General features: G+C 35.4%; 50 protein-coding genes (2 of these 50 cut by a window edge). 35 read left to right on the forward strand and 15 right to left on the reverse strand.

All coding sequences use genetic code 11. The features are described 5' to 3' along the window. A protein-coding gene (gene metK, locus G508_RS0105965; RefSeq protein ID WP_026704459.1) for a methionine adenosyltransferase crosses the window boundary here: on the forward strand, positions 1-634 show its 3' portion. Its footprint begins 617 nt before the window's first position; only the last 634 of its 1251 coding nucleotides appear in the window; its start codon lies beyond the left edge, outside the window; the stop codon is at positions 632-634. Positions 635-787: 153 nt separating this feature from the next. Here the strand turns inward: metK and G508_RS0105970 are convergent, their stop codons facing one another. Together G508_RS0105970 and G508_RS0105975 are read right to left on the reverse strand one after the other, a co-directional pair. After that, the gene (locus tag G508_RS0105970) at positions 788-3439 is read right to left on the reverse strand and encodes a TonB-dependent receptor (RefSeq protein ID WP_407918631.1); all 2652 of its coding nucleotides are present in this window, start codon (positions 3437-3439) and stop codon (positions 788-790) included. A gap of 144 nt (positions 3440-3583) precedes the next feature. After that, on the reverse strand, positions 3584-4426 hold the full coding sequence (locus G508_RS0105975; protein ID WP_026704461.1) for a GLPGLI family protein: 843 nt from the start codon (positions 4424-4426) through the stop codon (positions 3584-3586). Positions 4427-4799: 373 nt separating this feature from the next. Between G508_RS0105975 and G508_RS0105980 the strand changes: the two genes are divergently transcribed. Both G508_RS0105980 and G508_RS0105985 read left to right on the forward strand, forming a co-directional pair. After that, the gene (locus G508_RS0105980) at positions 4800-6413 is read left to right on the forward strand and encodes a sensor histidine kinase (protein WP_026704462.1); all 1614 of its coding nucleotides are present in this window, start codon (positions 4800-4802) and stop codon (positions 6411-6413) included. After that, the gene (locus tag G508_RS0105985) at positions 6403-7083 is read left to right on the forward strand and encodes a response regulator transcription factor (RefSeq protein ID WP_026704463.1); all 681 of its coding nucleotides are present in this window, start codon (positions 6403-6405) and stop codon (positions 7081-7083) included. Before G508_RS0105980 ends, G508_RS0105985 begins: the two co-directional genes overlap by 11 nt. Positions 7084-7239: 156 nt before the next feature. Here the strand turns inward: G508_RS0105985 and G508_RS0105990 are convergent, their stop codons facing one another. After that, positions 7240-8118, reverse strand: a complete 879-nt coding sequence (locus tag G508_RS0105990; RefSeq protein ID WP_026704464.1) for a GLPGLI family protein — start codon at positions 8116-8118, stop codon at positions 7240-7242. A 156-nt stretch (positions 8119-8274) separates the two neighbouring features. Here G508_RS0105990 and G508_RS0105995 point away from each other — a divergent pair, with 156 nt between their 5' ends. The 9 genes from G508_RS0105995 (at position 8275) to G508_RS0106035 (ending at position 13398) form a co-directional block, all read left to right on the forward strand. Then, positions 8275-9066, forward strand: coding sequence for a hypothetical protein (locus G508_RS0105995; protein WP_026704465.1), 792 nt, complete (start codon positions 8275-8277; stop codon positions 9064-9066). Beyond that, complete coding sequence (locus tag G508_RS0106000) at positions 9066-9680, forward strand: deoxynucleoside kinase (protein WP_026704466.1); 615 nt, start codon at positions 9066-9068, stop codon at positions 9678-9680. The genes G508_RS0105995 and G508_RS0106000 overlap by 1 nt, the downstream gene beginning before the upstream one ends. Before the next feature lie 236 nt (positions 9681-9916). After that, a complete protein-coding gene (locus G508_RS0106005) occupies positions 9917-10234 on the forward strand; it encodes a hypothetical protein (RefSeq protein ID WP_026704467.1) in 318 nt (105 codons plus the stop codon). Positions 10235-10349: 115 nt separating this feature from the next. Then, positions 10350-10826 (forward strand): hypothetical protein, encoded by a 477-nt coding sequence (locus tag G508_RS0106010; protein WP_026704468.1) that lies wholly within the window; start codon positions 10350-10352, stop codon positions 10824-10826. Between the two features lie 205 nt (positions 10827-11031). Next, the gene (locus tag G508_RS0106015) at positions 11032-11583 is read left to right on the forward strand and encodes a DUF5655 domain-containing protein (RefSeq protein ID WP_026704469.1); all 552 of its coding nucleotides are present in this window, start codon (positions 11032-11034) and stop codon (positions 11581-11583) included. A gap of 38 nt (positions 11584-11621) precedes the next feature. Further along, positions 11622-12077: a DUF1569 domain-containing protein gene (locus tag G508_RS0106020; RefSeq protein WP_026704470.1), complete on the forward strand. Its 456-nt coding sequence runs from the start codon at positions 11622-11624 to the stop codon at positions 12075-12077. Between the two features lie 20 nt (positions 12078-12097). After that, positions 12098-12469, forward strand: a complete 372-nt coding sequence (locus G508_RS0106025; protein WP_026704471.1) for a VOC family protein — start codon at positions 12098-12100, stop codon at positions 12467-12469. A gap of 11 nt (positions 12470-12480) precedes the next feature. Further along, positions 12481-12936, forward strand: coding sequence for a DUF1801 domain-containing protein (locus tag G508_RS0106030; RefSeq protein ID WP_026704472.1), 456 nt, complete (start codon positions 12481-12483; stop codon positions 12934-12936). Positions 12937-12963: 27 nt separating this feature from the next. Then, entirely contained in the window at positions 12964-13398 is a 435-nt protein-coding gene (locus tag G508_RS0106035; protein ID WP_026704473.1) for a VOC family protein, read from the forward strand. Positions 13399-14107: 709 nt separating this feature from the next. On the opposite strand, the gene G508_RS0106040 is transcribed toward G508_RS0106035, so the two are convergent. From G508_RS0106040 to G508_RS0106060, 5 genes are all read right to left on the reverse strand, one after another. Further along, positions 14108-16597 (reverse strand): sodium-translocating pyrophosphatase, encoded by a 2490-nt coding sequence (locus tag G508_RS0106040; protein WP_026704474.1) that lies wholly within the window; start codon positions 16595-16597, stop codon positions 14108-14110. A gap of 241 nt (positions 16598-16838) precedes the next feature. After that, positions 16839-17375 (reverse strand): inorganic diphosphatase, encoded by a 537-nt coding sequence (locus tag G508_RS0106045; protein WP_026704475.1) that lies wholly within the window; start codon positions 17373-17375, stop codon positions 16839-16841. Positions 17376-17607: 232 nt separating this feature from the next. Beyond that, the gene (locus G508_RS0106050; protein WP_026704476.1) at positions 17608-18210 is read right to left on the reverse strand and encodes a DNA-3-methyladenine glycosylase family protein; all 603 of its coding nucleotides are present in this window, start codon (positions 18208-18210) and stop codon (positions 17608-17610) included. Between the two features lie 33 nt (positions 18211-18243). Further along, positions 18244-20718, reverse strand: coding sequence for a DUF5686 and carboxypeptidase-like regulatory domain-containing protein (locus G508_RS0106055; protein WP_026704477.1), 2475 nt, complete (start codon positions 20716-20718; stop codon positions 18244-18246). Positions 20719-20923: 205 nt separating this feature from the next. Next, a complete protein-coding gene (locus tag G508_RS0106060) occupies positions 20924-21904 on the reverse strand; it encodes a pyruvate dehydrogenase complex E1 component subunit beta (protein ID WP_026704478.1) in 981 nt (326 codons plus the stop codon). A gap of 279 nt (positions 21905-22183) precedes the next feature. On the opposite strand from G508_RS0106060, the gene G508_RS0106065 reads away from it, so the two are divergent. The 10 genes from G508_RS0106065 (at position 22184) to G508_RS0106115 (ending at position 34174) form a co-directional block, all read left to right on the forward strand. Continuing rightward, positions 22184-22930 (forward strand): electron transfer flavoprotein subunit beta/FixA family protein, encoded by a 747-nt coding sequence (locus G508_RS0106065; RefSeq protein WP_026704479.1) that lies wholly within the window; start codon positions 22184-22186, stop codon positions 22928-22930. A 111-nt stretch (positions 22931-23041) separates the two neighbouring features. After that, positions 23042-24010 carry an electron transfer flavoprotein subunit alpha/FixB family protein gene (locus tag G508_RS0106070; protein WP_026704480.1) on the forward strand — a complete coding sequence of 323 codons (969 nt, stop codon included), beginning with the start codon at positions 23042-23044 and terminating at the stop codon, positions 24008-24010. A gap of 292 nt (positions 24011-24302) precedes the next feature. After that, positions 24303-24932 carry a bifunctional nuclease family protein gene (locus tag G508_RS0106080; protein ID WP_026704481.1) on the forward strand — a complete coding sequence of 210 codons (630 nt, stop codon included), beginning with the start codon at positions 24303-24305 and terminating at the stop codon, positions 24930-24932. Positions 24933-25020: 88 nt separating this feature from the next. After that, on the forward strand, positions 25021-25380 hold the full coding sequence (locus G508_RS0106085; RefSeq protein WP_035694336.1) for a four helix bundle protein: 360 nt from the start codon (positions 25021-25023) through the stop codon (positions 25378-25380). Between the two features lie 52 nt (positions 25381-25432). Beyond that, a complete protein-coding gene (locus G508_RS0106090) occupies positions 25433-26257 on the forward strand; it encodes a thymidylate synthase (RefSeq protein ID WP_026704483.1) in 825 nt (274 codons plus the stop codon). Positions 26258-26380: 123 nt separating this feature from the next. Beyond that, positions 26381-28552: a S9 family peptidase gene (locus G508_RS0106095; RefSeq protein WP_026704484.1), complete on the forward strand. Its 2172-nt coding sequence runs from the start codon at positions 26381-26383 to the stop codon at positions 28550-28552. Between the two features lies 1 nt (position 28553). Continuing rightward, positions 28554-30071, forward strand: coding sequence for a peptide MFS transporter (locus G508_RS0106100; protein ID WP_026704485.1), 1518 nt, complete (start codon positions 28554-28556; stop codon positions 30069-30071). Between the two features lie 80 nt (positions 30072-30151). Continuing rightward, positions 30152-31795, forward strand: coding sequence for an MFS transporter (locus tag G508_RS0106105; RefSeq protein WP_026704486.1), 1644 nt, complete (start codon positions 30152-30154; stop codon positions 31793-31795). A gap of 56 nt (positions 31796-31851) precedes the next feature. Then, complete coding sequence (locus tag G508_RS0106110; protein WP_026704487.1) at positions 31852-33666, forward strand: peptide MFS transporter; 1815 nt, start codon at positions 31852-31854, stop codon at positions 33664-33666. A gap of 43 nt (positions 33667-33709) precedes the next feature. Continuing rightward, positions 33710-34174: a thioredoxin family protein gene (locus G508_RS0106115; protein WP_026704488.1), complete on the forward strand. Its 465-nt coding sequence runs from the start codon at positions 33710-33712 to the stop codon at positions 34172-34174. A gap of 3 nt (positions 34175-34177) precedes the next feature. On the opposite strand, the gene G508_RS0106120 is transcribed toward G508_RS0106115, so the two are convergent. From G508_RS0106120 to surE, 5 genes are all read right to left on the reverse strand, one after another. After that, complete coding sequence (locus G508_RS0106120) at positions 34178-36214, reverse strand: ComEC/Rec2 family competence protein (RefSeq protein ID WP_026704489.1); 2037 nt, start codon at positions 36212-36214, stop codon at positions 34178-34180. Between the two features lie 42 nt (positions 36215-36256). Then, positions 36257-36937: a C40 family peptidase gene (locus tag G508_RS19470; RefSeq protein WP_051197478.1), complete on the reverse strand. Its 681-nt coding sequence runs from the start codon at positions 36935-36937 to the stop codon at positions 36257-36259. Between the two features lie 254 nt (positions 36938-37191). Then, a complete protein-coding gene (gene lpxB, locus G508_RS0106130) occupies positions 37192-38307 on the reverse strand; it encodes a lipid-A-disaccharide synthase (RefSeq protein WP_026704490.1) in 1116 nt (371 codons plus the stop codon). Between the two features lie 165 nt (positions 38308-38472). Further along, positions 38473-38745 (reverse strand): hypothetical protein, encoded by a 273-nt coding sequence (locus tag G508_RS0106140; protein WP_026704491.1) that lies wholly within the window; start codon positions 38743-38745, stop codon positions 38473-38475. Then, positions 38732-39514 carry a 5'/3'-nucleotidase SurE gene (gene surE, locus G508_RS0106145; protein ID WP_026704492.1) on the reverse strand — a complete coding sequence of 261 codons (783 nt, stop codon included), beginning with the start codon at positions 39512-39514 and terminating at the stop codon, positions 38732-38734. Before surE ends, G508_RS0106140 begins: the two co-directional genes overlap by 14 nt. A 176-nt stretch (positions 39515-39690) precedes the next feature. Here surE and G508_RS0106150 point away from each other — a divergent pair, with 176 nt between their 5' ends. The 4 genes from G508_RS0106150 to G508_RS0106170 all read left to right on the forward strand — a co-directional run bounded on the left by G508_RS0106150 (position 39691) and on the right by G508_RS0106170 (position 48084). Then, entirely contained in the window at positions 39691-41928 is a 2238-nt protein-coding gene (locus G508_RS0106150) for a carboxy terminal-processing peptidase (protein ID WP_026704493.1), read from the forward strand. Positions 41929-42420: 492 nt separating this feature from the next. Next, positions 42421-45057, forward strand: a complete 2637-nt coding sequence (locus G508_RS0106160) for a gliding motility-associated C-terminal domain-containing protein (RefSeq protein WP_026704494.1) — start codon at positions 42421-42423, stop codon at positions 45055-45057. Between the two features lie 26 nt (positions 45058-45083). Next, entirely contained in the window at positions 45084-46019 is a 936-nt protein-coding gene (locus G508_RS0106165; RefSeq protein ID WP_026704495.1) for a PorP/SprF family type IX secretion system membrane protein, read from the forward strand. Positions 46020-46029: 10 nt separating this feature from the next. Further along, positions 46030-48084 carry an OmpA family protein gene (locus G508_RS0106170; RefSeq protein ID WP_026704496.1) on the forward strand — a complete coding sequence of 685 codons (2055 nt, stop codon included), beginning with the start codon at positions 46030-46032 and terminating at the stop codon, positions 48082-48084. Between the two features lie 48 nt (positions 48085-48132). Here the strand turns inward: G508_RS0106170 and G508_RS0106175 are convergent, their stop codons facing one another. Then, complete coding sequence (locus tag G508_RS0106175; RefSeq protein WP_026704497.1) at positions 48133-48429, reverse strand: isoamylase early set domain-containing protein; 297 nt, start codon at positions 48427-48429, stop codon at positions 48133-48135. Between the two features lie 241 nt (positions 48430-48670). Between G508_RS0106175 and G508_RS0106180 the strand changes: the two genes are divergently transcribed. The 4 genes from G508_RS0106180 (at position 48671) to porT (ending at position 50985) form a co-directional block, all read left to right on the forward strand. Continuing rightward, positions 48671-49006 (forward strand): 2TM domain-containing protein, encoded by a 336-nt coding sequence (locus G508_RS0106180; protein WP_026704498.1) that lies wholly within the window; start codon positions 48671-48673, stop codon positions 49004-49006. 7 nt (positions 49007-49013) lie between these two features. Continuing rightward, positions 49014-49496: a dihydrofolate reductase gene (locus G508_RS0106185; protein ID WP_026704499.1), complete on the forward strand. Its 483-nt coding sequence runs from the start codon at positions 49014-49016 to the stop codon at positions 49494-49496. A 63-nt stretch (positions 49497-49559) separates the two neighbouring features. Further along, complete coding sequence (ubiE, locus tag G508_RS0106190; protein WP_026704500.1) at positions 49560-50291, forward strand: bifunctional demethylmenaquinone methyltransferase/2-methoxy-6-polyprenyl-1,4-benzoquinol methylase UbiE; 732 nt, start codon at positions 49560-49562, stop codon at positions 50289-50291. Between the two features lies 1 nt (position 50292). Next, positions 50293-50985 (forward strand): type IX secretion/gliding motility protein PorT/SprT, encoded by a 693-nt coding sequence (porT, locus tag G508_RS0106195; RefSeq protein ID WP_026704501.1) that lies wholly within the window; start codon positions 50293-50295, stop codon positions 50983-50985. 1 nt (position 50986) lies between these two features. Here porT and G508_RS0106200 read toward each other — a convergent pair whose 3' ends face one another. After that, a complete protein-coding gene (locus G508_RS0106200; protein WP_026704502.1) occupies positions 50987-51715 on the reverse strand; it encodes a TrmH family RNA methyltransferase in 729 nt (242 codons plus the stop codon). A gap of 37 nt (positions 51716-51752) precedes the next feature. Between G508_RS0106200 and tamL the strand changes: the two genes are divergently transcribed. The 5 genes from tamL to G508_RS0106225 all read left to right on the forward strand — a co-directional run. Continuing rightward, entirely contained in the window at positions 51753-54317 is a 2565-nt protein-coding gene (tamL, locus tag G508_RS0106205; RefSeq protein ID WP_026704503.1) for a translocation and assembly module lipoprotein TamL, read from the forward strand. Between the two features lie 70 nt (positions 54318-54387). Then, the gene (gene fbaA / locus G508_RS0106210) at positions 54388-55455 is read left to right on the forward strand and encodes a class II fructose-bisphosphate aldolase (protein ID WP_026704504.1); all 1068 of its coding nucleotides are present in this window, start codon (positions 54388-54390) and stop codon (positions 55453-55455) included. Between the two features lie 84 nt (positions 55456-55539). After that, positions 55540-56394 carry an acetyl-CoA carboxylase, carboxyltransferase subunit beta gene (accD, locus tag G508_RS0106215; RefSeq protein WP_026704505.1) on the forward strand — a complete coding sequence of 285 codons (855 nt, stop codon included), beginning with the start codon at positions 55540-55542 and terminating at the stop codon, positions 56392-56394. 129 nt (positions 56395-56523) lie between these two features. Then, on the forward strand, positions 56524-56952 hold the full coding sequence (locus G508_RS0106220) for a DoxX family protein (RefSeq protein ID WP_026704506.1): 429 nt from the start codon (positions 56524-56526) through the stop codon (positions 56950-56952). A gap of 129 nt (positions 56953-57081) precedes the next feature. After that, positions 57082-57671, forward strand: the 5' portion of a protein-coding gene (locus G508_RS0106225; RefSeq protein ID WP_026704507.1) for a hypothetical protein. Its footprint extends 34 nt past the window's final position; only the first 590 of its 624 coding nucleotides appear in the window; its start codon is at positions 57082-57084; its stop codon lies beyond the right edge, outside the window.

Below are 57671 nucleotides of genomic sequence, written 5' to 3' on the forward strand. Positions count from 1 at the left end.
GGATTTGGTTTCGATTTTGATTCCTAGAATTAAGGCAAAATATCCTCAATATGCTCATTTATTCAATGACCAAATTACCTATCACATTAACCCTACTGGTAAATTTGTAATCGGTGGACCACACGGAGATACAGGTTTAACAGGAAGAAAAATCATCGTAGATACTTACGGTGGAAAAGGAGCTCACGGTGGTGGTGCTTTCTCTGGAAAAGATCCAAGTAAAGTGGACCGTTCTGCTGCTTATGCAACACGTCATATTGCTAAAAATCTAGTTGCAGCAGGATTGTGTGACGAAGTATTAGTTCAGGTTTCGTATGCTATTGGTGTTGCAAAACCAACTTCTATCAACGTTGTGACTTATGGAACTTCAAAAGTAAATTTAACCGATGGAGAAATCAGCAAGAAAGTAGAAGCTATTTTTGACATGAGACCTTATTTTATCGAACAACGTTTGAAATTAAGAAATCCTATTTATAGCGAAACAGCTGCTTATGGCCATATGGGAAGAACACCTGAAACGGTTACTAAAACTTTTTCGGCTCCAGGAGGACTTACAAAAACAGTTGAAGTGGAGTTATTTACTTGGGAGAAATTAGATTTTGTAGATCAAGTGAAAAGTGCTTTCGGGATTTAACCGCAAAGACACAAAGCTATACGCGAAGTTCGCAAAGAAAAACCTGACTTAACCAGTCAGGTTTTTTTTACCATATAGGCAAGTAAGCTCATAAAAGTTTGGTTTTGTATGATTCTTAAATGATCTTAATATGCCTTATATGTTAAAAATGCTTTACAAATTATATTTCAAACTGAAAATCAAATACCTCGGCTGTACTCGATATTGAGAAGTTCTAGTAATTAACTGCGAAAAACTATCATCATTCAAAGAGGTAGTGTTCAACAAATTGGTTCCTGAAATCTTATATTCCCATTTGCTGTTTTTCTTTTGATAAATCAAACTTGCCGATAGAAAATCATATTGGTTTTCGACCGTTTTCGATTTGTTTGTATAATTAAAAAATTCATATTCCGTAACAAACGAAAAGCTATCAAGAAAATAATAATCCAGCTTTGCAAAAGGACTATTGGTATAGAAGATATCTTGTGAATAATCGTTGATCACGAAGTTATAGCCAACTTCCAAATTGGGTAATTTCTTGTAATTAGTTGAAACCGTAAAGGTATAATTCTGGGTGAAATTTTCGACAGTTGTTGGGCTACCATTTTGAATATTGTTGAACTTGGACCAACCCAATCTCGTGCTGAAAGAAGCTTTGTAGTTTCGCAAAAACGAACGCCCATACATCCCGAATGCTGAAAAACTCTCGTCAGCAAAATTAGAATTAAAAGCCTCTGAAGTTTGATTTACACCATTAAAAACCACCCTAGTTTTCACAGGATCTACACTTCTAGTATAATTTACAGCAGCACTGATATTTTCAAAATTGAACATGTTGTATTTGAAATAACGCAAGGAATGTTGTTGTGAAGTAGCGTTTTCTAACTCTCTATCTCCGTTGAACAAGCTACTATAACTTTGCAAGATATAACCTTCAACCAATTGATTTATATCCGTAAAACTATTGTTGATCGAAAAGTTATAAGTCAGCGATTCTGATTTTTTAATCTGATACAAGGCAAAGAAATCGGGCAAAACCCTAAAGAAATCCATCTTGAACGAACTTCCTAATTGCTGGTTGTTCATAGTATAAGAATGCACACTAAATCCTGGTGTAAACGTAAATTTACCCGTCAATATCTTGTAATGCAAACCCACGAAAGCATCATTGAAATCATATTTCACGTTGTTCGTATTTTCAATTGCATCCAAATTATTCTGATCGCCATTATCCAAAATCTGGAAAATACTGGAATTGAAACCTTGATGTGAATTGGTATTTCCTAATGTGATATTGATGTTGCTTTTTGGCGTAAGCATATAATAATAATCCAACTTTGCATCAATTTTATTGGTTTTTACAAAACGGTTTTGGTTGTAATTATTTCGGTTTTGATCCGAAATATAACCTTGCAAAGTAAACGGTTCGCTTTCTAGATTTGCGTTATAAAACGGATCTTCGTCCTGATACAAATGTTGCATTTCCAAGGCAAAAACATGCTTTTCTGTTGGCGTGTAAAAAAAGCTCAAGTTTTGATTAAACGAAGTTGGACTTTGATTTTTATTCGTAAAAATACTTTCGGTATCCGAAACGGAATTCACGATTGATTCCCTCAAAAGATCATTGTTTTCGTCTTGTTTTGATAATTTACCAAAAACATCATAATCAAACTGAAACGAACTATTTGGCTTGTAGGTCGAACTCAATTTAAACAATCCTAAGTTACTTTTCTGATGTGAAATTTCGGCACTTCGCTGTTCGCTTTCAGTATCTAAAATCGTGGTTTTCGATTGGGTTTCCATATCAGTTATAGAAGAAGATAAAATCCCGAAACCGCTAACAGTCCAAGCCTTTGTCACGTTATAAGAAAAATTGGTTGCTCCAAAACTAGTTTCAATTTCCTTGGCACGATTGTTTCGCATCATCGCGATTCCCAAATCATTTGTAGAAACATTAAACGACGAACCACCCTTTGCCATCATGTTTCTAAAACCACCTGTGAACTTGAAATAATCCTGGATCGTGAGTGGCAATTCGCCAATATTATTGAAATTCGTAATTAAATTTAAACTGTATTTCGGGTTGTAATAAAACAATTTCGGGTTCACAATATACCGTTCGTCTCGATGACCAACCCCAATTCCAGCCGTCATATCTCCAAACCAAAAATTCTTTTTCCCGTCTTTTAGCTTGATATTCATGGCAAGATTTTCCTCATTGTTCTCTACACCCTTCAAGATAGAATTTTCGTTATAATTTCGCAACACTTGAACCTTATCAATTGCATCCGCTGGAATATTTTTCACACCTAGTTTGGTATCACCGTCAAAAAAATCTTTGCCTTCCACCATCAGTTTTTGGACTTTTTTGCCTTCCACTTCAATTTCGCCATCGGCATTTACTTCAATTCCTGGCATCTTTTTCAAAACATCTTCGAGTTTTCTTTCGGTTCCAGTCGTGAACGAATCAGCATTATACACAATCGTATCACCTTTTATCGAAACGGGCATTTCGTTTACAATCTCCACACCTTCGAGTTCTAAACCTTCCTGAAGCGTGAAAATCTTGTTGATATTCTCGGTAGTAGTCACAACAGTTTCCTCCAATGCCGAATATCCGATATAACTCACTTTAATCGTATAAGTTGCATTCGGTTTTAACGACAATTGAAATCTACCTTTTTCGTTGGTGATTGAATAGGCATCCATACCTTTTGTAGCTTGATTGACTGCCATGACATTTGCCATTTCGAGTCCGAGACCTTGAGGATCGGTAACAAAACCATCAAATTTTATAGTTTGAGCCTGGGAGATGATTGCCATTAAAAAGAATACCGCAATGAGAATTTGTTTTTGCATTGTGTTTGTTGTAAAGTACTAGCTATAAAGACTTAATAATCTATAAAAGATTACGAATTACGTTCAAAATCAAATAAAGTACAATTAAAATATACCATCCAATTGTTATTATCTATGAATTTCAATTCGAATGGCACCATCCTTATCGGTCATTTGCTCCATTTGTTTTGCTATAAGACTCTCATGTTCCTTTTTTGTTACTTTTTTTCCTTTTTTTGGCTTTTTAATTTCAGTTTTGTCCTTTGGATTCAGCACTACTTTGGAGCATAAAATCGTAGTATTGTCATAATTAGCTTCCAATATCAAACCTGGCAAACCCCAAAATTCTCCCGGACCTTGGCTCACCGGAATTTCAGGCGTGTACCAAACCGTAGTAACTCTTTCCTTAGGTTCATCCATTACAAAAAAAGCAGTTTTTGCAGCTTCTTGTTGCTTCTTGAAATCCTCATATTGCTTGATATCTTCCTCTGTTACAGGATCAACATGAATTGCTTTGTAGCAAGTATAATTCCCAATTTTCTTGGTTTCGCTCTGCAACTGCCAGTTCCACACCTTCAATGAATCTGTAATTAAAAATTCCTTTCCAAAGAAATCTTCCTCCTCAATCTGCATCTTTTCCTTTACATTTTTATAGGTTTTCGATCCATCTCCAGATCCCGAAAAACTCATGCTAAAACCAGTCGATCCAGCCGTTGGAGCATCTAGTTTTTGCTCTTCATAATAAACCGATTCATATTTGTTGAAATCCAAGAAAAACTTCTTTTCAAACTGTTTCTTCATGCTTTCCATGATTTGCTTGTTCATTTCGTCATTAATCCCCTCACTCTCAATTTTCATGTCCTTGAGATCGGTTTTTGACTCATAAACCGCCATTCCGTGAAACTCCTGAGCTACCATTTTGCTTGACAAAACCAATACAAACAAGGCTACTGTAATAATCAATCTGTTCATAATTTTAATTTTTATTTACTACTTCTAAATTCTTTTATAAGAAGCTAATCCCGCCAACGTTACAAGTTTTTTCAATATCGGCTTTTTTTCTAAGCAAAAAATGTCCCGAAGCTACGGGACCGTTGGTCGCTCTTTTTATGCAAGAAAAAAATAGCCGCTCTTGAAAAAAGCTTTCCACTCATGTCGGGGCTAGCTTCGCCGTTGGAAACAGCAGGCCAAGAATATTCTTTTAGCCCAATTTAAACAACTAATTCAAAAAACTGCTCCAAAACAACACTACAAATAAATGTAATCCGAAGCTTACTTTCAGTTAACCAAAGTTAACGATTGTTAACACTGTACTTTTTTTAGGATTAGTTCTTACTTTTGAAAAATGAAATCCTCAAAATACAAATACATACTCCTTTTCATTACCATAACCATTCTGGCAACCATTGGTTTGCAAATATTTTGGAACATAAAAAACTTTAAAGAAAACAGAATCCAGCTCATCAAAGAAGTACAAACTGCCTTCGACAACAGCATCGAATATTATTATGTAGAAGATTCTAAAAATGATTTTATGGCTTTTGTGGATGAAAACGGAACGATTCCAAAAGATGATTTCATAGAAGTTGTGGCACTCGATTCTGCTTTTACAAACAATATTTCAAAAATGAAACAGAGTCGTTCTACTAAAAATAAAAAGCAAAAAAAAGACAATAATAAACCTGACAGCACAGGATTTGCACTTTCACTTTCCTTTACAGCAAAGACTGAAGAAATAAACGAATTTGATATTTCCCAAAAGTTAAAAGATACCATTCATTGGGAAAATAATTGGAAAAACCTTGAAGACAGCCTGAAGAAACCCGAATCTAATATTGAAATTTTCGGAGATGCATCGAAAATTTCTAGCATCAAAGTCATTAAAGGAAAAAGAGAAACCGACAGTATTTCGAAACTTCAAACGCTTGTCAACAAAATTATAATTTCGACCTATCAAGACACTCTCGATTATCGAAAACTAAGCAAATCTGTCGATCGAGAATTGGCTCGAAAAAACATTATGGTCGATTACAGTTTGCAACATTTCAAAGCCGATACCATTTTTGACAAATTTGAAAAAAAACCAAATGACAGCTTGCCTTTGACTGCCTTTTCTGGAACCACTTTTTTACCACCCAACCAAAAATTACAAATCGCTTTTTCGGATCCAACCGTTTTGATTTTAAAAAGAAGCTTTACAGAAATTCTGCTTTCATTATTACTTTCGCTTTCTATTATTTTCTGTCTTTTGTACCTACTAAGAACCATCAACAAACAAAAAAAGATTGACGAAATAAAGAACGATTTGATTAGCAATATTACCCACGAATTCAAAACGCCCATCACCACCATTTCCTCGGCAATAGAAGGAATCAGGAATTTTAACGACGTGGACGACAAGGAAAAAACCAATCGTTACCTCAACATTTCGGGTCAGCAATTGATGAAATTGGAAATCATGGTCGAGAAATTATTGGAAACCGCCTCACTCGATACTGATCAATTGGTACTCAAAAAAGAGCGAATAAATCTAACCGAGCTATTGCAATCTACCATCGAAAAGTATCAAATGGTTACAACAAAAACCATTGTTTTCGACAAATCCCAAGAAAATATTTACTGCAAAGCTGATGTGTTTCATTTTGAAAATGCAATTTCCAATTTGATTGATAATGCCATAAAATATGGGGGCGGAATTGTGAACATCAGTTTAGGCAAAGCCAAAAAACAAATTATAATTGCGGTTGAAGACAACGGAAAAAGCATCGACAAAAATCAACGCGAAAAGATTTTCGACAAGTTCTATCGCATTCCAAAAGGCAATATCCACGATGTGAAAGGCTTTGGAATCGGTTTGTTTTATGCTAAAAAAATCATTGAAAAACACGGCGGAACGTTAGAATTAGTTCCGAATACAAAAACCACAATCTTTAAAATCAGTTTTCCAGATGTCCAGTAAAATCAAAATTATTTTAGCCGAAGACGAACCCGCTTTGGCCTTGATCATCAAGGAAAGTCTCGAAACCCGAAGCTTCGAAGTGGTGCATTGCAAAGATGGCGAGGAAGCTTTTGAAGCCTTCAACAAACACAAACCCGACTTGTTGGTGCTCGATGTGATGATGCCTAAAAAAGATGGTTTCTCAGTAGCAAAAGACATTCGGAAACTTGACAAGAAAATCCCGATTATCTTCCTGACGGCAAAATCGCAGACCCAAGATGTTGTTGACGGTTTTATGATTGGTGGAAACGATTACCTCAAAAAACCGTTTAGCATGGAGGAATTGATCGTGAGGATTCATTCGCTTTTGGGCAGGATTATTTCTGAAAAAACCGAAGAAGATATTACGATTGGTTCCTATATTTTCAACCTGACCAAACAGACCTTGCAACTTTCGGACACCATTATTTCACTAACCCATCGCGAAGCCGAACTGCTTTATTTTTTAAATGAAAATAAAAATGAAATCCTCGATCGATCTGTAGTACTGAAGAAAATTTGGGGAGACGATGATTTTTTCAACGGAAGAAGCATGGATGTTTTTATTACGAAATTGCGAAAAAAATTAAGCCTCGACCCCAACATTCATATTATAAATGTTCGAAGTCAAGGCTATAAATTGATTTATTGATTTATTTTTTTTTACTAAAGCTTGTCACCTCGACGAAGGAGAGGTCACATTAAGAAACTCGCAAAACTTGATTCAGATTATCTGACCTCTCCTTTGTGGAAGTGGCAACAATGTGTTTTTTGATTCGTATAAATTCGTGAAACACGACTAAATAAACTACCTCCCAATTCGGATGCCACCTGGACGACCTCCCATTTGTTGTAGTTCCTCCATTTTCTTCATTACAATTTCGTCGTATTCTTTTTGTGAAACCACCGTTCCGTTTTTTGGAGCTTTAATTTCGGCTTTTTCTTTAGTGTTCATCACCACTTTAGAACATAGAATCACGGTTTTACCATCACTTACTTCCAAAATCAATCCCGGTAATCCCCAATAATTCTCAGGTCCTTGATTGATTGGGATTTCTGGTGCATACCAAGCCGTGATCAAGATTTCCTTTGGAAGCTCAAAATCATCCATGAAATTGGTCGTTTTTTCGGTTTCTTTTTTCTCTTCCTTTTTATCGCCTTTGTCTTCCTTTGGTCGGAAATTCCTAAAATCCGACTTATTAACGGGCTTTAAAGCTGTTGCTTTATAACAGGTATAACCACCAATTTGCTTGGTTTCGCTTTCCATCTTCCATTCGAGTTGAGGCAAGGAATCTTTCACAAGAAATTCTTTTCCCATAAATTCCTTATCCACCAAATAGACCTTCTCTTTTACATTTTTATAAGTCGTTCCGCCACCACCCATCATGGACGACATCATTCGCATTCCACCACCTTGAGATCCTGGAGCATCCAGTTTTTCTTCTTCCTTATAAATCGAAGATGAGCGATCGAAATTCAACACAAACGTTTTTTCAAACATGCCTTTCATTCGTTCCTCGATCATCTTTTGCATCTCAGGAGTGATTTCCTTGTTTTTGGCCAACTGCGTTTTCATATCGGCAGTGCTGGTTTTGGATTCATACATTGCCATTCCTTGAAATTCTTTTTGGGCATGGAGTTGCGAAAGACCAAGGGTAAGAAGAAAAGCAACAAATATCTTTTTCATAAACATAGTTTTTAATACATGACAAATATGACGAAAGTTCTCAGGCTTTGTTACATACAAAGTGTTAAATATACTATCTACTTATATCCACTTTCTCTTCAGAAATTTTACTTTAGCATCATTTCAGAAAAAAATTAAATTGTACTTTAGCAGGATATGAAACACCTATTCCTACTTTTTCTCTTGGTTTTTTCGGCGACAGCTTTAGCTCAGGAACAAAAACTATTGGTTTCCCGATATGAATCGGTGGATTTGGTCGTTGACAAGTTTGTAGGGATAGACAAATATGGTTTTCAGTATTTCATCAAGAACAATGTGCTTTTCAAGCAAAAAGACGGAACATCATTAGAATACAAAAATCTTTCGCTGGTAAAAATTGCCAAAGTCGATTTGCAAAATCCCTTGAAGCTTCTTTTGTTCTATGAAGATTTCAATACGATTATAACACTCGATAATCAGCTGAATGAAACACAGAGGGTAAATTTTTCCGAAAATGCAATCCCCATAATTGTTTCGGCTACGGGAATCGCTTCCCAAAATAGGTTCTGGATTTACAACAGTCTGACCCAACAATTGGGCTTGTATGATTATTTAAAGAATACTTTACAGCCTCTCGCCTCTCCTTTTCAGGAAAATATGAACTACTATGATTCGGATTTCAATTATTTCCAATGGATTGATGAAAAGGGAAATTGGAACAGTTGTGATGTATTCGGGAAGATTATTACGATTGGAAAAGTGGATGCTTTCGAAAAAATACAATTCATTGGTGAAAAGCGGGCTCTTTATTCAAATGAAGGTCAATTGTATATCCTCGATTTGAAGAATGACAAAAAATATACACTCGAAAATGTTGAGAAAAGCTTTGAAAATTTTTACTACAAAGACCAAATTTTATCTATTTTTACAAAGCAAGGAATTACTAATTATAAAATCACACTACCCTAATGCACATAGCAGTAGCAGGAAATATCGGAGCTGGAAAAACGACTTTGACGCGTTTATTAGCGAAACATTTTAAATGGGAACCACATTTTGAAGACGTTGTTGACAATCCTTATCTGGATGATTTTTACCATCAGATGGAACGCTGGTCGTTTAACTTGCAGATTTATTTCCTCAACAGTCGTTTTCGTCAAGTGTTGCAAATACGCGAAAGCGGCAAGAAAATCATCCAGGACCGAACGATTTATGAAGATGCACACATTTTCGCTCCCAATCTTCATGCAATGGGGTTGATGACCAACCGTGATTTCAGTAACTATTCCTCGTTGTTTGAATTGATGGAAAGCTTGGTGGAAGCTCCGGATTTATTGATTTATTTGAGAAGTTCGATTCCAAATCTTGTTGGGCAAATCCACAAGAGAGGCCGCGAATATGAAAACTCGATTTCGATTGATTACCTCAGCCGTTTGAATGAACGTTATGAAGCTTGGATTCAAACCTATGACAAGGGAAAACTCCTGATTATTGATGTAGATAACATTAACTTTGTAGATAATCCCGAAGATCTAGGAAACATCCTGAACAGGATTGATGCCGAACTGAACGGATTGTTTTAGAAAATATTTGCCTCGAATTTCGGGGCTTTTTTTTGCTTCATAATTACTGATAGCTCAACAAATTAAAAATGCTTTTGATGATTTATACACTAAAAATAATGATTATATTTGAGGGAAATGTGCTATAAGTAGTGAGTAATAACTTAGCTGCAAGGCTCCAATGCGATTGAATATTGACTTCAGGAGGTTTAATGAAAATAACAAAATACATTTAAAAAAATTATACTAATAGTACTATGAGCAAAAAAGAAAAACTTCTTGAAGAAATCAAAAATCAAATCGAATATATCAAAACACTGTCGAGTGATCACTATTCAGAAGTGTACGATATTTACCTTAATATATACAACCAAGCGAAAAACTTTGACAGAATTTATTTTAAAGATGATTTTGAATATAATCTCTATCAAAATTATTTCAGCTATGATATTGAAAACGGAATTATAGCTAGGTGGCTTAAAAATGGATCTGAATTATGTACATCTAATAATTATCTTCAAATACGAACAGAGCTAGAAAAACTTTTACTCTTCCTTTCGTTTGCAATCTTATAAATTGTTTTATTAGTTTCAACATCAAATCTCGTTATCCGAAGTCTTCAAAACAAGCTGGGCTCTGCAAAGCATCTTGACTTCACACAACCTATAATAATCTAAACAAATAATAATCATGAAAAAATTACAATTTAAAGTAAGCATCAATGCACCAGTGACCAAGGTATATGATTTTATGCTTGGCATGAGTAGTAAATCAACTTATGAGCAATGGACTTCTTTGTTTAACCCGACATCAACCTTTGAAGGAAGTTGGGACAAGGGAAGTAAGATGCTGTTTGTTGGAGTAGATGAGAAGGGTGAAAAGGGAGGCATGGTGTCTAAGATTGCGGTAAACATTCCCAACCAATTTGTTTCCATTCAGCATTATGGCCTTTTAAAAGAAGGTAAGGAAATTACGGAAGGTCCAGAAGTAGAAAAATGGGCAAACGGATTTGAAAACTATACCTTCGAAGAATCCGCCACGGCAGACGGCAAGCCGACCACAACAACCGTTATTGTTGATTTGGACACCACTGAAGATTTTGTGAATTACATGAACGAGAACTACCCAAAAGCACTCGACAAGTTGAAAGAAATTTGCGAAAAATAATTGTTTCAAGAATATCTTAGAAATCAAAAAAAACACCTTATCACATCGGTATGGTGTTGATAATGTATTGGAACGTGCAGATGCAACGTTCAACAATAGAAACTCTATTAAATCTCAAAAGCTTTCGGGATCCTAAATCCGCTACATTTTAGCAAACTAAAAACCCTTGAGCATCATTTTACAACCTTATAAAACAGCAAAACATATGGACAAAGCAACATTAACAATGATTGAAAACCTGCATAAAAACACAGGTAAAACTTTAGAACAATGGATTGAAATTGTAACAAAAGAAGGGTTTGAAAAACATGGAGAAATTATAAAATTCTTGAAAGAAAACCACGATTTCACGCACGGTTTTGCTAACCTTGTGGCCCATAAAGCTAAAAATTCGGATGCTGGCTCTGCCGAAAATACAAATGACTTGATCATTGCTCAATATAAAGGCAAAGAACATTTCAAACCCATTTACGACAAACTTATTTCAGAAATTATGGCGTATGGAAATGACATTGAAATTGCACCAAAGAATACCTATGTGAGTTTGCGAAGAAAAAAGCAATTTGCCATACTCAACCCCGCCACAAAAACACGTTTTGAAATTGGCATCAACTTAAAAGGACAAGAACCAACTGGCAAATTGGAAGCTGAAAAACCTAATTCAATGTGTTCGCATAAAATTAAAATAGAAAACATTTCTGAAATTGACAGCGAAACGTTGAATTGGATCAAAACTGCTTATGAGAATGCGAAATAATTTTTACTTTTATAAATTGAAAATTCCAACCAACAATGATTAAAAATATTTTTGACAAACAAGTTTCTGACGAAATAATCAACCGTATTCAGCAATTAAACCCAACTACGCAACCTCTTTGGGGCAAAATGAGTGTTGACCAAATGTTAGCACATTGTAATGTAACTTACCGTTATACTTTTGAACCCGAACAGTTTAAAAAACCCAATGCTTTCAAGAAATTTTTACTCAAAAACTTAATCAAACAACTTGTGGTTAGTGAAAAACCGTATCAAAAAAATGGAAGAACTGCACCCGACTTTGTGATGACAGGAAATAAAGATTTTGAAAAAGAGAAAGCTATACTTATAGATAACATAAACAAAACCCAACAACTGGGAACCCATCATTTTGAAGGATTAGAGAATTTTTCCTTCGGAAAGTTGACGAGCAAAGAATGGAATAATATGTTTTATAAACACCTCAACCATCACTTAACCCAATTTGGAGTATAACCCTTTAAATTAATTTGGATATGAAATTAGGAGCATTTTCAATAAGTCTTGCCGTAAAAGACATTCAGAAATCAAAAGAATTTTATGAGAATTTAGGGTTTTCCCACCTGGGAGGCGACCTCAATCAAAAATGGCTCATCCTCAAAAATGGCAATGCTATTATTGGATTGTTTGAAGGAATGTTCGAAAACAATATCATAACTTTCAACCCTGGATGGGATGAGAATGCCCAAAATATTGAAACCTTTGATGATGTGAGAGCTATTCAGGAGCATTTAAAAAATTGTGGCATTGCATTAAACTCGGAAGCAGACACAAATACAAGTGGACCAGCCCACATCACATTGACCGATCCTGACGGGAATGCTATCTTGATAGACCAACATCGTTAAACACTATAAATATGAAAGCAGTAGGAAACACGGTAGATGAAATCCTTTGTAACGTTCCAGAGGACAGGCTTGAAGCCTTTAACAAATTGCATGACATCATTCTAAAAAACCTGCCAGAAGGCTTTGAAGCTGCCATTAGTTATGGTGGCTTGGGCTATGTAGTGCCAAATACTATTTATCCCGCGGGCTATCATTGCAAACCCGCAGAACCATTGCCCTTTGCAGGAATTGCATCGCAAAAAAATTCAGTCAATTTTTATCACATGGGCATCTATTCTGACCCTAAATTATTGGACTGGTTTGTTACTGCATATCCCCAGCATAGCAAGCAAAAACTGGATATGGGCAAAAGCTGTATCCGATTCAAAAAAATGGAAGAAATACCATTTGAACTCATTGGAGAACTGATGACAAAAATGAGTGTAAAACAGTGGGTTGAAATGTATGAAAGCATGCTAAAAAAATAATTTATAAACCTAAAAAACAAACTAATAATGGCAACAGTAAACACTTATTTAAACTTTAACGGTAACTGCGAAGAAGCTTTTAACTTTTACAAATCAGTATTTGGCGGAGAATTTGCTTACATCGGAAAATTTGGTGAAATGCCCGAAGGAGATGGCTACTCAGTTCCAGAAGCTGACAAAAACAAAATTATGCACGTTAGTTTGCCCATTGGCAGCACAATTTTAATGGGAAGCGACACTGGCGGAGATTGGGCACCAACATTTGTACAAGGAAATAATTTCTCTGTTTCTATAAGCCCTGAAAGTAAAGAGGAAGCCGACAAATTATTCAACGGCCTTTCAGTTGGCGGACAAGTAACAATGCCAATGGAAGATACTTTTTGGGGAGCCTATTTTGGTATGTTCACTGACAAGTTCGGAATTAACTGGATGGTGAATTTCGAAACGCAACAGCATGGATAATTAAAAATAACGCATAGCGCTATTTTCAAAACAAAAACGCCTTTCAATTGAGAGGCGTTTTTTCTAGAAAAAAATCTTAGAGCAGTTCTAAAATACTCATAGGAGTTTAGAAAACCGTCTCCTACTGGTTTGGAAACGGGTATTGGGAGTTAGTGAAGGTGTCGAGAGCATTTCGAAATTGCCTTCAACCCCTTGCATAACCGCTTTTTTGTGGTTCGGAACCGGGTATTGGGGGTTACTGAACGGGTCGAGAGCATTTTGGAACGGCACCCTACCCCTTGCATAACCCTTTTTTTGGGGTTCGGAACCGGGTATTTGGGGTTAGTGAAGTGGTCGCGACCAGTTCAAGACCACCATACCCCCTTTGACCCCCGCTACCCCCCCCCTCTCGACCCCCCCTAATTGTTTGGAAACTAGCTATTCTATTGCTTTTCCACAAAAAAGAGTCGGAACGAAACAAGTATATCAAGTTGAAAGTTTCCAAAGGAAATAAAGTCTGCCTTTTAGCCCCGATTGAGGCGGCATCCTTTTGTGCCGATTTTTCATCGGAACAAAAGATACAGCCAGAAGCGGGAATACAGGTCCCTAAAATGCCTTAACCATTCGCTCCTGAAAATAGTGCTTGGCAGACAACTATTGAAGCTACTCAAAAAAAGACATAAAAAAATGCCCCGATTTCACGAGGCATTCCTTCAAGAATGTGGGGTTATTATTTCTTTTTTAACTCTTCTATTTTAGCATCCACTTCTGCTTCAGTACCTTCTATAGTGTCATTAACTGTTTCAAGTGTTTTACCATCGGCAGAAATTGTTGTTGAACTAACAATTGCTTTTACGACTCCGTTGATATTGCTTTTTTCAATATTAACTTCCTTAGAAAGGGTCTTGTTTGCAAAACTTGCCTGATTATGTTCACAAGTCGGATTGGTGCAGCCTTTTGCAATACATTCTTCTTTGGTCATGTTGAGGCATTTTTCATTGGCCACACAACATGGTTTCTGATGAGAAGAAGTACTTCCATCCATAGAATGCCCTCCTAAAATTGGAGCAATTACCAATCCGATCAAACAAGTTAACTTGATCAAGATGTTCATTGAAGGCCCAGAAGTATCCTTGAACGGATCTCCAACAGTATCTCCTGTAACGGCTGCCTTGTGAGCGTCTGAACCTTTATAGGTCATCTCTCCATTAATCATTACTCCAGCTTCGAAAGATTTCTTGGCGTTGTCCCAAGCTCCACCAGCGTTGTTTTGGAAGACTGCCCAAAGCACTCCCGAAACGGTAACTCCGGCCATATAACCTCCTAGCATTTCGGCAATTAATTGGTTGTTGTCTCCATAAACCAGTTTTCCTAATAGCACGATCGCAATCGGGAAACCAATAGTCAAGATTCCAGGCAACATCATTTCGCGTAAAGCGGCTTTTGTAGAAATCTCCACACATTTCCCATATTCAGGTTTTCCAGTTCCTTCCATGATTCCTGGAATTTCCTTGAACTGACGACGTACTTCATACACCATATCCATAGCTGCTTTTCCTACTGAATTCATTGCCAAGGCAGAGAAAACAACTGGAATCATTCCTCCAACGAATAACATGGCTAGAACTGGTGCTTTGAAAATATTAATACCGTCGATTCCTGTAAAGGTTACATAAGCGGCAAATAAAGCCAATGAGGTCAATGCTGCAGAAGCAATTGCAAAACCTTTTCCTGTTGCAGCAGTTGTGTTTCCAACAGAATCCAAGATGTCGGTACGAGTTCTAACTTCTTTTGGTAACTCGCTCATTTCGGCAATTCCACCTGCGTTATCAGAGATTGGTCCGAAAGCGTCGATTGCCAATTGCATTGCCGTTGTTGCCATCATAGCCGAAGCCGCAAGTGCAACTCCGTAGAAACCAGCGAATGCATACGATGCCCAGATCGCTCCTGCAAATAGCAAAACGGTTGGAAAGGTAGAAATCATTCCGGTTGCCAAACCAGCAATCACGTTGGTTCCCGCACCAGTAGATGATTTTTGAACGATTGCCAAAACTGGTTTTGTACCCAATCCTGTGTAATATTCAGTTACAGATGAAATAACACCACCTACAACCAATCCAACAATTGTAGCATAAAACACCCTCATCGAAGAGATGTCTTTCAAACCTTCGCCATAGAATTCCATTTTCATTACCTCTGGCAACATATATTTTACCAAAACAAAGCAAGATATGGCAGTCAATACGATAGAAACCCAGTTTCCAACATTTAAAGCACCTTGCACTTGTTTTTCTTTTGCATCATCACTTGAAATTTTAACCAACATGGTTCCGATGATTGAAAATAGAATTCCGAAACCTGCAATTGCCATTGGTAATAAGATTGGTCCAATTCCGCCGAAAGCATCAGCAATACTTCCGCCCATATCTTTGATCACATAATTTCCTAAAACCATTGCCGCTAGAACAGTTGCCACATACGAACCGAACAAATCGGCACCCATTCCTGCAACGTCACCCACGTTATCGCCCACGTTATCAGCAATTGTAGCAGGATTACGAGGATCATCCTCCGGAATTCCTGCTTCAACTTTACCAACTAAATCGGCACCAACATCAGCTGCTTTTGTATAAATACCGCCACCTACTCTTGCAAACAAAGCGATAGATTCAGCTCCAAGGGAGAATCCTGCCAAAGTTTCCAAAACGATGGTCATTTGCTCGGTTGACGTCCAAACGCCACCCATAAAATAATGGAATAAGATGATAAAAAATCCTGTTAGCCCAAGAACAGCCAGACCTGCAACACCAAGTCCCATCACAGTCCCTCCGCTAAAAGAAACCTTCAAGGCTTGAGGCAAGCTTGTTCGTGCGGCTTGGGTGGTCCTAACGTTTGTTTTGGTGGCAATCTTCATTCCCATATTTCCCGCAAGGGCAGAAAAAAAGGCTCCAAAAATGAAAGCCACTACGATTAAAATATGTGTTGTCGGGACAACGAAAGAAATTCCTGCTAAAGCAATACTAGCACCAATCACGAAGATGGCTAATAACCGGTATTCTGCTTTCAGGAAAGCCAAGGCACCTTCATAAATGTAATCTGAAATTTCTTTCATCTTTCCATCACCGGCATCTTGTTTTAAAACCCAGGATCTCTTGACTGCCATGAAGGCCAATCCAATAAATGCCATCACTAACGGCACATAAATCATGAATGATTCCATATAAATAATTTTTGGTATTTGTTAATATTATGTAAATATAACAAAACACCTCTAAACAAAAAAGCAATATTCATATTAGACTATGGCTTTTTTTATCAGATTAGCAGTATAGAATTATTTAGAATAGATTTCATGTTATGGAGAAGTGCTGTGTCATTGCCTTCCGTCTCAAAACTTGACCTCAAAAAAAAAGCAACGTCCGAATTTCGAATGTTGCTTTCTTATAGTATTTGTATCGTTTTTAGAACTGTTTGATACTGAATAGACCTTTTGGTTTATTAGGAATATCATCAAAACGTTTAGTACATTCTGCAATAATGGCATACGCCTCGTTTACATCACCCCAACCTTCAACATCTACTTTCTTGTTTTCCAAATCTTTATAAACTTGAAAAAAGTGCTCGATTTCTTTTAATAAGTGACCATTGATATCTGAAAGATTTTCCAATGAATTCCAGATTGGATCAGAAACCGGAACACAGATGATTTTTTCGTCTGGTCCTTTATCGTCTGCCATGTGGAATACTCCAATTGGCTTAACCTCCATTACACATCCAGGAAAAGTTGGTTCGTTTACCAAAACCAAAACATCTAGAGGATCTCCATCTAATGCTAATGTTTCTGGAATAAATCCGTAATCTGCAGGATACATCATTGACGAAAATAACATTCTGTCAAAGCGCATTCTTTTTATTTCAAAATCGTATTCGTATTTGTTTCTGCTTCCTCTTGGTATTTCGATTAACACATCGAAAGTTGTTAGTTTGTCTGCTGTCATTTTACTTTTTTTTCTTATCTAAATTTCAGAGTGCAAAAGTAAGCAAACATTGGTGTTTTACAACAAAAAAAAGGTGTTATATCTGTATAATTTTTATGTAAATAAATCGGGCTAAATTGCTCAAATTTAAAATAGTTCAACAATAAAACAGATTGAATAAATTTGGAAACTGTTTTATGAATATTCTTAAAAAAAACACACGCTTTTATGCGATTTATATTAAAAGTAAAATTCAATAATTTGTTTTCCTTCCTCTTTTTTCGAGGTAATAATGCCACAACACAAAACTTGCAATAGAACGATGAGGACTCCACTTTTCGGCATAGGTTTCCATTTCCAACTTGTCGTGGATGTCAAGCAATTCCTTTATAGTATTGATGATGGCAATGTCACCAAGCGGAATAATATCGGGCGTTTGCAGGCAAAACATCAAATAGACATCAATGGTCCAATTGCCAATTCCTTTTATCTTGATGAGTTCATCCCTAACTTGCTGGCTCGATTTTTCGGGCAAACTTTCTAAATCGAGTTCTTTGTTCACAATGGCTGTTGCCAATGCTTTGATGTAGCTTGTTTTCTGACGGCTTACTCCTGCATTTCTAAATTCTTCATCCGATAAGGAAAGTAATTCATGAGGTTGAAATGCCTCTACTTTGGCACTTAATTTAACAAAAGTTGCCTTTGCAGAATCTATAGAAACTTGTTGTTCTAATATCAATAAAGCCAGTGTTGCAAATCCTTGAGGGCGTTTTGGAATGATTGGTAATCCATATTGATCGATGATTCGTTTGAAAACGGGATCTTTTTCTAGTAGAAAATCTAGTGCTTCTTTCATATTTCAATCACGAGTACACAAAGATCATAAAGTTTAAAAATAAAACCCGAACGAACCTTTTATTCCAAAATTCGTAGTTTGTGGTGTGATATAACTCCCTCTCCAAGCAAATTCGATTCTGAACACTTTAAAGATATTTCCAATTCCGGCATTGTATTCCCAATAAAAATCTTCTGGAGCACGATACACCAATCCCGAAGCATTGATGGCTCGATTTCCATCTGTAATCGTTCCATAAACACCTTTGAAACCTATAGTTTCTCTCCAGTTTAATTTTCGCAACAGCGGAATTCTAGAAAAAATTCGTCCTCCGAAATTGTGTTGTAATTGAAAAGTTGCATACGTATCTGCTTGAAATTCATAAAAATCAAGCAAGTTAAAGGTATTTTCGATCACAAAATAAGTTTGATTTCCTGGAACGATACTCATCAATCCAAGTGGCACATTTCCGTAGGTTTTTCCCAATTCCATGATATAATCCAAACGACCAAATCCTCCTATATTGATAGGTTGCTTATAGTATAATTGAACTTTTTCATATTTAAAATCACTATCCAAAACACCTTTCAAACCTTGGCTATAATTCACAAAAAACCTTGGAAAAGGATTATCCACAATACTTCTTTCCACACCATAACCAACGGTTTTTCGGCCCGGAGTATAATCAATTTGGAAATTGAGCTCGGATTGTTTTACATCGCCTCTGGTTGTTGTAAAAGTATCATCAGTATAATAATCCAAGCTAAATGTTTTTGAAGCAGATTCCAATGTTCGATAAGAAAATCCTGTCTGAAGGGTTAAATTTCGAACAGGTTCTATTTCTAATGCAACAGAAGTCAGGTTGATATTGGTTAATTTTCCATTATTCCCACTAGTAAAAAGTGCTGATGAGGCAAAGCTTCTACCCAAAACATCATTTGTGGTGGTGAGGCTGGCGCCAATTTGTTCTACATCTCTCCTATTTCCTCCAGAAATAGTCAATCTGTTTTTGCGGTTCAAGAGCCATTTTCCAGAAATCCCATATTTGAATTTATTATCGTCAAAACCATAGGCGGTATAGCCCTGAAGACGCCACATATCATTTGGTCCAAAATAGGTTCGACCACCCACTCTAATTCTAAAACCTTCTACTTCATTGAAACCAAATGTTGAAAATATCGGGCCAATGTCAAAATTTCCCTTTTGGATATAACCACTTCCCAGAATCGAAACCAAATCATATAATTGCCTGAATTTTTTATTGGTTTGCAACGTATCCAGCATTTTATAGATCCCCTTTTCATCTTTGTTTAGATTTTCAAAACGATTTTCTTCCCAAAAATCATCGTCTCGGGTATACACCGTATCGTCAAAATCATTGACTTCCTCTTTGTAGAAATCAGTTGGTTTTTCCTTATCGAATTCATGATTTCGGAACATCGTGGTCCGTTTTCCATAAACGCCTCGCGATTTTTCTTTTTTATTCAAAGCAAAATCGGTCATCATATAATCTCTTGTTAGCAAGAAAACCGAATCATTGAGCACTTCGAATTCTTGCTCAATATAAATCTCCTTGACCCAGTTAATGTTGGCACTTTTTGAAGCCTGAAGATTAATGTCTTTGATCGCCCAAGTGGAATCATTTACCCAAAAATCGCCTTTGAAAGTAAGTTCGTTTGGACGTCGAGGATAATATACGATATTGTAGCACCATTTTTTATCGATGAAAGCACTGTCGACCAATCTATAATTATAAACATCAATTCCTGTACGAGAAAGCGGACTGGTAAAGGCCTTGTCAAAAAATTTCAGGTAATTATCATAGATATCATATTCTGCATATAAATCTTTGATAAAAGCAATAATCTGTTGATTTGTATTGAAACCTGAATTTTTATTGGCTTTCAGAATTTCTTTTACCTTTCCGCGAACATTATCACCATATACATTAGAAAGCGCTTCGTTGATAAAAATTGGCAAATAGGTTTTCCCTGTAACACTTGAAGTATCAACAGAATTGAACACGAACTCCATTCCTTTGAACACTCGGCTTTTCATAAAAGCTCTATCAATCGTATTCATGTCGAACTCTACCTTTTCATATTTTTCCATTTCATATTGCTTGAATTGTCGCAAACCGTTGTTGCGTTTTCGAGCCCATATTTTTCGGAGAATATCAATGGCAGGATTATTTTTTTTGGAAGTCTTTCCGCTATATACTTTTACTTCGGCTAATTCTTCTCCAGAAACCAAAACGATTTTCATATCATAGGTTACCGCTTTTTCAAGTTGTATTTCTTGGGTAGTATAGCCAATAAAGGAAACCGAAAGTGTTTTTCTATTTTGTGAAGATTCTAGATAAAAACGTCCGTCTTCATTTGTAATCATTCCTTCCGAAGTACCTAAAAAAGCAACGCTTGCATAAGCAACAGGTTGTTTATTTTCGTCTAAAACCACTCCGCTAACCTTGGTTTGGGCTACTACAATATTGGCTATCAATAAAAATAATCCTAAAAATATATTCTTCATATAGTAATTTATCGTCTTAAAGTCACATTCCAATAAACTTGGAAAACCGCAGTATGGTTTAGCCAAATCTCCAAAAAAAAACTCCATCAAAGTAACACTCTGATGAAGCTTCAAATATAGTTATTTCGACAATTGAAAAGTTAGAAATTGTGTTAATTAGATTATTCTAAAATTAACTGTATTTCTGTTACTTAAAATTATCTAATTATTTCTTATATAGTACTTTTTTAACCGCTTTTACAACATCTCCTGCATTTGGTAACCACTCTTTCAATAAAGTTGGAGAATAAGGTGCTGGTGTATCTGCCGTTGTAATTCTTTGGATTGGAGCATCAAGATAATCGAATGCTTTTTCTTGAACCATGTATGTGATTTCTGAAGCAACACTAGCAAAAGGCCAAGCTTCTTCCAAAACTACTAAACGATTTGTTTTTTTAACAGAAGTCAAAATTGTTTCATAATCCATCGGGCGAACTGTTCTCAAATCGATGATTTCGCAAGAGATACCTTCTTTTTCTAATTCGTCAGCAGCAATATGAGCTTCCTTGATGATTTTACCAAAAGAAACAATAGTTACATCTTTTCCTTCTCTTTTGATATCGGCAACTCCTAAAGGAATTGTATATTCTCCTTCTGGAACTTCACCTTTATCACCATACATTTGCTCAGATTCCATGAAAATAACTGGGTCATTATCACGGATAGCTGATTTCAACAATCCTTTTGCATCATAAACAGTTGACGGAACTACAACTTTCAAACCTGGAGTATTGGCAAACCAGTTTTCAAAAGCTTGTGAGTGTGTCGCTCCTAATTGTCCAGCAGAAGCCGTTGGTCCTCTAAAAACCATTGGCATAGGAAATTGTCCAGCCGACATCTGACGCATTTTAGCAGCGTTGTTTATAATCTGGTCAATCCCAACCAATGAGAAGTTGAAGGTCATAAATTCTACAATCGGACGATTACCGTTCATAGCTGAACCAACTGCTATTCCTGCAAAACCAAGCTCGGCAATTGGAGTATCGATAACTCTTTTTGGTCCGAATTCATCTAACATTCCCTTTGAAGCTTTGTAAGCACCATTATATTCGGCAACTTCCTCACCCATTAAATAAATAGATTCATCACGACGCATTTCTTCGCTCATCGCTTCACAAATAGCTTCTCTAAATTGGATTGTTTTCATATATCTTTAAATTATCTTCTTAAATTTTGAAACGCAAAAATAAAAATTAAAACCTATATAAAAGCATATTTAAGCTTAAATTAATCAGCTTTACTATACAGATGATTCTTTCGCTATCAATATCAATAAAGCACTCTAGGCCTCGATTTTGCTAAATCCATCAAAAAACAGCCTACGAAAACGTTATAATTCACAAAAATAGTATGCATGCATAGTTCTTTTTTGAAAATTAAATTGTAATTTCGTCACCGAAATACGATAATCTAAATTATAAAAAAGATGAAAATATTAGTTTGCATCAGTCACGTTCCTGATACTACTTCAAAAATTAATTTCACCAATGGCGATTCAGAATTTGATACCAACGGCGTTCAATTTGTAATCAACCCTAACGACGAATTCGGATTGACAAGAGCTATTTGGTTTCAAGAACAACAAGGAGCAAATGTTACAGTGGTAAACGTTGGAGGTCCTGACACGGAGCCAACTTTAAGAAAAGCATTGGCAATTGGAGCAAACGAAGCAATTCGTGTAAACGCTAACCCTACTGACGGTTTTTTCGTAGCAAAACAATTGGCAGAAGTAATTAAAAATGGTGGTTACGATTTAGTTATCGCTGGAAAAGAATCTTTGGATTACAATGGCGGAATGGTTCCAGGAATGTTAGCCGGAATCTTAGGATACAACTTCGTAAATTCTTGTACAGAATTAAAAGTAGAGGGAACTTCTGCGACAGCTTCAAGAGAAATCGATGGCGGAAAAGAAACCGTTGCAACATCTCTACCTTTAATTATTGGTGGACAAAAAGGTCTTGTTGAAGAAAAAGACTTGAGAATTCCAAACATGAGAGGAATTATGACAGCAAGAACAAAAGCCTTGACGGTACTTGAGCCAGTTGCTGCAAACAATAACACGAAAGCAGTGAAATTCGAAAAACCAGCTCCAAAATCGGCAGTGAAATTAGTAAGTGCAGACAATCTGGATGAATTAATCAATTTATTACACAACGAAGCGAAAGTGATTTAAGATTGTTGAGTTTAGATTGCAGATGTAAATTGCAACCATATAAATCTAAAACGACATTTGATTCACTTCAAAAATCTAAAATCATAATTCTAAAATCTAAAATTTAAGACTATGTCAATATTAATATATGCGGAATCAGCAGAAGGAAAATTCAAGAAAGTAGCTTTCGAATTGGCTTCCTACGCAAAAAAAGTAGCTGAATCATTAGGAACAACTGTAACGGCTGTAACGGTAAACACAGCAAACGTTTCGGATTTATCAAAATACGGAGTCGATAAAGTATTGAAAGTAAACAACGATAAACTATCAGGTTTTACTGCAAAAGCGTATGCCGATGTTATCAAACAAGCGGCTCAAAAAGAAGGTGCAAAATTAGTCTTGCTTTCTTCAACTACTGACAGTTTGTATCTTGCTCCACTTGTTGCCGTTTCTTTGGAAGCTGGTTATGCTTCAAATGTAGTTGGACTTCCAGTAAGCACTTCACCATTTCAAGTAAAAAGAAACGCTTTTTCAAACAAGGCTTTCAACATCACTGAAATCACTACCGATGTAAAAGTTCTTGGACTTGCAAAAAACTCTTACGGTGTTTTCGAAAGTGCATCTTCTTTAACCGAAGAAGATTTCAACCCAACCATTGGCGACAATGATTTTGGCGTAAAAGTACAATCAGTTGACAAAACTTCAGGAAAAGTAACTATTGCAGATGCAGAAGTTGTTGTTTCTGGAGGCCGTGGCTTGAAAGGTCCAGAAAACTGGGGAATGCTAGAAGAATTGGCTTCAGTACTTGGTGCCGCAACCGCTTGTTCTAAACCCGTTTCAGATCTTGGCTGGAGACCTCACAGTGAACACGTTGGACAAACAGGAAAACCTGTAGCCACCAATCTTTATATCGCTGTCGGAATTTCTGGAGCCATCCAGCACATTGCCGGAATCAACTCTTCTAAAGTAAAAGTGGTCATCAATTCAGATGCCGATGCCCCTTTCTTCAAAGTAGCCGATTACGGAGTTGTAGGAGATGCTTTCGATATTGTCCCAAAACTGACTCAAAAATTAAAAGAATTCAAAGCGAATAATTCGTAAATATTTTTTTAAATTGTGCCCATATTAGGGCTATCTAAATCTAGATAGAAATATCCACTTTTAGATAGCCCTTTTTTTATTTTGGAGCGAAAGGTTTGAGCTTCTTTTGAAACCATTTTCCTGCCTTCCTTCCAAAACTTTTTTTGTTTTAAAGAAAAACAAAAAAAGGTTTTTCCCTCCAGTCAGGGCTAGAGAGGAAAGCATTTTAATTTTTGCAATCAAATTGAACACAACACAATTTAGTGCAGACAATCTGCAAACTAAATTCTAAAATCAGAAATCTAAAATCTCTATGAGTTTAGTAAAACTAACCATAAAAGGAATTTCATACAGCCAAACACAAAACGGAGCCTACGCTCTAATTTTGAATGAAGTTGACGGCGATAGAAAACTACCAATCGTTATTGGAGCTTTCGAAGCACAATCCATTGCTATCGCTTTAGAAAAAGAAATAAAACCGCCACGTCCGCTAACACATGATTTGTTCAAGAATTTTGCCGACCGTTTTGATATCGTAGTCAAGCAAGTCATCATTCATAAATTGGTTGACGGCGTTTTCTATTCTAGCATTATCTGCGAAAGAGACAAAATTGAGGAAATCATCGATGCAAGAACTTCAGATGCGATTGCATTGGCATTGCGTTTTTCAGCACCAATCTTCACCTATAAAAACATATTAGACAAAGCAGGAATTTACCTAAAAGCAAATCCGCTGGAATCCGACAATCCTTCACAGGAAAACGACGATATCCTTTCTGACCCAGAAACGTTCGGAATGGAAGAAGAAACCAATCAATCTGGCGAAACCTATGCAAAACATAGCCTGTCAGAATTGCACGAGTTGCTTCAAGGTGCCGTTGAAAATGAAGATTACGAAAAAGCAGCGAAGATAAGAGACGAGATTTCGAGAAGGGAAGTATAAAGGTTCTGGGAAATAGGTTCAAGGTTTAAGCCTTGACGTTGAAACTTTTTGAGATTACAATTTATAAATGCCATATAAAATAATATTTATGAGAAATTTTAAAGAACTTGAAGTTTGGAAAGAAGGACGTTTACTAGTAAAAGATGTTTATCTTTTAACAAAGTCATTACCCGAAGATGAAAAATTTGGTTTGACGTCTCAAATAAAAAGATGTGTTATTTCAATACCATCAAATATTGCGGAAGGTTCCGCAAAAGAATCTCAAAAAGATTTTGCCCGCTTTTTACAGATAAGCTTAGGTTCATCCTTTGAATTAGAAAGTCATCTAATCTTAAGTTTAGACCTTGAAATAATAAATACAGATAAGACACTAATTTGTCTTGAAAACATACAAAGATTACAAAGAAGAATTTTTTCTTTTATAAAATACATAAATACCCAAGCTTAAAGGCAAAGGAGTTACCCCAAAACCCTGAACCTTTAACCCTAAACCTAAAAAAATGAAGCAATACCACGACCTAGTAAAACACGTTCTAGAAAACGGAACACAAAAAGGAGACCGAACAGGAACAGGAACCAAAAGCGTTTTTGGCTACCAAATGCGTTTTGATTTGAGCGAAGGTTTTCCGATGGTCACGACCAAAAAATTACATTTAAAATCCATCATCTACGAATTGCTTTGGTTTTTGAAAGGCGAAACCAATATTGCTTATTTAAAAGAAAACGGAGTCAAAATTTGGGACGAATGGGCCAATGAAGAAGGAGAATTGGGTCCTGTGTATGGTCATCAATGGAGAAACTGGAACAGCGAAGAAATCGACCAGATTACCGAATTGATTGAGACTTTGAAAACCAATCCAAACAGCCGTAGAATGTTGGTTTCGGCTTGGAACCCATCGGTTCTGCCGGATACTACAAAATCATTTGCAGAAAATGTAGCCAACGGAAAAGTAGCCTTGCCTCCTTGTCACGCTTTCTTTCAATTCTATGTAGCCGACGGAAAATTATCCTGTCAATTGTATCAAAGAAGTGCTGATATTTTCTTGGGAGTACCTTTCAACATTGCTTCTTATGCTTTGCTAACGATGATGATTGCCCAAGTTTGTGATTTAGAACCTGGAGATTTCATCCATACTTTTGGTGACGCCCATATTTACAACAATCATTTCGAGCAACTGGAGCTTCAATTATCACGCGAGCCAAAACCACTATCAAAAATGATTTTGAATCCAAATGTAAAAAACATTTTAGACTTCACTTTTGAGGACTTCACTTTGGAAGGTTATGAACCTCATCCACATATTAAAGGAGCTGTTGCGGTATAAGCAACAACTCCTTTTTAATTTTATCCAACAAATTTGATTTCTGTAAAAACGCTTTTAACAGAAAAAAGCACTCTTTATTGCTTTTTTTTCACTAAAATTGAACGTTTTTTTAACATACCAAAAATGAATCGCATCAAACAATCATTATTCTTATTTTTACTGATTACCTTATCAGCTACAGCTCAACAAAAACTTAGCTTAGAAGAAATTTGGGGTGGAGCATTCCGAACCGAAGGAATGGACGAGCTTCAAGCCTTAAAAAACACCAATCAATATACCGTTTTAAACTTTGACAGAAGTTCGAGAAGTATGCAAATCGATTTATATGATTATGCTACTTTGAAGAAAGTTTCCACTTTAATTGATACTAAAAATCATCAAGGTCTTCCGATGATTGACAGCTACATCTTCAATTCAAAGGAAAATCAGATTTTATTGGCGTGCGAATCGGAACAAATTTTCCGTCATTCTTTCGTAGCCGATTATTATCTGTATGATATCGCTTCCAAGCAATTGACCAAATTATTTGATTTCAAAGTGCAAGAACCTACTTTCTCGCCTGATGGAACCCAAATCGCTTATGCAAAAGACAACAATTTATTTGTATATAATCTGCAAAGCAAAACCTCCAAACAAATCACAACCGACGGAAAGAAAAATGCCATCATCAACGGTATCACGGATTGGGTGTATGAAGAAGAATTTGCTTTCGTAAGAGCTTTCGACTGGAATGCTTCGAGCGATAAAATTGCTTTTATTCGTTTTGATGAAACGGATGTTCCAGAGTTTTCTATGGACATTTACAACCAAGGTTTATATCCTGTTCAGCAGGTTTTCAAATATCCAAAAGCAGGAGAAAAAAATGCTTTGGTTTCGCTTCATATTTATGATTTAAAGGCAAACAATGCCAAACAAATCAATCTCGGAAATTATAATGATTTTTATATCCCAAGAATCAAATGGACCAATGAAGCCAATGTTTTGAGTGCCCAAGTCATCAACAGACATCAGAATAATCTGGATTTGCTTTTTGTAGACGGAACTTCGGGAACTGCAAAAGTGGTTTTGAATGAAAAAGACAAGGCTTATGTGGATATTACAGACAATCTTACTTTTTTGAAAGACAACAGCTTTATCTGGACGAGCGAAAAAGACGGTTTCAACCATATTTATCATTATGATAAAACAGGAAAATTGAAAAATCAGATTACAAAAGGAGACTGGGAAATCACGAAATATTATGGTTTGGATGAAAAATCGGGAACAGTTTTTTATCAGTCTGTAGAGAACGGTTCCATAAATAGAGATATTTATTCGATTAAGTTAAACGGAAGCGGAAAAAAAAGACTTTCTTCTGCAACGGGAACCAACTCGGCTACTTTCAGTCCGAATTTTGATTTCTACATCAATACTTTTTCAAACGCTACGACACCAACTCAATATTCTTTGAATGATGCCAAAACAGGAAAAGAAGTACAATCCATCAAAAAGAATGACGGACTTTCTTCAAGACTGAAAGCATATGATTTGCCATCTAAAGAATTCTTTGAATTGACTACAGAAAAAGGACACAAATTGAACGCTTGGATGATCAAGCCAAAGAATTTTGATGCCTCCAAAAAATATCCAGTTTTGATGTTTCAATATTCGGGCCCAGGTTCTCAGGAAGTTGCAAATGCTTGGCTTGACATTAATGACATGTGGTACATGATGCTTTCGCAACAAGGTTATATCGTGGCTTGTGTGGATGGAAGAGGAACCGGTTTTAAAGGTGCCGAATTCAAAAAAGTGACCTATAAAGATTTAGGAAATTTAGAAGTTGTGGATCAAATTGACGCTGCGAAAGTCATTGGGAAATACAATTATGTAGATAACAGCCGAATTGGAATTTGGGGTTGGAGTTATGGAGGCTTCATGTCTTCGAACTGTATCCTAAAAGGAAATGACGTGTTCAAAATGGCAATTGCCGTTGCTCCAGTAACAAACTGGCGTTTTTATGATTCGGTTTACACCGAAAGATTCTTGCAAACTCCAGCAGAAAATGCTTCAGGTTATGACGATAATTCTCCGATAAACCACGTGAGTAAATTGAAAGGAAAATACCTTTTAGTTCATGGAACTGCCGATGATAATGTTCATGTTCAAAACACCATGTTGATGGTAGAAGCCTTGGTTCAAGCCAACAAGCAATTTGATTGGGCCATTTATCCTGACAAAAACCACGGAATTTACGGCGGAAAGACTAGATTGCACCTTTATACAAAAATGACCAACTTTATTAAAGATAATTTATAAGATGATTGATCCAACAACACCTAGCCAAGTTCCTACTTTAGAGGAAATTCAAAATTTTGAAGGAAAATACCCTAAACAATTATGGTATTTATTTTTAGTTGAAATGTGGGAACGTTTCTGTTTTTACGGAATGCGTGGCGTTTTGACTATTTTTATGGCCGACCAACTATTAGGTTTAGCCTTATCGGATAAAGATGCGAACTTAAAGTACGGTGCTATCCAAGCTTTTGTTTATGCTTTTACCTTTATTGGAGGAATTTTTGCTGATAAAATTTTAGGGTTTAAAAAATCGTTGCTTTTTGGTGCAACTGTAATGATTATTGGAAACTTGATTATTGCTTTTTCTCCACAAGATTTTTTCTATTTAGGGATTACGCTTTCGATCATCGGTACAGGATTTTTTAAACCTAATATTTCTTCCATGGTGGGAGAATTATATCGTGAAGGTGATAGCCGAAGAGATGCAGGTTTTGGATTGTTTTATTCAGGTATCAATATCGGAGCCTTATTAGGAGGTGCTGTTTGTGTTTATTTAGGCACTAGTCCAGATTACGGATGGAGTTATGCCTTTTTATCAGCAGGAATCGTAATGTTTATTGGATTAATTACTTTTATTCTTACGAAGAAATCTTTGGGACCAATTGGAGACTCTCCTCTTTTACATATCGAACCAAAAAAGAGAACTTTTCAAGAAATTGCAGTTTATGTGGGATCATTAATAAGTATTCCTTTAATCTTTATAATGATAAAGAACACTGATTATACTGATTATTTCATGTACACAATAGGCCCATTAGCTGTAATCTATTTTTTATTCGAAACTTTCAAAGAAAAAGATATTAAATCGCAAAAAAAATTAATAGCTGCATTTATCTTCATTCTCTTTTCAATCATCTTCTGGGCTTTCTTCGAACAAAGCGGAGGTTCATTGGCTTTATTTGCTAAAGATAATTTACACCATAATTTGTTGTTTTTTGAAATAAATCCAAATATTGTAAACAATACTTCAAACTCACTTTTCGTAATTATCTTTAGTCCGATTGTAGGTTTAATTTGGCTTGCTATGGCAAAAAAGAAAATTGAACCAAATACTGTAACAAAATTTGGAGTTGGTTTTTTATTTCTTGCTGGAGCTTTTTATGTATTTTATTACACTAGATTTTTTGCTGATAGTCAAGGCATCACATCATTAAATATTTTTACACTAGCCTATTTGATTATTACTTTTGGAGAACTTTGTCTTTCACCAATTGGACTGTCAATTATGACTAAATTATCACCAAAACGATTATCTGGAATGATGATGGGAATGTGGTTTTTAGCAAGTGCTTATGGACAATATGCTGCAGGGTTACTTGGTGCTGGAATGTCTTCTCCAGATGAAAACGCTTCACTGTTAACTAAACTTCAAGGATATACTGAGGGCTATTATCAATTAGCTATTTATGCCTTAATTGCAGGAATGCTTTTAATTTTTGTCTCTCCTCTTATCAAAAAACTCATGCAAGAAGTAAAATAATAAATCAAAAGATATAAAATATAAAAAGCGGCTTCAAAGTCGCTTTTTATCGTGATTTCCAAATTCAAAAATAAAATAAAATGTCAGAAAACAAAACTTCATTTTTATCTACCCTAAAATCGTTCAATAAAAACTTTTGGCTTGCAAGTTTTATGGAACTCATGGAACGTTGGGCTTGGTATGGAATTTTTACCCTTTTCGGATTATACCTTGTAGGTTCTACGGATGAAGGTGGTTTAGGCTTCAACCATATCCAAAAAGGAAATATTATGGCCAATGTTACCGCCATTCTTTATCTTTTACCTCTCTTTTTTGGAGTAATTGCTGATCGAATAGGCTATAAACTTTCCCTTACCATAGCCTATATCATCATGATTGCGGGTTATTACTTGATGGGAGAAGTGAGTACTTATTGGAGTATGTATATGGTTTTTCTTTTGGTTGCCATTGGAGCTGCGTTTTTCAAACCTGTGGCTTCGGCAATTGTCGCTAGAAATACCGACGATACGACTGGAACAATGGGTTTTGGAATATTTTATATGATGGTCAACATTGGAGGATTTGTTGGACCAGCAATGTCATCTTATCTACGAACTGAATATGGATGGAAAATTATCTTCGTTCAAGCGGCAGTTGTCATCGGGCTTAACTTGATTTTTCTTTTGCTTTTTTATAAAGAACCGAAAATTGAAAAAACACACAAGGAACCAATTTTAACGGAGATTAAAAACTCCTTGCTTAATATTGTTGAAGCTTTAAAAGACAAGCGATTAACCGTTCTTTTGATTTTAATGATTGGTTTCTGGACAATGTATAACCAATTATTTTATACATTGCCTAACTTTATAGAAGACTGGATTGATACTGCTGTACTAAGCAATTGGATTAACGAAAATATTCCTTTTTTAAGTAAAACCATTACCCAAGATGGTCAAGTAAAAGCAGAATGGTTTGCCAATCTTGATGCTTTTATGATTATCATTTTACAAATTGCAGTTTCCTATTTCGTAATCAAAATGCGTCACATCAACGCCATTATTCGTGGAGCGATTATCGCAACAATCGGTGTGAGTTTAACTTTTTATACCCATAATGTTTGGTTTACGGTTTTTGGAACGATGATTTTTGCTATTGGCGAAATGATGTCAAGCCCTACTCTATCTTCGTTTATCGCCTTGATTACACCAAAAGGAAAAGAAGGTTTGTATCAGGGAACTTATTTTTTACCCGTTGCAGCCGGAAATTTCTTCACCGGATTTATTGCAGGAGATTTATACCAAAAATGGTCGGATAAACTTTCGCTTTTGCAAACCGAAATGGGCAAAAGGAATCTTTCGATGCCAGAAGTTGTCAGTAAAGAAGAATTTATAGAACAAGGTTCAAAAGCATTGAATTTATCCATTTCAGAATTCGAAAATCAATTTCACCTCAAGGATGCGAATCTGGATTATGCCTCAATAGGTAAGCAGTTTACCGAGTTGGCTACTGCAAAAGGAATTGATGTTTCTACTATTCAAACGCCATTTTCTAAAAGCGAATATTTTGCTTTAGCATCAGAGAAACTCAACATGACCCATTGGCAAATGACCGATATGCTTTGGAACAGCTATAGTCCAAACAAAATCTGGTATGTTGTATGTGCTGTTGGTCTAGTTTCTATCGTCGCTTTAATCATTTACGATCAATTTGTCGTGAAACCGCTAGAGAAAAAGGCTCAAAACTAAAAACAATTCAAAATAAATTAATTTTTTGACTATCTTTCGCAACCAAAATAGAAATTATGAGTAAAAATTCAACAGATCAGTTTTTCGAAAGCACCGTTTTAGGACATCCTTCTGGGCTTTTCGTATTATTTTTCACAGAAATGTGGGAACGTTTTTCATTTTACGGAATGAGATCTTTATTAGTATTATTTTTTATGGCATCCTTTGCTGATGGTGGATGGGGCTGGGATCAAGGAACCGCATCCTCACTTTTTGGCTCATATGTTGGGTTGGTATACCTTTCAACTATGCTTGGCGGATATTTTGCAGACAAAATAATTGGATATCGTTGGGCAGTTGTTATTGGAGCATTATTAATGACATTAGGGCATTTTTCGATGGCTTTTGAGACAGAATTTACCATTTATTTAGGACTTGTGCTTTTGGTTTTTGGAAACGGTTTTTTTAAACCCAATATGACCTCTATTGTATCAGAAATGTATAAAGATAGACCCGAAAAGAAAGATGGCGCTTATACAATCTTTTATATGGGGGTAAATGCTGGAGCATTTTTTGGAATATTACTTTGTGGTTATTTAGGAGAAAAAGTTGGTTGGGGATATGGTTTTGGTCTAGCTGGAATTTTCATGTTCTTAGGTTTAGTACAATTTTGGTTGTCACAAAATATTTTTGGCACTATTGGTTTGAAGCCTGTTAAAAAAGACGTAGAAGAGCTAGCTAAAAATGATACTGATAAAAGAGTTCCATTTACCACATGGCAACTTGGGTTAATTGCAGTATCAGTTATTCTAGGGTTACTTTGGATAATCAATGCTCCTGCATCAAAAATCTCAAAATTATCTGGTGGGAATTTTAATGTATTTGGTTTTCTAGGAGAAAATGGAAATGCAATTGCTATACTAACCGCTTTAGTCTTATTTATTATTTTGTTGGTTTATAGAATCATGCAATACTCAAAAACCACAAGAGAAAAATTAATTGCAGTTACCTTCTTTGCCTTTATTACTATTTTCTTTTGGGCAATTTTTGAACAATCTCCAAATAGTTTAACCGTTTTTGCAGAAAAATATACCAATAGAATTTTAACAGGGAATTCAAGTGCTATATTTTTGATCATCAACTCTTTAATGACACTTATTCCGCTAATTATTATCAATTGGGTAATGTATATGTTGTTTAGAAAAACCTTTTCAAAATATTCAATTGCCAATATTGTTTTAAGTTTTAGCTTCTTAATCATCTGGATAATAGCACTTTGGATGTTAGCCAAAGATTATTACATGGCGGGCTATTTAGAATTATCCGATTCTACGCTTCAATTTTTGAAAATAGAAAAAACTTCCCAAGCACTAACTGAAGTTCCTGCAACTTGGTTTTCTACCCTAAACTCATTATTCATTATAACTTTAGCACCTTTGTTTTCAAAAGTTTGGGAAAGTAAATTTAATCCTAATGCTAACGTAAAATATGGAATCGGTATGATTCTATTAGGGTTAGGAATGGCAGTTGTTGCCTTTGGTGCAAACGGAATTGCTCCAGGAGCCGAAACTGCAAGTGTAAGTATGATTTGGCTAATTCTTGTGTTTTTATTTCATACAATGGGAGAATTATGCATCTCGCCAGTTGGTTTATCCTATGTTAGTAAGTTGGTGCCTCCAAGAATGATTGCTTTCATGTTCGGGGTTTGGTATTTAGCTGTTGCAATTGGAATGAAAGGTGCTGGTTTATTTGGTGAAGAAGTTGAAGCCATTGCAAATGAAAAAGGAATAAGCTACTTCTTTTGGATGCTGGCCATTATTTCTTTTGTACTCGCTGCTTTTTCGATATTAATGAGTCCAGTAATCAAAAAACTAATGCACGGTGTTCGATAATTATCGGCATTATTTTTGAAAACTAATTTTTAAAAATATACAAATGAAAAAAATAATTCTAACATTACTTTTAGCTCTTGGTTCGATGACTATCGAGGCACAAGAATTAACTTGGCATACAGATGTAAACAAAGCATCGGAAATTGCTATTAAGACTAAAAAACCATTGTTCTTTTTCTTTACAGGAAGCGACTGGTGTGGATGGTGTATCAAATTGCAAAGAGAAGTTTTCAAAACACCTGAATTTACAAAATGGGCCAATGAAAATGTAGTCTTGGTAGATCTAGATTTCCCAAGAAGAAAACAACTTTCGCCAGAATTGACCAAACAAAACAACGAGTTACAAGCTATGTTTGGCGTTCGCGGATTTCCAACCGTTTGGATGGTAACGCCAACTATGGTAGATAAAAAAGTAAGTTTTGCCAAATTAGGAAGTACCGGTTATGTAGCTGGTGGACCCGAAAAATGGTTGGCGGTAGCCAATCAGATTTTGGCTAACAAAAAATAAATATTATTCAACTTTATAGAATCCCTTTTCACCAACAGCGTGAAAGGGGATTTTTTGTTTCTCGCAAGTCGCTTTCCATCTTTCAACATACGTTCTATAATTGGAACCATCGGCAACGATAATTTCAGGTTTATGATCTTGCAGAAATCGCTCAAGGTTTATTTGAGAAGATTGCATCAAAACAACGATATTTGGCTTACACTCTTTTGGATAAACCGCAGAGCTGTCCATGACAAAAATGCTTTTGTTATTGAAAAAATAAAAATTACTGATTTTCTCTTTCTGAATATGATTTATAAAATTAGCAACTACAAACGATTTCAAATTACGATCATTTTCTAAGTTTTTCAAAATACTATCATTAGCAAAAACTTTTAATTCCTGACCTTTCCGTTCTACAAAAATTGAGTTTTTACGGGAATGCAAAACCAGCATCTCCTTTTGAGTTTGATTGTAATATTTTGTTCCTAAAAATGAAATCTGAAATAAAATCACAGCCGATAACACAAAGACCAATCGTTTTAAACTACGTTTTTCAATCCACAAAACTAACATCGCAATCAAAACATAAAGTGCAATTTCCATGTAAAGATTAAACGGAATGTCTTTGAAAATAAAACTTTCAAAGGATGCAATTTTGCTAATAATCCAGTTTAGTCCCAGAACACTATATTCAACAATCTTGACAAAAAACAAGGGAACAATTCCAAAGTAAGCCCAAATCATGACCAATAATCCGAGTACCATTATTAAGCCTAAAAAAGGCAGAATTATAATGTTCGTAATAAAAAACAATCCTGGAAATTGATGGAAATAATAGAGACTTAAAGGCAAAGTTCCTATTTGGGCTGCAAAGGAAACGGTCAATATTCCCCAAAAAGAAGTGAGAATATAATTTTTAGGTGTCCAAAAATTACTCAAAATAGGCTGTAGCCAAAGAATAAAAAACAACGCCAAATAACTCAACTGAAATCCTACATCAAACAAAAATGAAGGTTGAAAAACCAGAATCAATAACATCGAAACAATCAAGGTGTGAAAACTATTGGTTTTTCTTTTTAAATGCATTCCTATTGCCACAAACGAAAACATTGTAACTGACCGAACTATAGAAGGTGAAAGTCCCGCAATTACGGCAAAGCTCCAAAGACTAGCAATGATAATTATTAACTTGAAAATATTTCCTGTTCTGGTTTTAGGGATTTTAGCCAATAAAAAATTAAGAAACAGCAAAATATAACCAACATGCAACCCAGAAACCGACAAAATATGAATCGCTCCAGCAAATTGATAATCCTGAATCACATCTGGTGAAATATCTTGCTGTTGACCCAATATTAAAGCCGCAACTACATTTAACTCTCTCTTATTAAAATTACTTCTTTCAAGATTTTGAATAATTGTATTTCGCAATTGTGCTGCAAAATACCAGATGTTTTTATCCACCTTATCGCTAACTTTTATATCTTGAACCTCAACATACACTTGAGAAAGTATCGATTTATTTTCTAGGTATTTCCCATAGTCAAACTGGTCAGGATTATAGGGCGATTTATGCTTGTAGATTTTTTCACTTAAAAGCAAATTCGAACCAATCGTTAAATCTGGTTTCAAACTGTCTTTTTTAATGTTGAGCAAAATTTTACCGTCGGTTTTTACACCATCAATAGCATGAACAATTGCCACATACCGTTCATTATAGGCTGTAGTCTTTAGCTTTTCTCGTATGACAAGGTGAACACTATATTCCTTATCCGAATCTTCAATGAAGTGGATGTAATTATCTTGATCAAAATAATCATTGTGCACTACCAAAGTTGTGGCTCCAACAAAAAAGGAAAGTATGTATGTTGCAATCGCAAAGTGAATTCCTTGCTGTATCTTTTTTAGACAAAAAAAATAAGACGCCAAAAAAGCCACAACTGCCAAAAACAAGATGATCAATACATGGTATAAGTCAGGTTTTGCGTAGTAGGCACCTAAAATACCAGCAATAAAACAAAATGTGATTCTAACTAATGGAAAGTGTATGGTTTTCATAAATCTAAAATAATAAATTATTTTAGATCTGGTAAAATTTTACTACAAAACTCTGTTGACTTGTACAAAAGTTTTTTGGTAATAAGGCTCATTCAAGGAAGAGATAATAACACCTTTTGAAGTTGAAGAATGAATGAACTTGACTTCATTGTCATCGGTAACTTCAGTAACGATTCCAACATGGCTGATGCCTCTACGATTAGTCTTAAAGAAAATCAAGTCGCCTTTTTTAACATCTTTTACATCAATTTTTTCACCAACAGTCGCCATTTCGTGAGAACTTCTTGGCAATTTCATATCAAAAATATCAAAAACCGCTGTTACCATTCCGGAACAATCCATTCCAGCTATTGTAGTTCCGCCTCCTCTGTATCTAACGCCTAAAAATTCCATAGCGTTATTGATCATTTGCTTAGCAACATAATTTTCTGGTGGGGAAATCAGCAAATCCTTATCTTCAGGTTCGCTGTTATCAATGGCATATTTTTTTGGTTTAGGAGTGCTTTTTGGAGCAGGTTTTGTTTCTGGTTTTGAAACTTCCTGATAAGCAACAGCAGTTTCCGTTTTCTTGGGAACTGCAACGTTATCTTTCTTTTTTTCTTCTGGTTTTTGATAAACACCTTTTTTTACAGCTTCTTTCTTTGAAGTAATTATCTGTCCAAAACTCAAAGAAGTCATTGACAGTAATAAAGTCGTAATAAGTAGTTTTTTTGTGTTCAACATATTTTATTTTTTATTTTTCTAGCAAAACCAAATAGTTCATGCTATTAGATTTATTGAAATAAAATTCCGAAAGAATTTAGGATGTAATACCACAGATATAACGCAGTATTTATTTCGAGATTGTAAAACTACTAAAAAAAACGAGAAAAGTATAAACTTCACCGTTAATTTTTTGTTAGTAAAAATTCCAAAGAAAAGAAAAATACATTTTAAAAAACTGAAATACAGCAACTTAATTTCATCAAATTCTAAAACTATCCTTTAACACTATTAACAATCATTTTAGCTGTCTTTTCGCTAGCACCAATACCTCCAAGCTTTTGTTCTAGCTCATCAAACTGTTCCAAAAGTTGTTTTCGGTGTTGTGGTTCAAATAATTTTTCCAATTCCTTCTTGATGTTTTTCGGGTTACATTCGTCCTGAATCAACTCCGTCACCACTTCCCTATCCATGATTAAATTCACCAGCGAAATATACTTCAATGTGATAATGCGTTTCGCAATTTGATACGAAGCCCAACTTCCCTTATAACAAACCACTTCAGGAACTTTAAACAAGGCCGTTTCCAGAGTTGCCGTCCCAGAAGTAACCAAAGCCGCTTGCGAAACACTCAACAAATCGTAGGTTCTATTAGCAATAAAATGCACATTTTTATTCTTCAAAAACTGACTGTAAAAAGCATATTCCTGACTTGGAGCCCCAGCAATCACAAACTGATGATTCGGAAAATCCTCGACCACACTCAACATCAGCGAAAGCATTTTAGAAATTTCTTGTTTTCGGCTTCCTGGCAATAAGGCTACAATCGGCTTTTCATCAAGCTGGTGTTCCTTTCTAAAACTATTTTCATCAACCACTGTTCGGTTATGAATCGCATCAATCAAAGGATGCCCTACAAACTCAACAGGAAATCCATGCTTTTTTTCATAAAAATCTTTCTCAAAAGGCAAAATCACATACAATTTATCAAAATCACGCTTAATATCCTTGATCCTATTTTCCTTCCAAGCCCAAATTTGAGGCGAAATATAATAGTGTGTCCTGATCCCTTTTTCTTTAGCCCATTTTGCAATTCGCATATTAAATCCAGGGTAATCAATAAAAATGATCACATCCGGCTGGAAATTTTCAATATCTTTTTTACAGAATTTAATGTTATTCAGAATCGTTTTCAAATTAAAAACTACCTCTATAAACCCCATAAACGCAAGTTCGCGGTAATGCTTCACCAACGTTCCACCCGCTTTTTCCATCAAATCTCCACCCCAAAACCTAATTTCAGCCGCTGAATCTTCTTTCAATAACGCTTTCATCAAATTCGAACCGTGCAAATCTCCCGAAGCTTCACCGGCAATGATATAATATTTCATCTTTTTATATTTTTAGGAGCAAATCACTAGGCATTTACTCCAAACCATTTTCCTGCTGTACGTTCCCAATCTTTTCTTTTTTTAAAGAAAAAAAAGAAAAGGATTTCCACTTCCATCAGGGCTATATTAAAATCAGAAGGCATTCTTTAAACTTTTCGCCTAACGCTACACAAAAATCGTGACAACCGTCAGTAAAATAGTCGCCAAAACCACACCTCTTGCCATTAATTCTTTATTGAACTTCAACAACAAAAAGAAAACAATCAGGTTTAAAACCGCCCCCAAGGTAATCAGTTTCCCCAACTTTCCTTCGGCTTTTGTAGCTTGGATTGCTATTTGAAAATCATAATCCGTAAACAATGAAACAAATAGAAAAACTCCGATAAACGAAGTAATCAATCCAATTATAAAACCATACAATAAATCAATTTTTTTCATTCAATTTCCAAGTATTTAAAGTTTGAATCGCGTGATGTGCCGTCAAGTCAAATTGAACAGGAACCACCGATATAAATCCGTTTTCTAATGCAAATTCATCCGTATCTTCGCCATTATCTTGGTTTACAAATTCGCCTGTAAGCCAATAATAATCTTTGCCTTGTGGGGTTTTTCGCTTGTCAAATTTTTCCATCCACATCGCTTTCGCTTGACGACAAACTTTAATTCCCTTTATGTCTTTTTCTTTTAATTTCGGAATATTGACATTCAAAATCACACCTTCCGGCAATCCCCTCTCTAAAACTTCCAAAGCAATTTTCCTGATAAATTTCTTTCCCTGTTCAAAATCGGCATTCCAATCATAATCCAGCAAAGAAAATCCAATAGCGGGAATTCCTTCAATTCCAGCCTCAACAGCGGCACTCATTGTTCCTGAATAAATCACATTAATCGACGAATTCGAACCATGATTGATCCCCGAAACACATAAATCCGGTTTTCTTTTCAGGACTTCATTTACGGCAAATTTCACACAATCAACCGGAGTTCCAGAACAACTATACTCCAAGAATTCCGACTTTTCGTCTGAGATCTTATTTAAGTGCAAGGTGTTATTTATTGTAATGGCATGTCCTGTAGCACTTTGAGGTTTATCCGGAGCTACAACTACAATTTCGCCAATTTCCTGCATAACAGAAATTAAAGTCCTAATTCCTGGAGCTGTGATTCCATCGTCATTGGTAACTAAAATTAAAGGCTTGTTTTTCATTTGTATATAAACTTAATCAATTTTAAACTCCTAATCCTATGCAAAAATTTAGGCTAAAATAAGCATTTTTACTAGGAAGTTAGTACTTTAGCATCTTTAACAAAAAATTATAGCGATGTTAGCTAGACTGGCATAGTTTTTCCTTAATTTAGTTGAAAATTAGATTTAAAAAATTGATGAATGCAATTTGGAGCTTTATGAAAAGAAATTATAAAATAATAGGGGTTGTTGCGATACTGTCAATTGCCCTACTGAGTTTTTTCCCTTTGAAGGAAAAAAACGACCCGGAAAAAGATCGAATGCTGATTGAATTATTGACTTTTATCGTCGAAAAAGGACACTTTGACCCTAAAGACATAGACGACAATTTTTCAAAAAGTGTTTACAAGGAATACATCAACGGTTTAGATCCTTCAAAAAGACTTTTCCTTCAATCAGATATTGATGAATTCTCTAAATATGAACTTTTAATTGATGATCAAATCAAAAACAAGGATTTATCTTTTTTCGATTTGACCTACAATAGATTGATGCAACGAACCAAGGAAAGTGAAACTTTCTTTAAAGATATTCTTAGCAGCCCAATTGACTATACTATTGATGAAGAAATTAATACCGATTATGAAAAATTGCCTTATGTCTCTAACCAAAAAGAGCTAAAAGACAGATGGCGTAAACAAATTAAACTTTCTACATTGTCTTCTTTAAATGACAAGTTAAAATATGAAGAAGATAAAAAAAATGGCGTGTTTAATCAAGACAACGATTCTTTGACAGCTTCGGAAAAAAGACAAGCCGAAAAAGCCAAGAAAGACAAAGAAGGTCCAAAAAGCTATGCAGAACTTGAAAAAGAAACACGTGAAAGTTCTTTGAAATCATTAAATGAATTATACAGTTTCATTAAAGACCTAAATCGTGATGATTATTTTGCCATTTATTTGAATGCTATTGCAGAAGGTTTTGATCCTCACACGAATTATATGGCTCCGGATGACAAAGAGAAATTTGACGTGAGCATGAGTGGGAAATTTTTCGGGATTGGAGCACGTCTTCAAAAGAAAAATGATTTTACTGAAATCACCGAATTAATTTCTGGTGGTCCAGCTTGGAGAGGAAAAGAATTAGAAGCCGGTGATGTCGTGATGAAAGTAGCTCAAGGTGATGCTGAACCTGTTGACATCGTGGGAATGCGTCTTGATGACGTGGTGAAGAAAATCAAAGGTCCAAAAGATACAGAAGTTCGCTTAACGGTTAAAAAATCAGACGGAACAATCAAGATAATTTCAATCATTCGTGATGAAGTTGAAATTGAAGAAACCTATGCAAAATCTAGTGTGGTAGAGAAAGATGGTAAAAAATATGGCATTATTTATTTGCCAAAATTCTATATCAATTTCGAAAATAAAGACGATAGAGATGCTGCAAAAGATGTTGCTATCGAAGTAGAGAGATTGAAGCAAGAAGGTGTTTCGGGAATTGTTATGGACGTTCGCGACAATGGTGGGGGTTCTCTAAAAACCGTAGTTGATATTGCAGGGTTATTCATCAAAGAAGGCCCTATTGTTCAGGTGAAAACTACTGGAAAAAACAAAGAAGTTTTATCAGACAAAGACAGTAAGATCCAATGGGATGGTCCTCTTGTGGTGATGATTAATAATTTTTCAGCTTCGGCTTCAGAAATTTTGGCAGCAGCCATACAAGATTATAAAAGAGGAATTATCATAGGAAGCAAACAATCATACGGAAAAGGAACTGTTCAAAATGTATACGGATTAAATGATTTTATCCGAAACAGTTCTGTTGGAGATTTGGGTGCATTAAAAACGACCACTCAAAAATTTTATAGAATTAATGGTGGATCAACTCAACTAAAAGGTGTTTCTAGTGATGTAAACATGCCAGATCGTTTTTCTCATATAGAAATTGGCGAACGCGATTTAGAAAATGCAATGCCGTGGGATAAAATTGACCCTGCAAAATATGAGCCTTGGAAAATTGAAAACTATGATGCCGTTATTGCAAACAGCAAAAAAAGATTGGAGCACAATCCTCAATTTCAATTAATTGATGAAAATGCAAAATGGATTAGCAAACGAAGAGACGAGAATGTTTATAGCTTGCAGCTTGAAAAATTCAAAAATGAGCAAGAAAATCTTGATGCAGAAGCCAAAAAATACAAACCCATTTCGGATTACAAAAACAAACTTCTATTCAAATCATTGCCAAATGAAATGGTATTAATGGAAAAAGACAGCTTGTTTAAAGAAAAGAGAGTTCGTTGGCATGAAAGCCTTGCAAAAGACGTCTATGTTGAAGAAGCATTAAATGTGTTGAGCGACATGCAATCTAAAAATGTAGTAAAAACAAAATTGCCAGCAAAAGACAAAAAAGGCAAATTAGTTGGTTCATTATAAATTATTTAATAACGAATAGCACATAATCCTTAAGGCTATCGCGCTCCAAAAGTTCAAAAAGAATTTTTGGAGCGCTTTTAGTTTCTGGTTTATCTACATATTATTTTCTTTTCCGTTTTACATCTGGTAATTCTATTCATTCCAATATCTTGGCTCACGTTATTGTGATTTAGGCTGCCAATTTTGATTCAGCAATACTTATCGAAAGAGTTTGAGTCTCCTTAGACTCGGAACTCAACCACTAATTCCTACTTGGGGCGGAATGATCAAGGATCACTAAAGCTATAGCATTTTTGAAAAGCCTTATGTGGCAATGGTTCACGGCCTTGCCATCATGTTTTTAACGCTTGCTTTTATTTGGATTGAGAATGCTTTTAGAGACGCTTTAGGTGTAAAAAGTTAAAGTTAATGCATTAAGAAAAAAGAAATAAACTTTTTATACTTTGTTAAGATAATATTTATACTTTTAACTGAATTTTAAGAGATATAAATATGTCTTGTAACTTTACCCCCAAAACCCAAAAACTTAGTTATTTTTTTTTCGCTTTAATTACAACACTTTTTTTCTCGCTAAAGGCAAATGCCCAATGTGCTGGAGAAGATGCGTTTCTTACCGTTTGTAATATCACCGATCCTGCTAATCAAAATATTGATTTATTTTCACTTTTAAATGGAGCTCCAACCGCTGGAGGAACTTGGAGTGATCCGTTGCAAACTGGAGGTCTTGATGCTACAACAGGAATTTTAAATGTGTGGAATATTCATCTAAGTGGCGAATATACCTTCAATTACACCGTGGCAAATATTGATGGTTGTACTGATACTACTGCATCGATTGTAGTAACGGTTGGGGGTTATTCAGGGATTACCAGTCCAAATGGATCAGTTTGTAGTGACGACAGTAGTGTGAACTTATTTCAGTTTTTTGTTGGAGACCCTCCGAGTCCACATTTGAATGGAGTTTGGACGGACAATGACAATACTGGAGCTTTAAGTAATAATATTTTCAATGCCACAGCCGTAGAAATCGGAACTTATTCTTTTACTTATACGATGCCCGAAATTGGCACATGCCCTGCAACTTCATCAACTGCAATAATCACAGTTCATCGAGCTCCAGAACCAGGAGAAGGAGGAGAATTATTGCTTTGTGAAACCGATGACATGACCATCTACACAAATTTCGATTTATTTTCCTTATTATCTGAAGCTGACTTGAATGGTCAATGGTCCGAAACAACAACAACTGAATTAGCTAGTCCGTTTGATTCTTTTGTCAACGTGGAAAACATTTTCAACACACAAGGTCCGGGAACATATACTTTTACTTATACCGTTTATCCAACGAATCCTGTTTGTAGCATCGAAACTGAAACGGTAGAAATCATTATTGAGGAACTAATCGACTTGACGGGAGGCACACTCGAAATCAATTCAGACATTTGTGAAGACGAATTGGAAGATGCCATTTTTACAGCAGTTTTATCGCAAGGAAATAAGCCCATTACAGATGGAACCTATCAGATAACCGTTGAAATTGCAGGACAGACGGAAAATATTGTTTCGCAGTTTATTGGTGGTATTTTTACGTTTGAATTAGACAACCAAAATTTCCCAACAGCCGGAGAATATATTATAAATATAACTGATATTTTTGACATAAACGGCTCTCAAGCTTGTGAAAACATTGCTGATGTGGCGGGTGATTTGGAGATTTTTCAGCTTCCTGATTTAGAAAATGCAATCTTATCAGTAAATCCAGTTTGCATTGGAAGTCAAGCTAATATTGAACTTTCTGAAGCTATAAATGTAGAGAATGGAACTTATGAAATTACCTATTCTTTATCAGGAGAAAATACTGCAACCGATCAACTCACTATCATTACAATTTCAAATGGTAATGCCAATTTTTCAATTCCTGCTAATTTAATTCCAAATGCTGGAAACACCACAATTACCATCACCAATATTACCAATCAAGAAACATTTTGTACCAATACGGCAAATCTTTCTACCGAATTCCTGATTAATGAATTGCCGGATGGTTCCAGTATTTCTATCGTTGTGGATGACATTTGTCAAAACGAAGATGCGATTGTTGCTCTTTCCGGTTTTGGAAACATGACTAATATCACACTTAATTATACTATTTCAGGCACTAATCAAGCGAATAATCAAACGGTTACACTCAATATCACTTCTGGAAATGGTGTTTTCACAATACCATCTGAATTGATTCCAAATGCTGGACTTTCTACCTTGACACTTGTTTCTTTAACAGATAATGTCACAACGTGTTCCATCGACCTCAACATTTCAGATGATTTTACGATCAACCCAATTCCTGAAGCACCACAAGCAAACAATGCTATTTTTTGCGAAAGCGATAGTGCTACCATTGCTGATTTACAGCCAAACGGAACCAACATTAATTGGTATGCTTCTCCAAATGGTAACGATGTTCTAGAAAATGATACACCATTAATTTCAGGCAATTATTATGTAGAACAAATTAGCGGAACTACCAATTGTCCCTCCGAAAGAACGATGATTACCGTCACCATTAATTCCATCCAAGCTCCTACTTTGGAACAAAATGGTGAAAGTTTTTGTGGTGCCGATAATCCAACTTTACAAGACTTATCCGCTAACGTAAATGCCCCTGAAACCTTGATTTGGTACGATGCTTTAACTGATGGAAACCAATTGGAAAACACCGAATTGCTTCAGGAAGGTTTTACTTATTATGGCTATCAATTTTCTAGCACTTTGGATTGCACTTCCGTGGAAGCTTTAGCAGTGACGGTAACACTAACTGATTGTGACGACCCAGATGAAGAATATGGATTTTTCATTCCCGATGGTTTTTCTCCAAATAATGACAATGTAAACGACACGTTCAGGATTCCTGACATCGAGTTTTTATACCCAAATTTTACTTTGGAAATTTACAACCGTTATGGGAATTTAATGTTCACAGGAAACAAGAACAAACCGAATTGGGACGGAAAAAACTCTGATTCCAGTTTAATTGACGGAATGGCTCCAAACGGCGTTTATTTTTTCGTCTTGCATTTCAACAAAGACAACATTTCTCCAAAACAAGGCCGACTTTATTTAAACCGATAATTTCAGCATCATAATCTGAACCCTAAATGAAAAAGATACTACTTCTTGTACAATTTTTCTTTTTTCTGACTACTGCTTTTGCTCAGCAAGATCCACAATATACTCAATATATGTATAATATGAGTGTGGTAAATCCGGCTTATGCGACAGGAACAGAATCCATTCTCAATCTAGGAACACTCTACAGGACACAATGGGTTGGTGCTGTTGGAGCTCCAAAAACATTGACGTTTTTTGGTCACATGCCTGTAAATAAAGAAGTAGAACTGGGCCTTTCGATGGTTTCCGATGATATTGGTGATGGTGCAAAAAAAGAAAATAACTTCTTTGCTGATTTTGCTTATGTCTTAGCTTTCAAAAATAACCATAAACTTTCACTCGGATTAAAAGCGGGCTTCACTTCTTTCCAAACCAATTTTAATGGATTTCAATTCGAAAGTGGCGATGCTTCAACTGATTTGGCCTTTTCGGAAAACATCAATATGTTCAAGCCAAACATAGGAATGGGTGCTTATTACTTCACCAATACTTATTATGTAGGATTGTCGGTTCCAAACCTACTTTCCACCAAACACATCGAAGAACGAAACGGCATTAATGCTTTTGGATCGGAAAATCCACATTACTTTTTTACTGGTGGATATGTCTTCAACCTCAACCCTTCGTTTAAATTCAAACCGGCTTTTATGTCGAAATTTGTAAAAGGAGCTCCCGCCACATTTGATATCACAGCGAATATTTTATACAATAATAAAGTTGAATTTGGCCTAGCCTATCGCCTTGACGATGCCGTTAGCGGATTGGTCAACATCAATGTCACACCTGATATTAGAGTGGGTTATGCCTACGATTATACCCTTTCGAACTTAGGCCAATTCAATTCAGGAACACACGAAATTTTCCTTCTTTTCGACTTGAACTTGATGGGAAAAGGATATGACAAATCACCTAGATTCTTTTAAAATGAACACTATGAAAAGAATATTAACCGTCATTATTATCCTGTTTTCTTTGCAATTTACAACAGCTCAAAATCAGGATTTGAAAACTGCCAATCGTTATTTCGACCGAACCTTTTATAGCGAAGCCATTCCGTTATATGAAAGTATTGTACTTGAAAATCGTTCTTTTGAAGTCGTAAAAAATCTTGCCGACAGCTATTATTATACCAATGACTTGAAAAATGCCAAGAAATGGTACCATTATTTAATCCGAACTTTTGGCCAAAATCTCGACGAAGACTATTTTTTCAGATACATTCAAACTTTGAAAGCAGCCGGAGAATATGACGAAGCACATGATTTCAACAAAGAATTCTTAACCAAAAAAAATGACAACTTAGCACTTGAAACATTAGAAAAAGACATTCATAATCTCGAAAATGTTTCGGCAATCGGGAATAGATTTGACATCAAAAATCTTCCCTTCAACTCTAAATTTTCAGAATTTGGGGCGGTACAATACGGCAAAACTTTAGTTTATTCGGGTGTAAATAAGGGTTCAGTGGACAAGATTTACAAATGGAACAATGAACAATATTTGGACCTTTTGATGGTTACAACTGATGCTTCAAAAGAAGCTCTTGTCGTTAATTTTTCTGATGAAATCAACACCAAAATGCATGAAGGAAATGCGGTTTTCACTAAAGATGGGAAAACGATGTATTTTACGCGAAACAATTCCAAGAACGGAAAAAAAATAAAAAACAAGCAGAAAATTTCGACTTTGCAAATCTTTAAAGCTGAATTAGTTGATGGGAAATGGACCAACATCACTTCGCTTCCTTTCAATAGTGATGATTATTCTACGGAACATCCCGCCTTGAGTACGGATGAAAAGACATTGTATTTTGCTTCGGATATGCCAGGAACTCTCGGTTCGTTTGATATTTTTTCGGTCAAAATTAATGATGGTCTGTTTGAAATTCCAAAAAATCTAGGTCCAACAATCAATACTGCCAAAAAAGAACAATTTCCGTTTATTGCTTCGGATGAAAAGCTTTATTTTTCTTCCAACGGACATTTTGGATATGGTTCGCTTGATGTTTTTGTTTCGAAAATTACAAATGAAACCTTTTCCAAACCTGAAAATATTGGCTTGCCTGTAAATTCTGGCTACGACGATTTTGCTTTCAACATCAATGCAGATACCAAAAAAGGTTATTTTTCTTCCAATCGATTAGAAGGAAAAGGTGGCGATGATATTTATGAATTTACCGAAACCAAACCTTTGATTATCGAAGATTGCAAACAATTTATTGTTGGAATCATTACGGATATCGACACAAAATTACCTCTGGAAAATGCTATCGTTATTTTGCAAGATTCAGATAAAAAACAATTGGAAACCATCACAACAAAAGCTGATGGAACGTTTCAATTTACTGTAGGTTGCGAAAAAAATTATACTGTTCTGGCATCGAAGGAAAAATATTCTAATGATTCAAAAACGGTAAAAACCAACAAGGAACGATCAAAAAACAATGATGCTTCGATGGCTTTAAAATCGGATGAGTCGATTAGAAAAGAAGAGCAAATTGCTTTTGAACAAAAAAAATTAGATCTTTTGACTACAGCAAAAAAAGAAAAAGAAGTTGCCGAAACCAAAAAGAAAGAACGGATCGAAAAGCTTCTTGCCGCTGAAAAAGACGTTGTGAAAGACAAGGATCGATTGATTATTAAAACCGAACCTATCTATTTTGATTATGATTTGTGGTACATCCGAAAAGAATCGAAACCTATTTTGAATCGCGTGATCGAAATCATGAAGAAATATCCTGAGATGGTGGTTGAAATTGGTTCACACACGGATGCTAGAGGAAATAACAAGTATAATCTGGATTTGTCCTCCAAGAGAGCGGCTTCGACCCGAACTTATTTTATCGAACAAGGAATTCCAGCCAATAGAATCTTTTCGAAAGGCTATGGCGAAACGGTTCAAATCATAAAATGTGTTCCCGAAGATTCCTGTTCAGAAGAGCAACATGAACTCAACCGAAGAAGTGAATTTGTGATTAAAAATCTATAAAAAAATCCGCTGTGAAAAGCGGATTTCTTGTTTCTTATAAAAGTAAAATTATACTTCCAATACACTATTTTCTGCACCAGCAAAATCATTCCATTTGAAGGCATCTGCTTCTGGCTCGTTTACAAAAGCACCGTCAATTACATACTTGAACTCATATGAAGCATCTTTGTCTAGGTCAAAAACACCTTTAAAAACACCTGATTTTGATTTGCTCAAAGTTCCTTCTTTTGGATCCCAGTTGTTAAAATCACCAATAACTACAGCCGTTGCTGCTTCTTTTGCTTCAACTGAAAAAGTAACTTTACAAACTGGTTTCGACTTTATAAATTGTTTCTTGATTGCCATAACTATTTAATTTTTAATATTATAAGGCAAAGAAAATAAATTCACATGAACAAACAATACCCATGATAAAGATTTAGCATAATGATAATAAGCGAGACAATTTTTATATAATTTCTTAATTTTTAAGCTATTAAATTAGACATCATTAACCCGAAATCGTTTACTTAGCATACAATCTTCAGCAAAATAATTGTTGATTTTTGAAAATAAACTTTATCTTTAAGTGCTAAAATTACCCAAAATGGAAAAAGAACAACAAGAACTTTATGAATATGCACGAAAAAGGATCAAGCAAAAAAAGAGCCTTTATTATCATTTCGTGTTTTTTTTAATTGGCAGTTTATTTATGTTTGTTGCCAATGTATTGCTTAAATTTGGCGAGCCAACCGTATGGTACATTTGGGCAGTTACGGTTTGGTTTTTCCTGATTATCTTACACTTCATAAAAGTCTATATCACAGATCGTTTTATGAATAAAAATTGGGAACGCGAACAAATTGACCGTCTTGTGAGCCGACAAGAAAAAAAACTGCAACAATTACGTTCAAAAATAGACGAAGAAGCATCTAAACAATAAAACCAAAATGACAATAATGATTGCAGCGGCAGCTGAAAATAATGCACTTGGAAAAGACAACGAAATGGTGTGGCACTTGCCAAATGATTTCAAAAGATTCAAGCTATTAACGACGGGACATCATATTATAATGGGACGAAAAACCTTTGAAAGTTTTCCGAAACCCTTGCCTAATAGAACTCATATTATCATTACACGTCAAAGAAATTACCAACCTGAAAACTGCATTGTAGTTTCGAGCATGAAAGAAGCGATAGAAAAAGCGCCAAAAAACGAGGATGTTTTTATCATTGGTGGTGGCGAAATTTATACTTTAGGTTTGCCTTTTGCAGATAAAATTGAACTTACAAGGGTTCATGCTGAATTTGAAGCCGACGCCTTTTTTCCTGAACTAAATGCCGATGAATGGCAATTGGAAAAAGAAGAATTTCACCCAAAAGATGAAAAGCACAATTTTGATTTTACTTTTCAAACATTTGTTCGAAAATAAATTTAAACTTTTCAAATTTTCAAATTGGGTAATTAGCCTTACCTTTGCTCAAATTTTAAAAAAATGTCCAAAAGCGTTACTCCCTACAAAGATTCTGATTTAGGAAAAAAAGAGCAAGTTGCTCAAATGTTTGACACTATTTCTGGCAATTATGACGGTTTAAATAGAGTCATTTCTTTTGGCATTGATGTAAAGTGGCGTAAAAAAGTATTGAAAATGGTTTCGGATAAAAATCCCGAAATGATTCTCGATATTGCAACCGGAACAGGAGATTTGGCGATTTTGATGACTGAAACCAAAGCAAAAAAAATAATTGGTCTTGATATTTCGGCAGGAATGCTCGAAGTGGGGAGAAAAAAAATTTCTCACAAAAAATTATCTGATAGGATCGAAATGGTTTTGGGAGATTCTGAAAACATTCCTTATGACGACAATACTTTCGATGCCATCACGGTAGCTTTTGGAGTTCGGAATTTTGAAACATTAGAAAAAGGTCTAGCCGAAATCCTAAGGGTTTTGAAACCAAATGGTATTTTTGTCATTCTGGAAACATCTGTTCCTGTAAAAACACCTTATAAACAAGGCTATAAATTGTACTCAAAATATATACTTCCCTTGATTGGGAAACTATTTTCAAAGGACAATTCGGCCTATCAATATTTATCAGATTCGGCTTCGGTATTTCCTTATGGCGAAGTGTTAAACAATATTTTGCGTAAAATTGGGTTTATAGAGGTTAAAGCACTTCCGCAAACATTTGGAGTCGCCACTATTTATTCAGCTTCTAAAAAATAATATGAAAAGAATTGTATTGCTTTTTTTAATTGTATCCTCCTTTAATTGTACTGCACAATTATTTGGTAAAAACCCAATTATAAACCTTGAAAACTTTGACAAACAAAGGGTTTCATGGGGATATTATCTCGGACTAAATTATTATGATTTTAAATTCGAATACGAAGGAATCGGGAAAGATATCTTGGTAGAGAGCACTGTTGGATTCAATGTCGGTTTGATTGGAAATCTTCGACTAAACAATTATTTTGATGTTCGTTTTGAACCGGGTTTGAGTTTTAACCAAAGAAATTTGACGTTCCCTGATTTTGCAGTTCCAGAAGAAGGATTGAGAGAAGTGAAGTCTACTTATATTCACTTTCCGCTTCTAGTTAAATTTTCATCTGAAAGAACCGGAAACATTAAGCCTTTTTTGATTGGTGGTATTTCTACTGCCTTGAATTTATCTAGCAATGCCAATTCTAAAGAAGACAACTCCAATAATGTTTTCAGGATGGCAAAATGGACAAACTTTTATGAAGTAGGCCTTGGAGTTGATTTGTATTTAGAATACTTTAAATTCACACCTTCGTTGAGAGGAGTTTTCAGTTTCAACGATGAATTGATTCGTGATAACGACCCAAACAGTCCTTGGACAGGAAATGTGGGAACGATGAAAACCAGAGGCGTTTTCTTGAATTTTACGTTTCAGTAAATCAATTATTTCTACAAAACTCGCTTAGAATTATTGCAGTTGCAGTAGCCACATTCAAACTTTCGGTTTGTTGCAAGTCGCCAAATCTTGGAATCGTTAATCGGTTTTTAGCAAATGCTTCAATTTTTGGAGAAATCCCATTGGCTTCATTTCCCATCACTATTATTCCTTCTTTTGGAAGAGTCGTTTTATAGATGTTTTGGCCTTCCATAAAAGTTCCGAAAACGGGAAGACTTGTGGATTTTATATACGCTTCCAAATCTAAATAGGTAACATTTACTCTTGCAATAGAACCCATTGTCGCTTGAACTACTTTTGGGTTGTAAATATCAACCGTTTGTCCTGAACAAATAACCTGCTCAATTCCGAACCAGTCACAAAGTCGCAGGATTGTGCCAAGGTTTCCAGGATCACGAATATCATCTAAAGCGATGATCAAACCGCTTTCGTTTATGGTTTTTGAAGCAGGGATTTTAAAAACTCCCAAACAGTTATTTGGCACAGTTAATGCACTGATTTTTTTTAAATCGGTTTCCCCAATTAAATTAAATTTTTCTTTTGGAATTGCTGGAAAAAGTGGTTCGGTGGCAAAGACATTTTCCAATTCAAAGTTAGAATTGAGCAGTTCATTGATCACTTTCACGCCTTCGGCAATAAATAAATTATTCGCTTGACGATACTTTTTTTGATGTAAACTGGTTATTAGCTTTATTTGGTTTTTACTAACCATAGAAATAATGTACTTTTGAATCAAATTTCCGAATCACTTGAGAAAGACTGTTGCAAAAATATCACTATTTATTCTAATAGGAATAATAATTTCGGCATGTGATGCTGTGAAGAGAGTTCCCGAGGGAAAATACCTTCTCAAAAAAAACAATATTACCGTTGATGGTGAAAAAGAAAAGAGCGAAGAAATTTCAAACTTGTTGTATCAGCAACCAAATAGTACCATCCTTGGCTATCCTTTCCGATTGAATTTGCACAATATTGCCAAGAAAAATCCCGATTCTTCTTATAAAGCCACTTATCTGAATGATCCAGAAAAACTGGAACGTCAAAGCAAAATTTTTTCGGCAAAACAAGTACAGCGAAGAGGAAAATCCTTCTTTTATTCTGGCATTCACAAATTTATGAAGAAAACGGGCGAAGCTCCCGTGATTATTGATTCGCTTCGAGCTGATAAATCGCTGTTGCGAATCAAATCCCACTACTTCAATAATGGTTATTTTAATGCAAAAGCCACTTATACTGTTGATAGTATCGCAAAAAAGAAAGGTCGCGTAAATTATATCATTACCAAAGGTGATCTTCATACAATAGATTCCCTAACTACGCAAATTGCATCCCCTGACTTGGATTCTTTATACGAAAAAAATAAAAAATTATCCAATTTGAAAACGGGTGATGTTTTTAAATCACAGAATTTTGATCTGGAAAGAGATCGAATCACGACGAATTTTAGGAATAATGGAGCTTTTTATTTCCAGCAAAGTAATATCACTTTTGATATTGACACAGTTGATACTGGTGATAAAACCAATGTAAAGATGGTCATCAACGACCAAGTTTTGAGAGAGGGTGATTCTACTATTGTTAGACCTTTTAAATTGTATACTGTTAGCCAGGTAAATATTTACACTGATGCTCCTTTAAATAAATCGGCAGCAAAAGTGACGGATTCGGTTACTTATAAAGGTTTTAACTTGTACAGCTATAAAAAATTAAAATACCGACCGAAAGCCATAACCGATGCAATTTTCATTGTACCAAATGCAAAATATTCCGACATCCGAACCAGTGTTACAAGTAGGTATTTGAGTAATTTGAAAGTTTTTAATTCGCCTGCCATTCAATATAAATTAGATCCGAATGACAGCTTGAACAATTCACTTATAGCTAATATTTATCTGACACCTAGAAAAAAATATAGTTTTGGAGCCTCTCTGGATTTTACACATTCCAACATTCAGGATTTTGGTATTTCGGCTACAACTTCTGTAACGATTCGGAATGTTTTTAATGGTGCCGAAACGCTTGATGTAGCCTTGAGGGGAAACATTGGTTCATCCAGAGATTTTGCAAACCCTAACAATCTATTCTTTAATGTTTCGGAATATGGTCTCGATACCAAGCTGAGTTTCCCTAGAATACTGATGCCTTTTAACACTGAAAAATTGATTCCGAAAAGCACGATTCCTTCTACCAGTATTTCCTTTGGTTTTGCAAAACAACAGAATATTGGTCTGGACAAAGAAAATTTCACGGGTGCCATGACCTATAACTGGAGTCCGAGGAAAGGAACAATTCGTCATGAAAACAGGTTTGACCTTTTTAATGTGCAATATGTAAACAATATTAATGTGGGAAACTATTTCAATGTGTATAAATCTTCCTATAATGCATTGAACGATTTGGCCCAAATCTACAATACAAATCCAGCGAACGTATATGAGAATGGCAAATTGAAAATTCCCGATGGAGCCGATCAATTTATAGCCGATGTTTTAAACAATAATACAGATTTGAATCCAGGAGATCCTGAATATAAAACGGTAAATACTATTCGAGAGCGAAAAAACAGGCTCTCTGAAAATAATTTTATTTTAGCGTCAAGCTATACTTTTTCTAAAACGACTAAAACTAATTTAACGGACAATACTTTTTATGTTTTTAAAACCAAAGTAGAGTCGGCTGGAAATGTATTATCTCTTTTTGGTCAGGCAGCTGAAACGATTGATGGTCAAAACAACCCTAAAACAATTTTTGGTCTTGAATATTCACAATATGTCAAAACCGAATTTGAGTATGTGAAACATTGGGACTTGAAGAACGAAAAAGTTTTTGCGATAAGAACCTTTTTCGGGATTGCGATACCCTATGGAAATTCTACCAATATACCTTTTTCCCGAAGTTATTTTGCAGGAGGATCAAATGATATGAGAGCTTGGCAACCTTATAGCTTAGGCCCGGGAAGTAGCGGAGCTATTAACGATTTCAATGAGGCGAACATGAAGCTCACAACAAGTGCCGAATTGCGTTTCAAGATTATCAACAGCCTGAAAGGAGCTCTTTTTGTTGATGCGGGAAACATTTGGAACGTGCTTGACGATGTAGAAGACGAACCTTCTGTTTTTGAAGCAGTCAGTTCTTTGGAAGACATCGCCGTTGGTTCCGGTTTTGGTTTCAGATATGATTTGAGCTTCTTTGTCATCAGGCTTGACCTTGCCTTTAAAACCTACATCCCATCTGCTGATTCTACAAAAAAATGGTTCAGAGATTACAACTTTGGCAACTCTGTTTTAAATATTGGTATAAATTACCCTTTCTAAAAGTATAATTATTATTTTTGTATCCCTATCGCGAAGCATCGGGACAGAATTAACTTAAAAATAAAAACACATGGCTCACAATATTAAACCTGGAGTTGCAACTGGCGATCAAGTACAGGAAATTTTCAGATATGCGAAAGAAAAAGGATTTGCTCTTCCGGCAGTAAATGTAACAGGATCTAGCACTATCAATGGTGTTTTAGAAACTGCTGCAAAATTGAATGCTCCAGTTATCATTCAGTTTTCGAATGGTGGTGCACAGTTTAATGCAGGAAAAGGACTTTCTAATGCTGGTGAAAAATCGGCTATTGCTGGTGGTATTGCTGGTGCAAAACACATTCATACTTTGGCGGAAGCCTATGGAGCAACCGTAATCCTTCACACAGACCATTGTGCAAAAAAATTATTACCTTGGATTGATGGATTGCTTGATGCTTCTGAAAAACACTTTGCCGAAACAGGAAAACCATTGTTCTCTTCGCACATGATTGACCTTTCTGAAGAGCCAATTGAAGAAAATATCGAAATCTGCAAGACCTATTTAGAAAGAATGAGCAAGATGGGAATGACACTTGAAATCGAACTTGGAATTACAGGTGGTGAGGAAGATGGTGTTGACAACTCAGATGTTGACAGCTCAAAATTATATACACAACCAGAAGAAGTGGCTTATGCTTACGAAGAGCTTTCAAAAGTGAGTCCTCGTTTTACCATTGCTGCTGCTTTTGGAAATGTTCACGGGGTTTACAAACCAGGAAACGTGAAATTGACACCAAAAATCCTTAAGAATTCACAAGATTATGTTCAACAAAAATTCAATACTGAGCATAACCCTGTGGATTTTGTTTTTCATGGTGGTTCAGGTTCTACTTTGGAAGAAATCAGAGAAGGAATTAGCTATGGTGTAATCAAAATGAATATTGATACGGATTTGCAATTTGCCTTTACGGAAGGAATTCGTGATTATATGACCAAGAATATTGAGTACTTGAAAACTCAAATTGGAAGTCCAGACGGACCAGAATCTCCAAACAAGAAACATTATGACCCAAGAAAATGGGTTCGTGAAGGAGAGGTTACTTTCAATACTAGATTAGAACAAGCATTTGCTGACTTGAATAACGTAAACACACTTTAATTTTAGACTTTAGAGTTTAGATTTTAGATTGCTTTGCGTTATCTGAAATCTAAACTCTGAAATCCTAAATCTAAAATAGAAACTATGGCTTGGTTTAAAAGAACAGAAAAAGGAATTACAACCGCAACAGAGGATAAAAAAGATGTTCCTAAAGGTTTATGGTATAAATCTCCAACGGGAAAAATCATTGATGCAGATGAGTTGGCTCGAAATCTATATGTGAGTCCAGAGGACGATTTTCACGTTAGGATTGGTAGCAAGGAATATTTCGATATTTTGTTTGACAATAATGAATTCAAGGAATTGGATGCAAAAATGACGGCAAAAGATCCGTTGCATTTTGTGGATACAAAAAAATATTCTGACCGATTGAAAGATGCTCAGGAAAAAACCAAATTGAAAGATGCGGTTCGAACAGGTGTTGGATTATCAAAAGGTAAAGAAGTGGTGATTTGCTGTATGGATTTTGCCTTTATTGGTGGATCTATGGGAGCTGTTGTAGGTGAAAAGATTGCACGTGGTATTGATTATTCGATTAAGAATAGAGTGCCGTTTGTGATGATTTCCAAATCGGGTGGTGCAAGGATGATGGAGGCTGCATTTTCATTGATGCAATTGGCTAAAACTTCTGCAAAATTAGCACAGTTGGCCGAGGCTAAAATTCCTTACATTTCTTTATGTACAGATCCTACTACAGGTGGAACTACAGCTTCTTATGCAATGCTTGGCGATATCAACATCGCTGAACCAGGTGCTTTAATTGGCTTTGCCGGACCACGTGTGGTGAAAGATACTACTGGAAAAGATTTGCCGGAAGGCTTTCAAACCTCAGAGTTTTTGCTAGAACATGGTTTCCTGGATTTTATTACTCCTAGAAAAGAATTGAAAGACAAGATTAATTTGTTTATTGACTTGATCGAAAACAACGAAATTAGATAATTAGAATCCCGATGCAAGTCGGGATTTTTTTTTGGATTCTGTTTAATGAGAGGATTAATTTTGATGTGTTTTTAAAATCTTATATCATTTAAAATTAGTAACTTAGACTGAATTTTAAATCTTATTATGATGGAAACAATCAAAATAAAAAAACTAAACAAATGGGCCAATGCCCACTCCTATTATCCTATAGATATCTTGAGAATTGCTTTAGGGGTTTTCTTGTTTCTAAAAGGGGTATCTTTTGTAAGCAACAGTGAGGAATTGATCGACCTTATGTCGCCCCTGAGTAATTTCATGGGAGGAATGTTTGTGTTTCATTATGTTGCAGCTGCTCATATCATGGGCGGAATTATGATTGGTTTTGGCTTGCTTACCAGATGGGCCATTTGGGCACAATTGCCGATTATTATTGGCGCGGTTGTCATCAATTTTGTTGGTGACTTGGTAGTATCGAATCTGCTGACGTCCTTAGTAGTATTGGTGCTATGTATAGGTTTCTTGATTTTTGGTGGAGGGAAACACTCTGCTGATTATTATTTTAAAATGGAGAAATAAATTATTTAAGTATCAATTATTATAAATAGAATCCTGAGAAGTACTCAGGATTTTTTTTGCTTAAAGGAATATTATAATGGTATTATTATTTTGACGATTCTTTTTATACTTTTATAGAAATCATTTTTTATGCAAAAAAGATATTGTTTTTTATTTTTTGGTTTTCTACTTCTTTTGAATTGTACAAAAAAGGAAAAAATAAAGCATGAGGTTTATATTATTTCGAAAGCTGAAAGTGATTATAAAAAAATGCTTAAAGAATCGAAAAATCAAACAACTCCACCACCTCCTCCAAGAGGCACTTTTGCATATGGCTCTAACAATTTTATTATTGACAAAGACACTAATTTATTTTATTTCCAGCAACCTTCCTTTTTTATTTGTGGAACAGGTGCAGAAAATGACACTGTACCGAGGCTTATGGAATTTAAAAAAGAAGATTTTATACAGATTCCAAGAAATTCTATTCGAGAGTTTGTACTATTAAATCTTAAAGATAGTGAAAGACATTTTACTCATATCGCTTCGCAAATTGACACTTTAAACTTTGATTTGTTCTTTGATTTGATACATGCAGTGAATAAACCAAAAATTCAAAAAGATAGGGATAGTTTTATTATAAGGAGAACCACACAGGAAGAAGACTCCATAATTGGATATAAAAAAAGTGGCAAAAGTTACTATTATAGCAATATAAAATGGGATACTACTCGAATTGA

Origin of the sequence: Flavobacterium soli DSM 19725, from assembly GCF_000422705.1 — a bacterium.
Lineage (GTDB): Bacteria > Bacteroidota > Bacteroidia > Flavobacteriales > Flavobacteriaceae > Flavobacterium > Flavobacterium soli.

Excerpts from the sequence above, each read along its gene's own strand:
- G508_RS0105970 (WP_407918631.1), bottom strand. The coding sequence starts at position 3,439 with ATGGCAATCATCTCCCAGGCTCAAACTATAAAATTTGATGGTTTTGTT.
- G508_RS0105975 (WP_026704461.1), bottom strand. The coding sequence starts at position 4,426 with ATGAACAGATTGATTATTACAGTAGCCTTGTTTGTATTGGTTTTGTCA.
- G508_RS0105980 (WP_026704462.1), top strand. The coding sequence starts at position 4,800 with ATGAAATCCTCAAAATACAAATACATACTCCTTTTCATTACCATAACC.
- G508_RS0105985 (WP_026704463.1), top strand. The coding sequence starts at position 6,403 with ATGTCCAGTAAAATCAAAATTATTTTAGCCGAAGACGAACCCGCTTTG.
- G508_RS0105990 (WP_026704464.1), bottom strand. The coding sequence starts at position 8,118 with ATGAAAAAGATATTTGTTGCTTTTCTTCTTACCCTTGGTCTTTCGCAA.
- G508_RS0105995 (WP_026704465.1), top strand. The coding sequence starts at position 8,275 with ATGAAACACCTATTCCTACTTTTTCTCTTGGTTTTTTCGGCGACAGCT.
- G508_RS0106000 (WP_026704466.1), top strand. The coding sequence starts at position 9,066 with ATGCACATAGCAGTAGCAGGAAATATCGGAGCTGGAAAAACGACTTTG.
- G508_RS0106005 (WP_026704467.1), top strand. The coding sequence starts at position 9,917 with ATGAGCAAAAAAGAAAAACTTCTTGAAGAAATCAAAAATCAAATCGAA.
- G508_RS0106010 (WP_026704468.1), top strand. The coding sequence starts at position 10,350 with ATGAAAAAATTACAATTTAAAGTAAGCATCAATGCACCAGTGACCAAG.
- G508_RS0106015 (WP_026704469.1), top strand. The coding sequence starts at position 11,032 with ATGGACAAAGCAACATTAACAATGATTGAAAACCTGCATAAAAACACA.
- G508_RS0106025 (WP_026704471.1), top strand. The coding sequence starts at position 12,098 with ATGAAATTAGGAGCATTTTCAATAAGTCTTGCCGTAAAAGACATTCAG.
- G508_RS0106030 (WP_026704472.1), top strand. The coding sequence starts at position 12,481 with ATGAAAGCAGTAGGAAACACGGTAGATGAAATCCTTTGTAACGTTCCA.
- G508_RS0106035 (WP_026704473.1), top strand. The coding sequence starts at position 12,964 with ATGGCAACAGTAAACACTTATTTAAACTTTAACGGTAACTGCGAAGAA.
- G508_RS0106040 (WP_026704474.1), bottom strand. The coding sequence starts at position 16,597 with ATGGAATCATTCATGATTTATGTGCCGTTAGTGATGGCATTTATTGGA.
- G508_RS0106045 (WP_026704475.1), bottom strand. The coding sequence starts at position 17,375 with ATGACAGCAGACAAACTAACAACTTTCGATGTGTTAATCGAAATACCA.
- G508_RS0106050 (WP_026704476.1), bottom strand. The coding sequence starts at position 18,210 with ATGAAAGAAGCACTAGATTTTCTACTAGAAAAAGATCCCGTTTTCAAA.
- G508_RS0106055 (WP_026704477.1), bottom strand. The coding sequence starts at position 20,718 with ATGAAGAATATATTTTTAGGATTATTTTTATTGATAGCCAATATTGTA.
- G508_RS0106060 (WP_026704478.1), bottom strand. The coding sequence starts at position 21,904 with ATGAAAACAATCCAATTTAGAGAAGCTATTTGTGAAGCGATGAGCGAA.
- G508_RS0106065 (WP_026704479.1), top strand. The coding sequence starts at position 22,184 with ATGAAAATATTAGTTTGCATCAGTCACGTTCCTGATACTACTTCAAAA.
- G508_RS0106070 (WP_026704480.1), top strand. The coding sequence starts at position 23,042 with ATGTCAATATTAATATATGCGGAATCAGCAGAAGGAAAATTCAAGAAA.
- G508_RS0106080 (WP_026704481.1), top strand. The coding sequence starts at position 24,303 with ATGAGTTTAGTAAAACTAACCATAAAAGGAATTTCATACAGCCAAACA.
- G508_RS0106085 (WP_035694336.1), top strand. The coding sequence starts at position 25,021 with ATGAGAAATTTTAAAGAACTTGAAGTTTGGAAAGAAGGACGTTTACTA.
- G508_RS0106090 (WP_026704483.1), top strand. The coding sequence starts at position 25,433 with ATGAAGCAATACCACGACCTAGTAAAACACGTTCTAGAAAACGGAACA.
- G508_RS0106095 (WP_026704484.1), top strand. The coding sequence starts at position 26,381 with ATGAATCGCATCAAACAATCATTATTCTTATTTTTACTGATTACCTTA.
- G508_RS0106100 (WP_026704485.1), top strand. The coding sequence starts at position 28,554 with ATGATTGATCCAACAACACCTAGCCAAGTTCCTACTTTAGAGGAAATT.
- G508_RS0106105 (WP_026704486.1), top strand. The coding sequence starts at position 30,152 with ATGTCAGAAAACAAAACTTCATTTTTATCTACCCTAAAATCGTTCAAT.
- G508_RS0106110 (WP_026704487.1), top strand. The coding sequence starts at position 31,852 with ATGAGTAAAAATTCAACAGATCAGTTTTTCGAAAGCACCGTTTTAGGA.
- G508_RS0106115 (WP_026704488.1), top strand. The coding sequence starts at position 33,710 with ATGAAAAAAATAATTCTAACATTACTTTTAGCTCTTGGTTCGATGACT.
- G508_RS0106120 (WP_026704489.1), bottom strand. The coding sequence starts at position 36,214 with ATGAAAACCATACACTTTCCATTAGTTAGAATCACATTTTGTTTTATT.
- G508_RS19470 (WP_051197478.1), bottom strand. The coding sequence starts at position 36,937 with ATGTTGAACACAAAAAAACTACTTATTACGACTTTATTACTGTCAATG.
- lpxB (WP_026704490.1), bottom strand. The coding sequence starts at position 38,307 with ATGAAATATTATATCATTGCCGGTGAAGCTTCGGGAGATTTGCACGGT.
- G508_RS0106140 (WP_026704491.1), bottom strand. The coding sequence starts at position 38,745 with ATGAAAAAAATTGATTTATTGTATGGTTTTATAATTGGATTGATTACT.
- surE (WP_026704492.1), bottom strand. The coding sequence starts at position 39,514 with ATGAAAAACAAGCCTTTAATTTTAGTTACCAATGACGATGGAATCACA.
- G508_RS0106150 (WP_026704493.1), top strand. The coding sequence starts at position 39,691 with ATGAATGCAATTTGGAGCTTTATGAAAAGAAATTATAAAATAATAGGG.
- G508_RS0106160 (WP_026704494.1), top strand. The coding sequence starts at position 42,421 with ATGTCTTGTAACTTTACCCCCAAAACCCAAAAACTTAGTTATTTTTTT.
- G508_RS0106165 (WP_026704495.1), top strand. The coding sequence starts at position 45,084 with ATGAAAAAGATACTACTTCTTGTACAATTTTTCTTTTTTCTGACTACT.
- G508_RS0106170 (WP_026704496.1), top strand. The coding sequence starts at position 46,030 with ATGAAAAGAATATTAACCGTCATTATTATCCTGTTTTCTTTGCAATTT.
- G508_RS0106175 (WP_026704497.1), bottom strand. The coding sequence starts at position 48,429 with ATGGCAATCAAGAAACAATTTATAAAGTCGAAACCAGTTTGTAAAGTT.
- G508_RS0106180 (WP_026704498.1), top strand. The coding sequence starts at position 48,671 with ATGGAAAAAGAACAACAAGAACTTTATGAATATGCACGAAAAAGGATC.
- G508_RS0106185 (WP_026704499.1), top strand. The coding sequence starts at position 49,014 with ATGACAATAATGATTGCAGCGGCAGCTGAAAATAATGCACTTGGAAAA.
- ubiE (WP_026704500.1), top strand. The coding sequence starts at position 49,560 with ATGTCCAAAAGCGTTACTCCCTACAAAGATTCTGATTTAGGAAAAAAA.
- porT (WP_026704501.1), top strand. The coding sequence starts at position 50,293 with ATGAAAAGAATTGTATTGCTTTTTTTAATTGTATCCTCCTTTAATTGT.
- G508_RS0106200 (WP_026704502.1), bottom strand. The coding sequence starts at position 51,715 with ATGGTTAGTAAAAACCAAATAAAGCTAATAACCAGTTTACATCAAAAA.
- fbaA (WP_026704504.1), top strand. The coding sequence starts at position 54,388 with ATGGCTCACAATATTAAACCTGGAGTTGCAACTGGCGATCAAGTACAG.
- accD (WP_026704505.1), top strand. The coding sequence starts at position 55,540 with ATGGCTTGGTTTAAAAGAACAGAAAAAGGAATTACAACCGCAACAGAG.
- G508_RS0106220 (WP_026704506.1), top strand. The coding sequence starts at position 56,524 with ATGGAAACAATCAAAATAAAAAAACTAAACAAATGGGCCAATGCCCAC.